The following is a 56,957-nucleotide window of genomic DNA, read 5'->3' as shown; positions in this document are numbered from 1 at the left end:
CGGACGCGGCGCCGTCCCGCTCGTCCACGGCGGCCCGGCCCCCGACTCCACCCGCGACACCCACACCAGCATGCGCGTCCCCGGCGCGGACGAGTTGGCGGGCGGGGCGCACGGCACCGCCCGCGCCCCCCGCGCCCACGGCAGTCCGCGCGCCGGTTCCGCGCGCCACCGGGCGGCCGAACGCCGCCGTCGCGTCAGGCTCGGTGTGACGGCCACGGCCCTCGCCGCCGCGCTCGGTATCGGAGGGTGGTTGGTGCTGGGCGACGACGGCGAGGGCGGCGGCGGTGGTCCGGCCGCCCCGTCCTCCTCCACCGAGGACGAAGCTCCCGAGGCCCCCTGAGCGCGCCGGTCCGACCGGCCCCGCCGACCCCCGCGCGTCCGCTGCCGACCGCCCCGCCACCGGGCGGCCGGCAGCGGGCCGCGGACGCTGCGGAGGCAACGGTTCTCCCAGCCGTTAGGCTGGAGGCGTGGCAGTCGTCGACGTATCCGAAGCTCTGAAGTCCCTCTCCTCCACCATGGAGTCGATCGAGGCCGTTCTCGACCTCGACAAGTTGAGGGCCGACATCGCCGTGCTCGAGGAGCAGGCGGCCGACCCCAACCTGTGGAGCGACACCGAGAACGCCCAGCGGGTCACCAGCAGGCTGTCCCTGCTCCAGGGCCAGCTCCGCAAGGTCGAGGAGCTGCACGGCCGCATCGACGATCTGGAGATCCTGTTCGAGCTGGCCGAGACCGAGGGCGACGCCGACGCGCGGGCCGAGGCCGAGGCCGAGCTGCGGTCCGTCCAGAAGGCCGTGGACGAGCTGGAGGTCCGCACCCTCCTCTCCGGCGAGTACGACCCCCGCGAGGCCATGGTCAGCATCCGCGCCGAGGCCGGTGGCGTGGACGCCGCCGACTTCGCCGAGCAGTTGATGCGCATGTACCTGCGCTGGGCCGAGCGCAAGGGCTACCCGACCGAGGTCCTGGACACCTCGTACGCGGAGGAGGCGGGCATCAAGTCCACCACCTTCACCGTCAAGGCCCCTTACGCCTACGGCACCCTCTCCGTCGAGCAGGGCACCCACCGCATGGTGCGCATCTCGCCCTTCGACAACCAGGGCCGCCGCCAGACCTCCTTCGCGGGCGTCGAGGTGATGCCGGTCGTCGAGCAGACCGACCACATCGAGATTCCCGAGAACGAGATCCGGGTCGACGTCTTCCGCTCCTCCGGACCCGGTGGCCAGTCGGTCAACACCACCGACTCGGCGGTGCGAATGACCCACATCCCGACCGGCATCGTCGTCTCCTGTCAGAACGAGAAGTCCCAGATCCAGAACCGCGCCGCCGCCATGCGCGTCCTCCAGGCCCGTCTGCTGGCGCACCGCCGGGCGGAGGAGCAGGCCAAGATGGACGCCCTCAAGGGGGACGGCGGCAACTCCTGGGGCAACCAGATGCGCTCGTACGTCCTGCAGCCGTACCAGATGGTCAAGGACCTGCGGACCGAGTACGAGGTCGGGAACCCCCAGGCCGTCCTCGACGGCGACATCGACGGTTTCCTGGAGGCGGGCATCCGCTGGCGCAAGCAGCAGGAGCAGAACGCCGGCTGAAACCGGCGCACGGTTGTACAAGTCCGGTCACAACCCGGCTGTCGAGTGCCCCAACTGTCGCACCAACACGGACATTTCGCGTGGTTCCAGCTTGACGGGGCCGTCTTGCCTGGGAAAGCATGCGGGCTGGCATGCGCGTGCTCGGGGCGCGTGGGCACGGGGGTGGGCAGAGCCCGACGGAAACCGGTCGCAGGCTCGGCACGACGGACCCCGGCACGCAGGGAACCCCGCACGGCTGCCCCACTGACGAGTACAACTACTGGGGGTAGTTGGCATATGACCAATTCCAAGACGCGGCTGCGTGTCGCGAGGGTCGCCGCGGGTGCGGTCTTCCTCGCGGGCGTGTCGCTGACCGCCGTCGGCACGGCGTCGGCCCTCGACGGCTCGGAGGGCTCTTCCGGCGGCGAGACCGTCGCCGGCGCCACCGGCGGCGACGACTCCACCGGTGGCGGTGACACCACCACCGGCGGCGATGACGGAGTCATCGAGGGCGTTGTCCAGGGTCTGGTCGAGGGCGCCACGGGTGGCGACTCCACCGGTGGCGACGAGTCCACGGGCGGTATCGGTGGCAACGGTGGCGGTGACACCACCACCGGTGGCGACGAGTCCACGGGCGGCATCGGTGGCAACGGCGGTGGCGACACCACCACCGGTGGCGACGAGTCCACGGGCGGCATCGGCGGTAACGGCGGTGGCGACACCACCACCGGTGGCGACGACTCCACGGGCGGCAACGGTGGTAACGGTGGCGGTGACACCACCACCGGTGGCGACGAGTCCACGGGCGGCATCGGCGGTAACGGCGGTGGCGACACCACCACCGGTGGCGACGACTCCACCGGTGGCACCGGCGGTAACGGTGGCGGTGACACCACCACCGGCGGTATCGGTGGCAACGGCGGTGGCGACACCACCACCGGTGGCGACGAGTCCACGGGCGGCACCGGCGGCACCGGCGGCACGGAGCCGGCCGGTACCGGTGGCAGCGGAGTCGACGACGGGACGGACAACGCGCAGACCTGTGTGTTGGACGAGTCCAGCGTGAACTGCGGCACCGACACCGACTCCGTCGGCACCAAGCCGATCAGCCAGGAGAAGCCGAAGGAGGAGCTGGCCAAGACCGGTGCCGGCGAGACGACCCTCCTGCTGGTCGGAGCGGCCACGATGATCGCCGGTGGCGTCGGCTTCCGCCTGATGCCGCGCCTGGCGAGCCGCGGCACCGTCGCCTGAACCGTCCGTCCGGTGCGCGTCCGTCACAGCCGGTGACGGACGCGCCGGGGTGGTGACGCGGAAGCGGCCGACACGCGCGACGAGGGCCCGGGACGCGTGGGTGTCCCGGGCCCTCGTCATGTCCTCGCCCACGGGTGGGTGGGGGCCGTCGGCCCGTCGCCCCGGCAGGAGCCGTGGAGGCGGTCTACACCGCCGCCTGGCGCGCCAGCAGGGCCACGGCGATCAGGGTGAGCAGCAGTGCCGCCAAAGCCGTGGGGGAGAGGGAGGCCGGCGAGAACGGTCCGTTCTCCCGGTGCACCCGCTCGCGGTGCGCACGGCACACCGAGCAGCGCCCCTCACTCACCGGCCCCGCGCAGTTGGCGCACACCAGTCGGTCGCACGTCATGCGATGTCCTCCTTATGTAGCGCCAACGTCGCCGGGCGGTCCTCTGTTCCCGGCCGCCGTTTCCGGCGCCCGCCCCCGGGAGTCCGGAAGCTCTGCCTCCACTGTGCCGGCGATCGGACCGGAGCGCAGAAAGCCGGGGTCAACGCCTGTCATGTGACTGGTTTGTACCTGGTTTGTGCCCGATGGCCCCGTGATCGCAGCCACCAACACCGGACGCCGACTGCGGAGTCCACGCCCCTTCGCGTAGTGTCACCACACCGACGGGGGTCCACTCCGCGGCTTCCGCTGCCCCTACCCAGGTCGACGTGGTGTAAATCCGTGATCCGATTCGACAACGTCTCGAAGTTCTACCCCAAGCAGAACCGCCCCGCCCTCCGTGACGTCTCCCTGGAGGTCGAGCGCGGCGAGTTCGTCTTCCTGGTGGGCTCGTCCGGCTCCGGCAAGTCCACCTTCCTGCGGCTGATCCTGCGGGAGGAGCGTGCCAGCCACGGGCAGGTGCACGTCCTCGGCAAGGACCTCGCCCGCCTGTCCAACTGGAAGGTGCCGCACATGCGGCGCCAGATCGGCACCGTCTTCCAGGATTTCCGGCTGCTCCCCAACAAGACGGTGGGGGAGAACGTCGCCTTCGCGCTGGAGGTGATCGGCAGGTCGCGCGGCGACATCCGCAAGTCCGTCCCGCAGGTGCTCGACCTGGTCGGCCTGGCGGGCAAGGAGGACCGGATGCCCGGCGAGTTGTCCGGTGGTGAGCAGCAGCGCGTGGCCATCGCCCGCGCGTTCGTGAACAAGCCGAAGCTTCTGATCGCCGACGAGCCGACCGGCAACCTGGACCCGCAGACCTCCGTCGGCATCATGAAGCTGCTGGACCGGATCAACCGCACCGGGGCGACCGTGGTCATGGCGACCCACGACCAGCAGATCGTCGACCAGATGCGCAAGCGCGTGATCGAACTAGAAAAGGGCCGTCTCGTGCGCGACCAGTCGCGCGGTGTCTACGGCTACCAGCACTGAAAGGACGCCATGCGCGCCCAGTTCGTACTGTCGGAGATCGGCGTCGGTCTCCGCCGCAACCTCACGATGACCTTCGCGGTGATCGTCTCCGTCGCCCTGTCGCTGGCCCTGCTCGGCGGTGCGGTGCTCGCGCGCCAGCAGGTCGGCAACATGAAGGGGTTCTGGTACGACAAGGTCCAGGTGTCGATCTTCCTCTGCAACGAGAACGACGCCACGTCCGACCCCAACTGTGCCAAGGGCGCGGTCACCGCGCAGCAGAAGCGCCAGATCAAGGCGGACCTGGAGAAGCTCGACATCGTCGAGAAGGTCTACCACGAGTCCGCCGAGCAGGCGTACGAGCACTACCAGGAGCAGTTCAAGGACTCCCCCCTGGCCGACTCGCTGACCCCGGACCAGATGCAGGAGTCCTATCGGGTGAAGTTGAAGGACCCGACCAAGTTCGCGGTCGTCAACACCGCCTTCTCCGGCCGCGACGGCGTCCAGGAGGTCCAGGACCAGCGGGCGTACCTGGAGAATCTCTTCCGGATGCTGGAGGGCATGAACTTCGCGGCCCTCGGGCTGATGGCCCTCATGTTGGTGGTGGCCCTGTTGCTGATCGTCAACACCGTTCGGGTGGCGGCGTTCAGTCGGCGCCGCGAGACGGGCATCATGCGGCTGGTGGGCGCCTCCAGCTTCTACATTCAGATGCCCTTCATCGCGGAGGCCGCGTTCGCGGGCCTGCTGGGCGCACTGGGGGCGGCCGTCCTGCTGGTGGTCGGGCGCTACTTCCTGATCGACGCCGGCCTGTCGCTGGCGCAGGAGATGCCGCTGATCAACTTCATCGGCTGGGACGCGCTGTTCAAGGTCGTCCCGCTGATCCTCGTGGTGGGTGTGCTGATGCCCGCCCTGGCGGCCTTCTTCACCCTCCGTAAGTACCTGAAGGTGTGATGTGACCGCGCCCGGAGGGCGTTCGGGGGCCGCCCCGAAGCCCCCGGGCGCGCTCCGGGTGTGACGAAGGACGCGGCCGCCGTGTCCGCAACCTCCCGTGCGACGCCCGCCCGTGTCCTAGACTCCGCAGCATGTCGGGTCCGTCCATGATGTCTCCACACGGTTCCCCCGGGTTCGTCGGCGGACCTTCGGACCGCGTTCCCCGGTCCCACCGCGCCCTCCGTGGGGCCGGACTGAGCCTGGTCTTCGTGGCCGCGCTGGCGACCGGAGCCGTCACCGAGTCATGGGGAGGCGTCACGGAGGGTGACGTCGTCTCGGCGGGGCACGGCACTCCCGGCGCCGGCCCCCACGGGCTCACCGCGGAGACGGGGCGCGGGGAGGAGCCCCACGATGCCGAGGAGCTGGTCAGTCGCAGCGGCGACCGTTGGTCCGCCGCCTACAGCGCCGACGAGTACGAGGGGCTGCGACGCTCCCTGAACGGCGTGTACGTCGGCGTCGGCGTCTCCCTGCGCCGCGCGGACGGCGGGCGTACGGAGGTCGCCCGTGTCCTGCCCGGCAGCCCCGCCGACGAGGCGGGCGTCCGTCCCGGCGACCGACTGCTCGCCGTGGACGGCGACGACGTCGACGGCCGCCCGGTCACCGAGGTCGTCACCATGCTGCGCGGCGGCCCGCCCGGAGCGGGCGCGGAGCCCGGCAGCCGGGTCGTCCTCGACCTCGACCGGGACGGCCGGCGGTGGGAGGAGGAGCTCGGGCGGGCGCGGCTGAGGGTCGACACCGTCACCACCACCTCCCTGGCCGCCGACACCACCCTCATCAGGATCGACTCCTTCACCAAGGGCACCGGTGGGCAGGTGCGCCGGGCCGTCGAGGACCTCGCGCCCGACCGGGGAATCCTGCTCGACCTGCGCGGCAACCCCGGCGGGCTGGTCGCCGAGGCCGCCGACGCCGCCTCCGCCTTCCTCGACGGCGGGCTGGTCGCCACCTACGGCGACGGCGACGCCCAGCGCGCCCTCCACGCCGAACCCGGCGGGAACACCACCTCGCCCCTGGTGGTACTGGTCGACGGCGGCACCATGAGCGCGGCCGAACTGCTGGCCGGTGCCCTCCAGGACCGCGGCCGGGCGGTCGTCGTCGGCACCCGCACCTTCGGCAAGGGATCGGTCCAGGTGCCGCGGGAGCAGCCGGACGGCTCGGTGGCCGAGATGACGGTGGGGCACTACACCACCCCCGGCGGACGCACCTTCGAGGAGGAGGGGCTCGTTCCGGACCTGGAGGTGCGGGCGGGGCAGAACGTCGAGGAGGAGGCCCGCACGGTATTGAGTGGCCTCGGTCCCCGGTCGTAGTGGAACAATGGCCGGGCTATGGCTAAAGAGACGGGTCGCAAACTCATCGCGCAGAACAAGAAGGCGCGGCACGACTACCTCATCCTCGACACCTACGAGTGCGGGTTGGTGCTCACCGGCACCGAGGTGAAGTCGCTGCGGCAGGGACGGGCGTCGCTGGTGGACGGGTTCGCCCAGATCGACGGCGGTGAGGCGTGGCTCCACAACGTCCACATCCCCGAGTACAGCCAGGGGACGTGGACCAACCACAGCGCTCGACGCCGGCGGAAGCTGCTGATGCACCGTGCCGAGATCGACAAGTTGATCGGCAAGCTCCAGGAGACGGGGCTGACGCTGGTCCCGCTCCAGTTGTACTTCAAGGACGGCCGGGCCAAGGTCGAGGTCGCCCTGGCACGGGGCAAGAAGGAGTACGACAAGCGGCAGGCGCTGCGGGAGAAGCAGGACCGCCGCGAGGCCGAGCGCGCGGTGTCCGCCGCGCGGCGGCGGCAGCGGGCGTAGGCGCGGTCGCCGGCCCCCTTCCCGCCCCCGACGGCTTGCGGGACGGAAACGGGGGAGGGAAGGAAAAAGGGGCCGTGGACGGGAACAAGCCGCGGCACGGTGCCGTTGGACGGGGTGTACGGCGCTCGGCGCGGGCGGCCGGGGCGGATCCCCGCGGGGGAATACGCTGGCAGCCCTCCGCGTTGATCCCGTAGAATGGCGACGGCGCCGTCCGGCCGAGCCGGACGTGCTTGTCAACTCAACATGGGGATGATCGGTTTCGACAGCGGCTGTTGAAGCAGGGGAAGCGAGCCGAGGAACGCGGCAATGATCTCGTTAACCACGTGCCGCAAAAAAATAATCGCCAACAACAAGCGCGATTCCTTCGCCCTCGCTGCCTGAGCAGCGACTCGCGAAGTGTCAGCCCAGGCGCGTTCCCGTCCTGGATCCTGGCATCAGCTAGGGAACTCACCGCATGCCCCGGTCACGGGGGTGTGTGGGACATAGAACAGTGACTGGGCCCGTCGGCGGCTTGTCCGCGTGACCGCCGGGGCCGAGAAAAGCACAGCGGACTGCGCTCGGAGAAGCCCTGGTTCTGCACCGTTGGACGCGGGTTCGATTCCCGCCATCTCCACTCGTCCCATGTGGGCGAAGGCCCCGCCGTCATCTCGACGGCGGGGCCTTCGTCATGTTCGGGGACGGGCCGCGGCCGCCGCGCCGGCCACCGCCACCGTCGCCGCGAGCGCGGCGGCGGCCGGTGGCACCGCGTACCCCCAGACGGCGCCCAGGTGTTCCACCACCCAGCCGCCCACCGCCGAGCCGGTGGCTATGCCGCCCAACAGCGCGGTGACGGCCAGGGTCATGCCCTCGTTCAGCCGGTCGGGCGGGGTCAGCCGCTGGACCAGCGTCATGCCGGTGACCATCGCCGGAGCCGTTGCCATGCCGGCGACCAACAGCGCGGGAGCCAGCACCGGCAGGCTGCGGGCACCGGCGGCGAGCAGTGGCAGCAGCATCAGAGCGGCCATCGCGCCCGCACAGCCGGCGAAGCGCCGTCCGACCTGCCCGGTCGGACGCAGGGCACCGAAGGCCAGCCCGGCGGCTCCCGAGCCCAGCGCCTGGAGGGCCAGTACGGCCCCCGCCGCCGATCGGTGCCCCAACGCGTCGGCGTACGCCACCGTCACCACCTCCAGCGCGCCGAAGACCGCGCCGGTGGCGAGGAACGCGGTCAGCAGCGGCGGCATCCCCGGCACCCGCAGCGGGGCGGCCGAGGGGGCGGAACCGTCGCGCGGGGCGACGGGCGGCTCGGTGCGGCGCAGGCAGGCGAAGAACAGGGCGCCGACCAGCAGCAGGGACGCGGCGGTGAGGGTGCCCGCCTGGGGGGCGAGGGACGTGCACAGGACGGTGGCGAGCACCGGGCCGAGCACGAAGCACACCTCGTCCAGCGCCTGTTCGAGTGAGTTGGCGGTGTGCCGCGCGGCCGTGGCGGCGGCGGAGGGGCCCGGGTGCAGGTGCGCCCAGCGAGCCCGTGACATGCCTCCGACGTTGGGGGCCGTGGCGGTGGCGAGCTGGGCGGCGAACAGGGTCCAGAGTGGTGCGCCGTACCGCACGCACAGCACCAGCGTCAGCGAGCCCGCCACCGAGACGGCGGCGGCGGGCACGGTGACGCGGGACTGTCCGTACCGGTCCACCAGGCGGGCCGTCAGTGGTGCCACGACGGCGGTGGCGGCCAGTCCGACGGCGGTGACGGCTCCGGCCAGGGCGTACGAGCCGTGCACCGCGGTGATCATGAGGATCGCGCTGATGGAGAACATCCCGGCCGGCAGCCGGGCGAGGAGGCCGGCCAGGAGGAACGCCCGGGTGTCGGGCGACGCGAGCAGCCGGGCGTACGGCGCGGCCCACCCCGCGCGGACGGGGCGCTCCGCCGTGCCGCCGTGTCCGGGGCGGGCCGCGGGCGCGCGCGACGCGACGATCAGGATTCCGCCCCCCATCGCGTACAGGGGGGTGGCGGGATCGCCGTGGCGGCGGGCGTAGACGGGGCGTGCGGGGGCGGGGAAGGAGGTGTGATGCGGCATGCACACACCCTCGGACAGTCGGTGACGAGGCGTCCAACACCTTTTCACTGGCCTTTCACTCACTTCTGTTGTAAATCTGTGGACGTGTCCCGAGACATCGATCCCCGGCTGTTGCGGGCCTTCGTCGCCGTGGCCGACGAACTGAACTTCACCCGCGCCGCCGCACGACTGTTCGTCGCCCAGCAGGCGCTGAGTCGCGACGTCCGGCGGCTGGAGGAGCGGCTCGGCGCCGCGCTGTTCGTCCGGACGACCCGGCGCGTGGCCCCGACCGCCGAGGGGGAGCGGCTGCTGCCGTACGCGCGGCGCGTACTGGCGGCGCACGACGAACTGAACGCCGCCACCGTGCGCGAGGAGCGCCCCCTGATCGTCGATGTCCGCGCACCGGTCGCCACCGGTCGACGGGTGTTGGACGAGGCCCGGCGGCCCGATCTCGAACCGGAGTTCGTCGTCCGCTACCACAGCGGGCTGACCGGCGCCGCGACCGAGATCGCCGACGGGCGGCTCGACGTCTCCTTCGGTCGGGTCGCCGGGCTGGACCCGGTCGTGCTCGCCGGGTTGGAGCACCGGCTGGTCCGATACGAGAGGGCGGCCGTGTTGCTTCCCGAGGACCACCGGCTGGCCCCGCTGCCGAGGGTGCCGTTGGAGGCGCTGGCGGGGGAGACGCTGTACGCGGGGGCGGGCAACCCCGAGACCGCCGAGTGGACCGACTACGCCCGCCGGCTCTTCGCGGGCCGCGGCATCGGACTCGCCGAGCCCTTCCCGAAGATCGAGGGGGAGGAGGAGTTCGTCCGGACCGTGCGCAGACGCCGCTGGGCGGTGCTGGCCAGCGACGTCTTCATCGAGTTGCCGGGCATGGTGCTGCGCCCGCTCGTCGACCCCGTACCGCTCGCGCCGGTCTCCCTGGTGTGGCGGCGCGGCCTGCGCCATCCGGGACTGGACGCCCTCCACCGGGCGGTACGGCGGCTGGGCGAGGCGGAGGGCTGGCGGGAGCGCCCGCGCGGCTTCTGGCTGCCGGAGCCGGACGAGCGGCTCCTCGGAGCCGCCCCGGCCGTCCGCTGAGCCGTCCGCCGAACCGTTCGCGGCGTACAGCGCGCACGGGCACACGCGCACCCGGCGGCTTTTGAACCCCGAGCCCCGGCCGACGACGCACGGGGTGCTCCGCCGCGCCCCGACCGGCGCGGAAGCACACACCACGGGGACTCGCCGGGGCGGCTCACACGCTCCCCGACACCCGGGTGAGAGCAAGGTTGCGCGGAGGTCATCTGGGGGCACCGGGCCGAAACGCGCCGCCCCTAGCGTCGGGCACCGACACCCGACACCGTGGAGGCGCCATGACCGCTCCGACGTCCGCAGGCCGCGGCAGGGGCCGTTGGATCGAGCACTGGGACCCCGAGGACGAGGACTTCTGGGAACGGGAGGGCCGGCACGTCGCCCGTCGCAACCTCGTGCTGTCGGTGGTCTCCGAGCACATCGGCTTCTCGGTGTGGAGCATGTTCTCGGTGCTCGCCCTGTTCATGGGACCCGAGTACGGCGTCGATCCGGCCGGCAAGTTCTTCCTGGTCGCCGTCGCCTCACTGGTCGGCTCCGCGCTGCGCGTGCCCTACGGCTTCGCCGTCGCCCGCTTCGGCGGCCGGAACTGGACGGTGATCAGCGCCGCCATGCTGTTGGCGCCCACCATCGCCCTGCTGGTCGTGATGGAGCCGGGGACGTCGTACACCACCTTCATGGCGGTGGCGGTCCTCACCGGTGTCGGCGGCGCCAACTTCGCCTCCTCCATGACCAACATCAACGGCTTCTACCCGCTGCGCCTGAAGGGGTGGGCGCTGGGCGTGAACGCGGGCGGCGGCAACATCGGCGTCGCCGTCGTCCAACTCGTCGGACTGCTGATCATCTCCGTGGCCGGCGCCGCGCAGCCCCGGCTGCTGCTCGCCGCCTACCTGCCGCTGATCGTCGTGGCCACCGTGCTCAGCGCCCGCCACATGGACAACCTCGGCCCCGTCCGGGGCGACACGGGGGCGGCGAAGCGGGCCGCGGCGGACCGCCACACCTGGATCATGGCGTTCCTCTACATCGGGACCTTCGGCTCGTTCATCGGCTACGGCTTCGCCTTCGGCCTGGTGCTCCAGAACCAGTTCGACCGCACGCCGCTCCAGGCCGCCTCCCTGACCTTCGTCGGCCCGCTGCTGGGCTCGCTGATCCGCCCCGTCGGCGGCCGGTTGGCCGACCGGCTCGGCGGCGCCCGCGTCACGCTGTGGAACTTCGCGGCGATGACGGCGGCGGCCGGCCTCACCGTCGTCGCGTCGGCGCGGGAGTCGCTGCCGCTGTTCATCGCCTCCTTCGTCGTCCTGTTCGTGCTCACCGGTCTGGGCAACGGCTCCACCTTCAAGATGATCCCCGGCATCTTCCAGGCCAAGGCCGTGGCCGCGGGCCTGACCGGGGAGACCGCCGCCGCCCACGCCCGCCGGCTGTCGGGCGCGTCCATGGCGCTGATCGGCGCGGTCGGCGGCCTCGGCGGCGTGGGCATCAACATGGCCCTGCGCCAGTCCTTCGCGGCCTCCGGCTCCGGCACCGGCGCCTTCGTCGTCTTCCTGGGGTACTACACGGCCTGCGCGGCGGTCACCTGGTTCGTATACCTGCGGCGCCCGGCCCCCGCCGCCGTCCCCGCCACCGGCGCGGGCACCGGCCCGGCGGAGGAGGCCGGGGCGTGGGGGACCGCCGGACGGACGGGAGGGGCGGGCGCGGAGGAACGCCCCGTCCACGCGCGGGTGTGAGGGGGGAGCGGGCCGACCCCCCCGTAACACCGGGGAAACCACGGCGAACCGAGCCCGTCACGGGCCGGTGGCAGGCTCGGCTCGCCCACGACCGTACGGTGGGAACCGTACGAACGACTGCGGACGAGGAGCCCATGCACCAGGTCGGACCACTGGAAGGCTTCACCGTCGGCGTCACCGCGGCCCGCCGTGCCGACGAACTCGGCGCCCTGCTGGAACGGCGCGGCGCGCAGGTGATGCACGCCCCGGCCCTGCGCATCGTGCCGCTGGCCGACGACGGCGAACTGCTCGACGCCACCAGGGCCCTGCTCGACCACGCGCCCGACACCGTCGTGGCGACCACCGCCATCGGCTTCCGCGGCTGGGTGGAGGCGGCCGACGGCTGGGGGCTGGGCGAGGAGTTGAGGGCCGTGCTGGGCGGCGCGGAACTGCTCGCCCGCGGGCCCAAGGTGCGCGGCGCCGTACGGGCCGCCGGGCTGACCGAGGAGTGGTCCCCGCCCTCGGAGTCCATGGCCGAGGTGCTGGAGAGGATGCTGGCCGACGGCGTCTCGGGGCGCCGGGTCGCCGTCCAGCTCCACGGCGAGCCGCTGCCCGGCTTCGTGGAGTCGTTGCGTGCCGGGGGAGCGGAGGTCGTCGGTGTTCCGGTGTACCGCTGGCTGCCCCCCGAGGACATCGGCCCGGTGGACCGGCTCGTCGACGCGGTGCTGGCCCGCGCCGTGGACGCGGTGACCTTCACCAGCGCGCCCGCCGCCGCCTCGCTGCTGGAGCGCGCCGGGGAACGCGGGGTGCGGGACGAGCTGCTGGCGGCGCTGGGGCACGAGGTGCTGGCCGCCTGCGTGGGGCCCGTCACCGCCCTGCCGCTGACCGCCCACGACGTGCCCGTGGTGCGGCCGGAGCGCTTCCGGCTGGGACCGCTCGTCCAGGTGCTCTGCCGCGAGCTGCCCGCCCGCGCCCCCGTCCTGCCCGTGGGCGGACACCGGCTGGAGATCCGCGGCCACGCGGTGGTCGTGGACGGTGAACCGCGGCCCGTGCCGCCCGCCGGGATGGCGCTGCTACGGGTCCTGGCCAGGCGGCCCGGCTGGGTGGTCTCCCGCGCCGACCTGCTGCGCGCCCTGCCCGGGACGGGACGGGACGAGCACGCCGTGGAGACGGCGGTGGCGCGGCTGCGCTCGGCGCTGGGCAGTCCCCGGCTGGTCCAGACGGTGGTCAAGCGCGGCTACCGGTTGGCCTTCGACCCGCACAACGGCCACGACGCCGACACCGGGGGCTCCCCCGCCGACACCGGTACGCCCGACGCGGACCGCCGCCGCGACGGCTGAGCACCACGCCCGCGCCGGCCGCCCGGCCCCCACCGGCCCGGTCCCCGCCGGTTTCGCGCGTGCGCGGTCCCTTTTCCTGGCGTACGGTGGACGGCTGCCCTGAGTACAGCAGAAGGGGGCCGTGCGTTGGGAGCGCAGGAGACAGCACCGCCGGTGCCGTCGGTGCCGCCGGTGTCGCCGATGCCGCGGACCGCGGACACCGGCGGTGGCGACGACCGTGGCGGACACCGCGGCGAGAGCCGGAACGGGAACCGGGACGAGGGACGTCCCGGCGACCGCGCCGAGGCGCACGACGGCGTACGGGAACGGGAGACCGAGGGGGAGCAGGAGCACCTCGACCGGGTCTACCGGCGCCTCGCGGAGAAGATCCACGAGGCCGAGTTCCTCATGGCCGACGCCGCCCGGCGCGCCCAGGTCGGCACACCGGGGGCGCTCGCCGAGCGCGACGCCCAGGTCTTCCGGGCCGGGGTGCACCTCAACCGGCTCAACAGCGAGTTCGAGGACTTCCTCTTCGGCCGCATCGACCTGCTGCCCGGCAAGGACGGCAAGCGCGGCCCCGACGGCGCGTACACCTCCGTCGAGCCCGCCGACGACGCCGTGCGCCCCGACGGCGCGGGCGGCGCCGTCGCGGACATCGCCGAGACCCTCCACATCGGGCGGCTCGGGGTGCTCGACGCCGACTACACCCCACTGGTCATCGACTGGCGCGCCCCGGCCGCCGCGCCCTTCTACCGGGCCACCCCGGTGGCGCCGGGCCGGGTGGTGCGGCGCCGCGTCATCCGCAGCCGGGGCCGGAGGGTGCTGGGCGTGGAGGACGACCTGCTGCGTCCGGAGCTGACCGCCCGCCTGGACGGCGGGGAACTGGCCGTGGTCGGCGACGGCGCCCTGATGGCGGCGCTGGGCCGGACCCGGGGCCACGCCATGCGCGACATCGTCGCCTCCATCCAGGCCGAGCAGGACGAGGTGATCCGGGCTCCCGCCGCCTCCGTCACGGAGGTCGAGGGCGGTCCCGGCACCGGAAAGACGGCCGTCGCCCTGCACCGCGCCGCGTACCTGCTCTACCAGGACAGGCGGCGGTACGCGGGCGGCATCCTGGTCGTCAGCCCCACTCCGCTGCTGGTGTCCTACACCGAGGGTGTCCTGCCCTCCCTCGGCGAGGAGGGCCAGGTCGTCATCCGTGCGCTGGGCTCGCTGGTGGAGGGCGCCGAGGCCGAGCTCCACGACGAGCCGTCCGTCGCCCGGATCAAGGGCTCCGCGCGCATGGTGAAGGTGCTGCGCAAGGCGGCACGCGGCGCGTTGGAGCTGCCCCCGCCGGACGGCGGGGAGGTGCCGCGGCAGCTGCGTGTGGTCGCCTTCGGCAGGCGGGTCGAGCTGGACGCCGACGGGCTGCGCGCGGTCCGCGAGCGGGCGCTGGGCGGTACCGCCCCCGTGAACCTGCTGCGCCCGCGCGCCCGCCGGCTGCTGTTGGACGCGCTGTGGGAGCGCTCGGGCGCCGGCCGCCGGTACACCGATCCCGAGCTGGCCGCCGAGGCACGGCAGGCGTTCGACGAGGACGTCTCCACCGAGCCGGACTTCGCCGCCTTCCTCGACGCCTGGTGGCCCGAACTGACCCCTCGCCGGGTGCTGGCCGCGATGGCCGACGAGAGGCGACTGGGGCGTTGGGCGCGCCGCGTCCTCCAGTCCCGCGAGGTGCGGCGCCTGGCGCGTTCGCTGTCCCGCCTGGACGCCGACGGAAGCGGTCCGCTGTCCGTCCACGACGTGGCGCTCCTGGACGAGCTGCGGGTCCTGCTGGGTGCTCCGGCCCGCCCCCGGGTGAGGGAGGTCGATCCGCTGGACCAGCTCACCGGTCTGGAGGAGCTGACCACCCACGCCGACCGGATCGCCGCCCGGCCCGCCCGCCGCGAGCGGGCCGGGGACGCCGGGCAGGACGAGCGCACCGACTACGCGCACATCATCGTCGACGAGGCGCAGGACCTCACGCCCATGCAGTGGCGGATGGTCGGACGCCGCGGCCGCCAGGCGACGTGGACGGTCGTCGGGGACCCGGCGCAGAGCTCCTGGACGGATCCGGAGGAGGCGGCCGCGGCCCGCGACGAGGCGTTGGGCACCCGTCCGCGCCGTCGCTTCGAGTTGACGGTCAACTACCGCAACCCGGCCGAGATCGCCGAACTCTCCGCCCGGGTGCTCGCCCTGACGATGATGGGTGTGCGGCCGCCCACGGCCGTCCGCTCCACGGGGCTGGTGCCGCGCTTCGTGGTGGCCGGCGGGGAGGGCGGCGACGACCTGGGCCGCGTGGCGCGCGCCGAGGCCGAGCGGCTGCTGGCCGAGGTGGACGGCACGGTCGGTGTGGTGGTGGCCATGGAGCGCCGCGAGGAGGCCCGGTCCTGGCTGGCCGGACTGGGCGACCGGGTGGTGCCGCTGGGCAGCCTGGAGGCCAAGGGGCTGGAGTACGACGCGACGCTCGTGGTCTCGCCCGCGGAGATCGCCGACGAGTCCCCGGCCGGGCTGCGGGTGCTGTACGTGGCGCTGACCCGGGCCACCCAACGGCTGACCGTCCTGTCCGGGGAGAAGGACCTGCCGGACGGGGAAGGCGTGCCCGACCTGCTCCGGGAGTGAGGCGGGCGCCGGCCGCACGGTGGGAGGAGCCACTCGTCCCGATCGTTTGTTAGCCTGGTCGTGGCACCGGCCCGATCCAAGCCCCCGGGCCCAACCACAGTCGCTTCGAGCGACCACTTGCCGCGAGGCGAGCATGGCGGGTCGGTGTCGTAGAACCTGGACGCGGAAGGGGTCCGCGCCGTCCCTCGGGCGGTGCGGGCCCCTTCCGCTCTCCGTTTTCCGCGCGCCTCCCCGCCCCTCGTGTGTTCCGTGCGGCCCGGCGGCCCGTGCGGGGACAAATCATTTCTTATGGCGGGAAACACCTCGCTTCCGGTAGTCGGTTACCGCGTACCGGACGGTAAGTGGGACGATCGGGTGACGTGTCCCGGCGCGGCCGGGCACACGACCCAGCACCACCGGAAAGCAGAAGCAGAGGGAACCGGCCATGGCAACGGCGCCTAGCGTCTCCTACTCGATGACCATCCGCCTGGAGGTGCCCGCGGGCGGCTCGGCGGTCAGCCAGCTCACCACGGCCGTGGAGTCCTCCGGGGGCTCGGTCATCGGCCTGGACGTCACCGCCTCCGGTCACGAGCGGCTGCGCATCGACGTCACGATCGCCGCGTCCTCGACCGCGCACGCCGACGAGATCGTCGCCAAGCTGCGCGGGGTCGAGGGCATCGCCATCGGCAAGGTCTCCGACCGGACCTTCCTGATGCACCTGGGCGGCAAGATCGAGATGGCGTCCAAGCACCCCATTCGCAACCGCGACGATCTGTCGATGGTCTACACGCCCGGCGTCGCCCGGGTCTGCACCCAGATCGCCGCCAACCCCGAGGACGCCCGCCGGCTCACCATCAAGCGCAACTCCGTGGCCGTCGTCACCGACGGCTCGGCCGTGCTGGGGCTGGGCAACATCGGTCCGCGGGCCGCCCTGCCGGTGATGGAGGGCAAGGCGGCCCTCTTCAAGCGCTTCGCGGGCATCGACGCCTGGCCGCTGTGCCTGGACACCCAGGACACCGACGCCATCGTCGAGATCGTCAAGGCCGTCGCCCCCGGCTTCGCGGGCATCAACCTGGAGGACATCTCCGCCCCGCGCTGCTTCGAGATCGAGGCGCGGCTGCGCGAGGCCCTGGACATCCCCGTCTTCCACGACGACCAGCACGGCACCGCCATCGTCGTCCTGGCCGCCCTCACCAACGCGCTGCGCGTGGTCGACAAGGGCATCGAGGACGTGCGGGTCGTGATGTCCGGCGCGGGAGCGGCGGGCACCGCCATCCTCAGGCTGCTGCTGGCCGCCGGCGTCAAGCACGCGGTGGTCGCCGACATCCACGGCGTGGTGCACGCCGGCCGCTCCGACCTGGTGGACGCCGCCCCCGACTCCCCGCTGCGCTGGATCGCCGACAACACCAACCCCGAGGGGGTCACCGGCACCCTCAAGGAGGCCGTCGTCGGCGCCGACGTCTTCATCGGCGTCTCCGCCCCGGACGTCCTCGGCGCCGAGGACGTGGCGGCGATGGCCGACGACGCGATCGTCTTCGCGCTCGCCAACCCCGACCCCGAGGTGGACCCGGCGATCGCCCGCCGGACCGCCGCCGTGGTCGCCACCGGACGCTCGGACTTCCCCAACCAGATCAACAACGTGCTGGTCTTCCCCGGCGTCTTCCGCGGCCTGCTCGACGCCCAGTCGCGCACGGTCAACGAGGAGATGATGCTGGCCGCCGCGCGGGCCCTGGCCGACGTGGTGCACGAGGACGAGCTGAACCCGAACTACGTCATCCCGAGCGTCTTCAACGACAAGGTCGCGGGCGCGGTCGCCGGCGCGGTGCGGGACGCCGCCATCGCGGCGGGCGAGTCCGTGACCGTTCCTGTGACCACCGCCACCAACGCCTGACGTCCGGCCACGGCGCGTCGGGGCCGTGGCACCCGGATGGCCCCTTAGGGTTGCGGAAGCCACGCCGGGGTCGGTCACGGAGCGTCATCGCAGCGTGTCACGGGCGCTCTTCGGGCGACGTCACAGGGCGCCGGATTGGCATTACGGCCACGGGTGGGGGCAGGATGCTTCCCCGAGGGCCGCGTCCTGGGACGTCCCGGGACGCGGAGGGTCTGGCAGCAGACCCGGGTCCGGGGAGTGTCCGAGGGCCCTGGCAGCATCGGCTTCGATCTCACGCCTCACAGGCAAGTAACACACGGGAGTACGAAATATGAACCGCAGTGAGCTGGTGGCCGCGCTGTCCGAGCGCGCCCAGGTGACCCGCAAGGACGCCGACGCCGTGCTGGCCGCGTTCGCCGAGACGGTCGGCGAGGTCGTCGCCAAGGGCGACGAGAAGGTCACCATCCCCGGCTTCCTGACCTTCGAGCGCACCCACCGGGCGGCCCGTACCGCTCGCAACCCGCAGACCGGCGAGCCCATCGAGATCCCGGCCGGATACAGCGTGAAGGTCTCCGCGGGCTCCAAGCTGAAGGAGGCCGCCAAGGGCAAGTGAGCCCCTGGCGGCACCCGTGGCGGCACGGGCGCGCGCACACACACCGAGGGCGGCCATCCCGGAAAGGGGATGGCCGCCCTCGGTCGTGGTGTGCGTGGTGTGCGCCGTTCCGGTGGCTCAGGAGGGGAGCTCGACCCGCGCGCCCAGCGCCGGCAGCTTCTCCATGAAGTTCTCGTAGCCCCGGTTGATCAGGTCGATGCCGTGGACCCGGGAGGTGCCCTGCGCCGCCAGGGCGGCGATCAGGTACGAGAAGCCGCCCCGCAGGTCGGGGATGACCAGGTCGGAGCCCTGGAGCTTCGTGGGGCCGGAGACGACCGCGGAGTGGAGGAAGTTGCGCTGGCCGAAGCGGCACGGCATGCCGCCCAGGCACTCGCGGTAGAGCTGGATGTGCGCGCCCATCTGGTTGAGGGCGGACGTGAAGCCCAGCCGGGACTCGTACACCGTCTCGTGCACGATCGACAGACCCGAGGCCTGGGTCAGCGCCACGACCAGCGGCTGCTGCCAGTCGGTCTGGAAGCCGGGGTGGACGTCCGTCTCCAGGGCGATGGCGTTGAGCGCGCCGCCCGGGTGCCAGAAGCGGATGCCGTCGTCGTCGACCTCGAACGCGCCGCCGACCTTGCGGTAGGTGTTGAGGAACGTGATCATCTCGCGCTGGCTGGCGCCTCGCACGTAGACGCTGCCCTCGGTCGCCAGCGCCGCGCTCGCCCAGGAGGCCGCCTCCAGGCGGTCCGGCAGGGCGCGGTGGTTGTAGCCGCCGAGCTTGTCCACACCGGTGACGCGGATGGTGCGGTCGGTGTCCATGGAGATGATGGCGCCCATCTTCTGCAGCACGCAGATGAGGTCCTCGATCTCCGGCTCCACGGCGGCGTTGGACAGCTCGGTCACGCCCTCGGCCAGCACCGCCGTCAGCAGCACCTGTTCGGTGGAGCCGACCGACGGGTACGGCAGACGGATCTTGCAGCCGCGCAGGCCCCGCGGGGCCTCCAGGTACTGGCCGTCGGCGCGCTTCTCGATCGTCGCGCCGAACTCGCGCAGCACGTCGAAGTGGAAGTTCACCGGCCGTCCGCCGATGTCACAGCCGCCCAGACCGGGTATGAAGGCGTGGCCCAGCCGGTGCAGCAGCGGGCCGCAGAACAGGATCGGGATGCGGGACGAGCCCGCGTGGGCGTCGATGTCGGCGACGTTGGCGCTCTCCACGTGCGAGGGGTCGAGCACCAGCTCCCCCGGCTCCTCGCCGCCGCGCACGGTCACGCCGTGCAGTTCGAGCAGGCCGCGGACGACCCGCACGTCACGGATGTCGGGGACGTTGCGCAGTCGGCTCGGCTCGCTGCCGAGCAGTGCGGCGACCATGGCCTTGGGCACGAGGTTCTTCGCGCCGCGGACTCTGATCTCGCCCTCCAGCGGTGTGCCGCCGTGGACAAGGAGTACGTCGTCAGTGCCGGTCATGGGCCTCGCGTTCCAGGATGAGGTAGAGCAGGGGCACAGGGAATGGTAATGGCCGCAGGCCCCCGCCGTATCCGCCCGGACCCGCCGCGCGCGGGGCCGGGAGCGCTCCCGAGGGCGTCCGACTCCGGACCGACCGGGACCGCGGCGTACCCCCGTGGCCGCGTCCGTGCCGGTGGGAGGGGTGCCGGCGGGAACGAGGGACGGCCGTGGGGCCGCCCGCGTCCGGTGACGCATCTCGTACGGAGGTCGTACGGGGTCGCCTCCCCTGACGGCCCCGAGTGCGGGATCATGGGGGCATGACCGAGGTGTCCTCGCTCACCGGGCGGCTGCTCGTCGCGACGCCGGCGCTGACCGACCCGAACTTCGACCGTGCGGTGGTGCTGCTCCTCGACCACGACGAGGAGGGATCACTGGGCATCGTCCTCAACCGGCCGACCCCCGTCGACGTCGGCGACGTCCTGGAGCCCTGGGCCGCGCTGGCCGGTGAGCCGGGCGTGGTCTTCCAGGGCGGGCCCGTCTCGCTGGACGCGGCGCTGGGCGTCGCCGTCATTCCCGGTGGGGAGGGTCCGCTGGGATGGCGGCGGGTGCACGGGGCGATCGGGCTGGTGGACCTGGAGGCGCCACCCGAGCTGCTCGCCGCCGAGCTGGGCTCGCTGCGGATCTTCGCCGGCTACTCCGGTTGGGGGCCGGGCCAACTGGAGGACGAGCTGGAGGAGGGCGCCTGGTACGTGGTGGAGTCCGAACCGGGCGACGTCTCCGCGCCCGACCCCCAGCGGCTGTGGCGGGCGGTGTTGCGCCGGCAGCGCAGCGAGTTGGCGATGGTGGCCACGTATCCGGACGATCCGTCGCTGAACTAGCCGCCGCCCGTCGCCGAACCGGCCGCCGCCCGTGGCCGAACCGGGACCCCGTCCGCCGGGCGGGTCGCAGTACGCTGGGCCCCATGAGCACTCCTGAGCCCGAGCGCGGGACGGGCACCGGCACCCTCGTCGAGCCCACCCCGCAGGTGTCCCACGGCGATGGCGACCACGAGCGCTTCGCCCACTACGTCCAAAAGGACAAGATCATGGCCAGCGCGCTCGACGGCACTCCCGTCGTCGCGCTCTGCGGCAAGGTCTGGGTACCGGGGCGCGACCCCAAGAAGTACCCGGTCTGCCCCATGTGCAAGGAGATCTACGAGTCCATGGGAGCCGGCGGCGACAAGGACAAGGACGGCGGGAAGAAGTGACGTAGGGGGTGAGGCGGGACGAGGGGCCTCGCGACCCCCGTCCCTTCTCCTCCCCCCCTTCCTCGCCCGCTCCCCCTTCTCGCCCTCCTTCTCGCTCCCCCGCTTCCCCTCCGCCCGTTCCGGTCCGGTGCCCGCCCCGCGCAGGGCCCGGACTTTCCCACGGTGGCCTCCGCGACGCGCCCCGGCGCGTCGCGGAGGCCACCGTGCTTCTTCGGGGGCGTTTCCGCGCGCGGTCGGCCGTGCGCGACCGTCGAAAAATGGTCCAGACCTCTTGTCGGCCATCGGTGATGCCCTTAACCTCCTGCGAAGTTGTGCGATGTGAAACACCCGTTGCGCGCTGTGCAACGGCACTCCGCTCGGGGCGCCCGGGAAGTCGTCCGCCCGTGGCGCCGCCGGTACGGCGCGGAGGACCGGGGAGCCGGACACCGAACGCCGAGGCCGCGCGGACGGCGCGACACCACCGAGGAGGCCCCACCGTGCACGACACCCACCCCGCCCGCGCCCTCGTCCCCCTGCCGCGCTCGGTGACCGTGCCGGCGGACGGCGGACGGCTCGAACTGGACGCGCGGACGGTCCTGGACGCCCGGGAGGGCACCGAGGACACCGCCCGGGTGCTGCGCTGCACGCTCGGCGCGGCCACCGGTCTGCCGCTGCCGCCGGGGAGCACGGGCGTGGACGGGGGCGCCGTCCTGCGGCTGCGGGTGGACGAGACGGTCGCCGCCGAACTCGGCCCGGAGGGTTACCGGTTGGAGGTGACCGCGTCCGGTGCCGAGATCGCCGGAGGCGCCGCGGCCGGGGTCTTCTGGGGCGTTCAGACGCTCCGTCAACTCCTCGGCCCCGACGCGTACCGCGGCGCGCCCCTGCCCGGCCGCCCCCGGACGCTGCCGCACACGGTGGTGGAGGACGCCCCCCGGTTCCCCTGGCGCGGTTTCATGGTGGACGTGGCCCGGCACTTCACGCCGAAGGACGGCGTGCTGCGCTGGATCGACCTCCTCGCCGCCCACAAGCTGAACGTCCTCCACCTCCACCTCACCGACGACCAGGGCTGGCGCCTGCACGTCGAACGTTTCCCCCGGCTGACCGAGGTCGGCGCCTGGCGCCCGCGCACCCGGCTCGGGCACCGGGCCTCCCCCCTGTGGGACGAACGCCCGCACGGCGGCTTCTACACCCACGACGACATACGCGAGATCGTGGCGTACGCCGCCGAGCGGCACGTCACCGTCGTCCCCGAGATCGACCTGCCCGGCCACTCGCAGGCGGCCATCGCCGCCTACCCGGAGTTGGGCAACACCGACGTCCACGGGGACGCCGCGCACACCGCGCCGGAGGTGTGGACGGACTGGGGGGTCAGCCCCCACGTCCTGGCCCCCACCGAGGCCGTGCTGCGCTTCTACGAGGGGGTGTTCGAGGAGGTCCTGGACCTCTTTCCGGGCGAGTTCGTGCACATCGGCGGCGACGAGTGCCCCCGGGACCAGTGGCGGCGCTCCCCGACCGCGCGGGCGCGGGCGGCACGGCTGGGACTCGACGGGGTGGACGGCCTCCAGGCGTGGTTCACGCGGCACTTCGGCCGGCTGCTGGCCGAACGGGGCCGCCGGCTCGTCGGTTGGGACGAGATCCTGGACGACCGGGGCGCGGACGGGGACGGCCCGGTTCCGGTCCCCGGCGCCGTCGTCTCCTCCTGGCGGGGGTACGCCGGGGGGATCGCCGCCGCGCGGGCCGGGCTGGACGTGGTGATGTGTCCCGAGCAGCAGGTCTACCTCGACCACCGACAGGACGCGGGCGAGGACGAGCCCGTGCCCATCGGGTACGTGCGCACCCTGCGGGACGTCCACGGGTTCGAGCCCGTGCCGCCCGAACTGGAGGGCACCGAGGCGGCCGGACGCGTCCTCGGCGCCCAGGCCAACCTGTGGACCGAAGTCGTGGAGGACCGTCGACGCGCCGAGTACCAGGCGTTCCCCCGGCTCGCGGCCTTCGCCGAGGTGGTGTGGTCGCGCCGCGAGGCGCGCGAGTGGGAGGACTTCGAGCGGCGGATGGCCGGTGCCCACTACGCCCGTCTCGACGCCCTGGGGGTGGCGTACCGGCCGCCCTCGGGGCCGCGACCCTGGCAGCGCCGCCCCGGTATCGCCGGATTCCCGCGCCAGGGGCCGCCCCCGTCGGTCTGAGGGCACCGGCCGGCGCACCGCCCGCGCCCGCCCCCGGCCCCGCGTACGGGCCCCCTGGGCGACGCCCGGCGAAACGTCGGAGCAGCCGCCGGCGGCCGTCAACAGGCGTCAACAGGCGCGGAAGGGCGGGCGAGCCGGCTGTATAAAGTAGTACAAGGTCTCCCAGGAGTGGCGGGCCGCTCGTATCGGTGACGCCCGCCGAAACCGGGTCATCAGCCAGGTCAGGGACGGATGCTCCCTTCGTGGACCCCGGCTCCGACGGCCCCCCGGAATGTGCCAGAGTTGCCACGTCCGGGCTCTCAGCACGTACGGTACGGCTGGGCAGCCGGGACGACCGGGGAAGGGGCGCTGGATTGAGCACGCACGCACCGCACGCACCACGGGCGGCGCAGCCGGTCATGCTGCCGGCCACGCTCGACGAGGCCGTGGCCGCTCTGGCCGACACGCCTGCCGCCGTACCCGTCGCGGGCGGCACCGACCTGATGACGGAGGTCAACTCCGGCCTCCTGCGCCCCGCCGCGCTCGTCGGCCTGGGGCGGATCAGCGAGATCCGCGGTTGGGAGTACCAGGACGGCCACGCCCTGCTCGGCGCCGGACTCACCCACGCCCGCATGGGACGCCCCGACTTCGCCGCCCTCATTCCCGCCCTGGCCGCCGCCGCGCGCGCCGCCGGGCCGCCGCAGATCCGCAACGCCGGAACGCTGGGCGGCAACATCGTCACCGCCTCGCCCACCGGCGACTCCCTGCCCGTGCTGGCCGCGTTGGAGGCCACGCTGCTGATCGCCGGAGCGGACGGAGCGCGCCGCGAGATCCCGGTGAGCCACCTGCTGACCGGCATGGAGATGCTGCGTCCCGGCGAGATCGTCGGCTATGTGCGGGTGCCGCTGCTGCACGCGCCCCAGACCTTCCTCAAGGCCACCGGACGGACCGGCCCCGGACGCGCCCTGGCCTCGGTCGCCGTCGTGCTCGACCCCGCCCGGCGCGGGGTCCGCTGCGCGGTCGGCGCCGTCGCCCCGATGCCGCTGCGTCCGCTGGAGGCCGAGCAGTGGGTGGCCTCGCTCATCGACTGGGACGGACGACGGGCCCTGGCCCCCGAGGTGCTGGCCGCCTTCGGCGACTACGTCGCCATGGCCTGTATCCCCGACCCCCCGGCACCGGAGGGTGGGGGAGCGGCGCCCGTGCTTCCGCCCGCGGCACTGCACGTACGGCGCACGGTGGCGACACTGGCCCGCCGGGGGCTCGGGAGGGCACTCGCATGAGCAACGACCAGCAGCGGCCGTTCCCGCCGGAGGACTCCGGCCGGCCCGTCCCGCCGCCGACGCCCGAGGGCGGCTGGGGCGGTGAGCACGAGGGGGACGCCACCGCGTTCATACAGCTCCCCGAGGACCTGCCGGGGCCGTACCGGCACGGGTACGACGACGGCTCCGGCGGCCCGCCCGACCCGCTGGCGGCACCGGGCACCGGTCAGGGCTGGACGCCGCCCGCCATCGACCCCCAGGCGTACCGGACGCCCGGGTCCGACCGGGAACAGGTGCCGGTGACGCCCGTGGCCGGTACCGACCCGGCGGCCCCGGGCCAGTGGACGATGCCGTTCGCCTCCACCCCGGCGGACGTCGCGCCCGCGCCCGCGCCCGAGCCCGCGCACGCGCCCGCGTCCGAGCCCGCGCGGGGCGCCGAACAGGACGCCGCGCACGGACACTCCCAGCCGTCGGGCATGACCGCCGCCCTCGGTCAGGGCGCGGCGGCGGCCCTGGCCGGCTCCCACGAGGCCCGCGAGCGGCAGCGCCGTCCACTGGGCGAGGGCCCGACGGACCCGGCCCGTCCGGCACGGGCGCAGGCCGATGAGCAGCCTCCCCGGCCCCAGGAGCCGTCGCCCCCCAAGCCGGCCCCCGACCAGGCGCACGGCGGCGCCCCCCGGCCCTCCGGTACCGACTGGAGCGCCGTGCCGGCGCCCGGCGCGACCGGTCAGTGGTCCATCCCGTTCGCGGCGGCCGGCAGCCCCGACGACTCCGGCGAGTACCTGGCCCCCGCGTCGACCGGACGGTTCCCCGAGCCGCCCGCACCGGGAGAGGCCGAGCCCGTGCCGCGGCCCGCCCACCGGCAGGAGGACCGCGGAGGGGAGGACACCGCGGGACCGGACCGGGAGGAGACGTCCCCCGCGGCCGCCTCCGGCGAGGCGCGCGGACCCGCCCCCGACGAGCACCGGACCCCACCGGAGGGGCCGGAGGCCGTACCGGAGCCGGCGGCCGGCCGGTCCGTGCCCGAGACCGCCTCCGAGCCCGCGGCGGACCCCACCGCCGAGCGGCCTCGGGAGCACGTCGACCTCCCCGAACCGCCCGCCCCCGAGGCCCCCGCCGCGGACGCGCCCGTACCGGAGCCGGCGGCCGTCGACAGCGAGCACCCGCACGTCTCGTACACCCTGCGCGTCAACGGCGTCGAACGGCCGGTGACCGACGCCTGGATCGGCGAGTCCCTGCTGTACGTGCTGCGCGAACGCCTCGGTCTGGCCGGGGCCAAGGACGGTTGCTCCCAGGGGGAGTGCGGCGCCTGCTCGGTCCAGGTCGACGGACGGCTCGTCGCGTCCTGTCTGGTGCCCGCCGCGACCACCGCCGGATCGGAGGTCCGTACCGTCGAGGGCCTGGCCGGGGACGCCGGGAACGGAACCCCCAGCGACGTGCAGCGGGCCCTGGCCGCCTGCGGCGCCGTCCAGTGCGGCTTCTGCGTACCCGGCATGGCGATGACCCTCCACGACCTGCTGGAGGGCAACCACGCCCCGACCGAACTGGAGATCCGCCGGGCCGTCAGCGGCAACCTCTGTCGCTGCTCGGGCTACCGGGGCGTCCTCGACGCCGTGCGCGCGGTCGTCACCGAGCGGGAGGCCGCCGCCGAGGCCCGCGAGGCCGAGGCGCGGGGTACCGGGGACGACACCGGCGGGGCGGGGAGCGGCGGCGGAACCGGGGACGCGGGGAGCCACGGCGACGCGCGGATCCGCATCCCGCAGCAGTCCGGGCCCGTCTCCGGCGGCACCCACCACGACCACCACCTGCCCCAGGACGGAGGCGCGCAGTGACCAGCGACGCGGTGACCGCCACCCCGGCCGGAGGGGTCCCCCTGCCCGGCGCCGCCCGGGAGGGGGAGTCCGAGCCGCGGCTCGGACTCGGCGCCTCGCTCCGGCCCGCCGACGCGCCCGCCAAGACGCAGGGCACCTTCCCCTACGCCGCCGACCTGTGGGCCGAGGGACTGCTGTGGGCGGCCGTGCTGCGCTCCCCGCACCCCCACGCCCGCATCGTCTCCATCGACACCGCGCCCGCCGCCGCCATGCCCGGGGTGCGGGCCGTGGTCACCCACGAGGACGTGCCCGGCGCCGCCACCCACGGGCGCCGCGTCGCCGACCGTCCCGCCTTCGCCCGTGACGTGGTGCGCCACCACGGCGAGCCCATCGCCGCCGTCGCCGCCGACCACCCGGACACCGCGCGGCTGGCCGCCGCGGCCATCGCCGTCGAGTACGAGGTGTTGGAGCCGGTCACCGACCCGGAGAAGGCGTTCGAGGCCGAGCCCATCCACCCCGACGGCAACCTGGTCCGGCACATCCCGCTGCGCTTCGGCGACGAGTCCGTCACCGGCGAGGTGGTCGTCGAGGGCCTGTACCGCATCGGGCGGCAGGACCCGGCCCCCATCGGCGCCGAGGCCGCCCTCGCCGTGCCCCGCACCGACGGCGGCGTGGAGATCTACACCGCCTCCACCGACCCGCACACCGACCGCGACCTGGCGGCCGCCTGCCTCGGGCTCCGCCCCGAGCAGGTCAAGGTCGTCGTCACCGGGGTCCCCGGCGCCACCGCCGACCGCGAGGACCTGAGCGTGCAGTTCCCGCTGGCGCTGCTGGCGCTGCGGACCGGCTGCCCGGTCAAGCTCGCCGCCAACCGCGAGGAGTCCTTCCTCGGTCACGCCCACCGTCACCCCACCCTGCTGCGCTACCGGCACCACGCCGACGCCGAGGGGCGCCTGGTCAAGGTCGAGGCGCAGATCCTGTTGGACGCCGGCGCCTACGCCGACGACTCCGCCGACGCGCTGGCCGCCGCCGTCGCCTTCGCCGCCGGCCCCTACGTGGTGCCGCACGCCGCCGTCGACGGCTGGGCCGTCCGCACCAACAACCCGCCCTCGGGCCACATGCGCGGCGAGGGCGCGATGCAGGTGTGCGCCGCCTACGAGGGCCAGATGGACAAGCTCGCCGCCAAGTTGGGCCTGGACCCGGTCGAGCTGCGCATGCGCAACGTCATGGCCACCGGCGACCTGCTGCCCACCGGACAGACCGTCACCTGCCCCGCGCCCGTGGCCGAACTGCTGCGCGCCGTACGGGAGGCGCCGCTGCCGCCGCTGCCCAAGGAGAGTCCCGAGGAGGAGTGGCTGCTGCCGGGCGGCCCCGAGGGCGCGGGCGACCCGGGCGCGGTGCGCCGTGGCGTCGGCTACGCGCTCGGCATGGTCCACATGCTGGGCGCGGAGGGTACCGACGAGGTGTCCACGGCGACGGTCAAGGTCAACGGCCCGGTGGCGACGGTGATGTGCGCGGCGGTGGAGACCGGCCAGGGTTTCTCCACGCTCGCCCGGCAGATCGTGCAGGAGGTGCTCGGCATCGAGGAGGTGCACGTCGTCCCCGTCGACACCGACCAGCCTCCGGCCGGGCCCGGCGCCCGGGGCCGCCACACCTGGGTCTCGGGCGGCGCGGTGGAGCGGGCCGCCAAGATGGTGCGCACCCAGCTCCTCCAGCCGCTGGCGGCGAAGTTCGGGATGTCCGTCGAGTTGCTGACCATCGCCGACGGCCGGATCACCTCCTACGACGGCGTGCTCAGCACCACCGTCGCCGAGGCCCTGGAGGGCAAGGAGCTGTGGGCCACCGCCCAGTGCCGCCCCCACCCCACCGAGCCGCTGGACGACACCGGTCAGGGCGACGCCTTCGTCGGCCTGGCCTTCGCCGCGATCCGTGCGGTGGTGGACGTGGACGTGGAACTGGGCGCGGTCCGGGTGGTGGAGATGGCCGTCGCCCAGGACGTGGGCCGGGTCCTCAACCCCCGGCAGTTGCGGGCCCGGATCGAGGCGGGCGTCACCCAGGGCGTGGGCGCGGCGCTCACCGAGCACCTGCGGGTCTCGCGGGGCGTGGTCCGCCACCCGGACCTGACGGCCTATCCCCTGCCGACGGCGTTGGACGCCCCGGACGTGCGGGTCGTCAAGTTGGTCGAGGAGCGCGACGTGGTCGCCCCGTTCGGGGCGAAGTCGGTCAGCGCGGTGCCGGTGGTGGTCTCCCCGGCGGCGGTGGCGGCGGCGGTCCGCGCGGCCACCGGGCGCCCGGTCAACCGGTTGCCGATCCGCCCGCAGGCCGCGGTGATGACCCCCTAGGGCCCGGCCGGGCGGCCCGTCCCGGCACCGCCGCCTCGACCGCCCCCTCGACCGCCGTTTCGCCGCTCCGCGGCCCGGCCCGTGGTCGCGGTCGGTCGCGGCGCGTGGGCGGCGATGGTCAGCCCCGCGGCCACCAGCACGATGTTCTTGATCACGTACTGTCCGGCCAGGGTGGGGAGGGCGACGCCGTTCCACGTCTCGGCGGGCAGCACGACCAGGGCCGTGAACGTCCCGGCCATGTGGCCGAAGAAGACCAGCAGCGTCAGCCGGGGCAGCAGGCCGGTGACCAGCCCGACCCCGATCAGCACCTCCAACGTCGCCAGCAGCGGTTGGGACAGCTCCGCGGGCACGCGCCCGAGGGTCAGTTCGCTCATCACCCGGGTGGCCATGTCCTCGGCCGTGCCGGCTCCCGGCAGGAACTTCGTCGCCCCGAACCAGAGGAACAGCGCCCCGACGCACACCCGCAGCACGGTGAGGCTGTGCCGTCGGTGGAAGGCGGCCAGGGCGGTCAGGGCGGTCGGGGCGGTCGGGGCATACGAGTGGTGCCGGTGACGGACGTCGGGGTGGTCCGGTCCGGCCGCGGCCGTCCCCGTCCGGCCCGGCACCGCCGGCCGGTGTGTCTCCCCTCGCGGGTCGTCGGGGACGAGGACGTCACGTTCGCGGTTCACCGGCGGACTCCGGGAGCGGGGAAGGAGCGCGCCGGGGGCGGCGCGGGCAGGGCGGGGCGCGAACGGAACCTCATGCGGTGCCTCCGTGGGGGGCGGGTGGGGGGAGACCGAGAGCGTGGGAGCGCTCCCATGAACCGTTGCGCGGACTGTACGGTCACGCTCCGACGTCTGACAAGACATCCCGTACGGCTGCTTTCGGCCTTTGTGGGCGGCTCCGGTCCTTCCCCGAGGACCCGAGCCGCCCACCGCCCCGCGCCGGCCCCGACCTCACACCTGGGAAGGCGGACGGAACGGGAACGACGCGGGGGACGCCTGGGTGAGGTCGGCGCCGGTGTGGGCGTCGCGTCGGACGGGTTCGGGGCCGTACCAGTCCAGGCACATCACCGTCGCGTCGTCCTTCAGCCGGCCCAGGTTGGCGTCCAGGACCGCCATGGTCAGGGCCTGGGACGCCTCACGGGGGTGGAGTCCGGCGGTGTTCGTGATCAGGGCGGGCAGGTCGAGGGCCCGCGAACGACGGTCCAACATCCCGTCGGTGAGGATGACGAGCCGGTCACCGGGCCGCAGCTCCGCCTCCTGCACCTGGTGGGGGCGCTCGGAGGGGACCCCGAAGGGCAGGTTGATCCGCAACTCGATCTCCTCGACCTTGCCGTCCCGCAGCCGCAGGGGCCAGGGGTGGCCGGCGTTGACGAGGGTGACCCGGCCGTCGCGCAGGCAGACGCGGAGCAGCAGTCCCGTGGCCATCGCGCCACCGCTGTGGTCGAGCATGGCCTGGTGCGCCCGCCGTGCCTGCTCGGCCAGGTCGCAACCCGCCCGGCGGGCGCCCCGCAGGGCCCCGAGCAGCAGGGTGGCCAGCAGCGCGGCGTTCACCTCGTGCCCCATGGCGTCGGTGACGGACAGGTGCAGGGTGTCCCGCTCCACGGCGTAGTCGAAGGTGTCGCCGCCGACGTTGCCCGCCGGCTCCAGCGCCCCGGCCACCGCGAACTGCGCGGCCTCGCACGACAGTGACGACGGCAGCAGGTTGTGCTGGATCTCGGCGGCCAGGCTCAGGGGGGCGGTGCGGCGGCCCCACTGGTACAGGTCGGTGAAGCGGCGGTTGGCGATGACGATGTAGGCCAGGGTGTGGGCGGCACGACTGATCTCCCGCAGCGTTCTGCGGTCCGGGCCGGCCGGAACTCGCACCTCCAACAGTCCGATGGAATCGCCGCGGTTGGTGACCGGGGCGATCACCCGCTGTCCACCGTCCCCGTCGACGGAGTCCGCCAGTCGGATCCGCTGGGTGCGTATCACGTCGCCGTAGACGCTCCCGAACAGCGAGATGCTCTCCACGGCCTCCCCGGCACCGGTCTCGCCCGCTGTGCTCAGCCGTACCACCGACTGTCTCGACAGGTCGGTGATGAGGAACGACACCGACAACGCGCCGAAGCGCCGCCTCAGCTCACGGGCCACCACATCGACGGACTCCACCGGCGGCGCCGCCTCCACCGCCGCGAGGATCCCGGTGTGGGTGCCCCTTCCGGTGTCGTACTCGACTGCCATCCCAACTCCCCTCGCCGGAACCCGTCCGTTCCGGCTCGTCCATGGCGCGCTCCGGACCTCCACCCCGGACGCGGCGCCCCTTGCTGCCTTGCTGCCGCCACCGTGCTCACAGAGCCCGTATGCCCCGGCTTTCCGTTTCGGTGCCCATGATCACCCCATGGAGTCGGTCCGCGACACAACGACCGTCCACGGCGGCGCGGCCGGGCCGCTCGACCGGCCCGCGAAGGGCGACGGGGCCGTTGTCGGGGGCTGTCGGTGCCCCGGTCCATACTCGTTCCCGGCGGTGCCGTGCGGTCGGCGCCGGAACGGAGGACGACGACATGGCCGAGGTGCTGCTCTTCCACCACGTGTACGGACTGACCTCCGGAGTGAGGGAGTTCGCGGCGCGGATCGAGGGGGCCGGCCACGTCGTCCACCTCCCGGACCTGTACGAGGGGCGGGTCTTCGACACCTTCGAGGAGGGCGTCGCCCACGCCGGGGCGGTCGGGTTCGGCACGCTCGTCGAACGCGGGGTGGCGGCGGCCGGGGAACTCCCCGCCGACCTCGTGTACGCGGGCTTCTCGCTCGGCGTCCTGCCCGCGCAGGAGCTGGCCCGGACGCGGCCCGGCGCGAGGGGCGCGCTGCTGTTCCACGCCTGTGCCCCGCTCCCCGAGGTCGGCGGGGGATGGCCTCCGCACGTTCCGGTCCGGATCCACGGCATGGCGGACGACGCGCTCTTCGCGGGCGAGGGCGACCTGGAGGCGGCCCGCGCCCTCGTCGAGGAGGCCGCGGACGGCGAGCTGTTCCTCTACCCCGGCGACCGGCACCTGTTCGCGGACGGCGGCCTGCCCGCGTACGACGAGGAGGCCGCCGAACTCCTCACGGAACGCGTGCTCGACTTCCTCGACCGGGTCGGATAGCCGTCGGGCGGGGGACGTGGGGGCGGTGACCGGAGGATCTCCGTCCGAAGCTGTGCTCCTCCGCCGTGCCGGCACGTTCCACCCGGTGGACCCAGGACCAATGGCCGAGCCCGCCACCGCCCCCCGACAGGGGCGAGTGTCGGCGACGGGCCTTACGCTGAGCCGCATGAGCACACTCGACGACGAGGTCGAGGACCTGGGCAAGGCGGCCTCCACCGCCCCCGTCCTCACCCCGGCCGGTACCACCGAGGCCCCGGAGGTGGACGGGGCGGACGGCGGGGTACTGGGCCGCACCCACCGGGCACTGACCCTGGGCATCGTCACCGTCGTTCTCCTGATCGCCTTCGAGGCGACGGCCGTCGGCACGGCCATGCCGGTCGCCGCGGACCGACTGGACGGCGTGGCGCTGTACGCGTTCGCCTTCTCCGCGTTCTTCACCACCAGCCTGCTGGGCATGGTCACCTCCGGTCAGTGGTGTGACCGCTCCGGCCCGCTGGCGCCGCTGACCTGCGGGATCGGCGCGTTCGCGGTCGGACTGCTGCTCTCGGGCACGGCCACGGCGATGTGGGCCTTCGTGCTCGGTCGGGCGGTGCAGGGCATCGGCGGCGGGCTGGTGATCGTCGCGCTGTACGTCACCGTCAGCCGCGCCTACCCCGAGCGGTTGCGGCCCACGGTGATGGCGGCCTTCGCCGCCTCCTGGGTGATCCCGTCGGTCGTGGGGCCGCTGATCGCGGGGACGGTCACCGAACAGTTCGGCTGGCGCTGGGTGTTCCTGGGCATCCCCGCCCTGGTCGTCCTGCCGATCGCGGTCATGCTCCCGCCCCTGCGGCGGGCCGCCTCCGGGCCGCCGCCCGGCGAGCCGCGCCCGATGGACCGGCGGCTGTTGAGGCTGGCGGTGGCGGTGTCGCTGGGCGCCGGGCTGCTCCAGTACGCCGGGCAGGACCTGCGCTGGGTCTCGCTGGTCCCGGCGGTGGCCGGTGCCGCGCTGATGGTCCCGGCGGCGCTCGGTCTGCTGCCGCGCGGCACGTTCCGCGCCGCGCGGGGGTTGCCGACGGTGGTGCTGATGCGTGGCATCGCGGCCGGCGCGTTCGTCGTCGCCGAGAGCTTCGTGCCGCTGATGCTGGTCACCCAGCGCGGGCTGTCGGTGACCCTGGCCGGGCTCGCGCTGGCGGCCGGCGGCGCCACCTGGGCGCTGGGCTCCTACGTGCAGTCCCGTCCGGTGATGGACGGACACCGGGAGACGCTGGTCCGGATCGGCATGGTGGTGGTGACGGCGGGCATCTCCGCCATACCGCTGGTGCTGGTCGAGGCCGTCCCGGTGTGGGTCGCGGCGGTCGCGCAGGCGACGGGCTGCTTCGGGATGGGCATGGTGATCTCCTCCACGAGCGTGCTGCTGCTGAAGCTGTCCAGGCCGGAGGAGGCGGGCGCCAACTCCGCCGCCCTCCAGCTCAGCGACGGTCTGTCCAACGTGGTGCTGCTCGCCGGCTGTGGTGCCGCGTTCGCCGCCCTCGGCGGCGGCGCGGTGAGCGTGGTGGGCCACGGGGTGGGGGAGGCGGGCGCCGCCTCCCACCCGACGGCGTTCCTGGCCGTCTACCTCCCGGCGGCGGCGGTCGCCCTGGTGGGCGCACTGGTCGCGGGACGGCTGCGCCCGGGGAAGTGAGACCGGGCGCGACCGGACGGGGGCGGGGGCCGGCGAGCCGATCGGCGAACGTCTGCGCCCGCTCCCGGACACAGGTGGTCTGTGACGTGGGTCGCACTCCCGTCCGCCCTCCGGATGTCCCCCGTACGGCGGGTCGAGGGCACCGGTAGGCTGACGCGGTTGCCGATCGCCGAGTCAGTTCAGCGGAGACCGTGACTACCACCACGTCCCACCACCTCTCGCCCGCGTTCCCCGGCCGCGCCCCGTGGGGCACGGCCAACAAGCTGCGCGCCTGGCAGCAGGCCGCGATGGACCTCTACATCGAGAAGCAACCCCGGGACTTCCTCGCCGTGGCGACCCCGGGTGCGGGAAAGACCACCTTCGCGCTCACCCTCGCCTCCTGGCTGCTGCACCACCACGTCGTGCAGCAGGTGACCGTCGTCGCGCCGACCGAACATCTGAAGAAGCAGTGGGCCGAGGCGGCGGCGCGGGTCGGCATCAAGCTGGACCCGGAGTACAGCGCGGGCCCGCTCGGCCGGGAGTACCACGGCGTCGCGGTGACGTACGCGGGCGTGGGCGTCCGTCCGATGCTGCACCGCAACCGCTGCGAGCAGCGCAAGACGCTGGTGATCCTGGACGAGATCCACCACGCCGGCGACACCCGTTCCTGGGGCGAGGCGTGCTTCGAGGCGTTCGAGCCGGCCACCCGGCGCCTGGCCCTGACCGGCACCCCGTTCCGCTCGGACACCAACCCCATCCCGTTCGTCACCTACGCCGAGGACGCCGAGGGCCTCCGCCGTTCGGTGGCGGACTACACCTACGGCTACGGCAACGCGCTCGCCGACGGCGTCGTGCGCCCGGTGATCTTCCTCTCCTACAGCGGCAACATGCGCTGGCGGAGCAAGGCGGGCGACGAACTGGAGGCCCGCCTCGGCGAGCCGATGACCAAGGACGCCATCTCCCAGGCGTGGCGCACCGCGCTCGACCCGCGCGGCGACTGGATGCCCAGCGTGCTGCGCGCGGCCGACACCCGGCTGTCGGAGGTCCGCAAGGCGATCCCGGACGCCGGCGGCCTGGTGATCGCCAGCGACCAGGACTCGGCGCGGGCGTACGCCAAGCTGATCCGGGAGATCACCGGCACCCCCGCGACCGTCGTGCTCTCCGACGACACCGGCGCGTCCAAGCGGATCGAGGAGTTCAGTAACTCCGACGACCGGTGGATGGTGGCGGTGCGCATGGTGTCGGAGGGCGTGGACGTGCCGCGCCTGGCGGTCGGGGTGTACGCCACGACGATCTCCACGCCGCTGTTCTTCGCCCAGGCCGTCGGTCGCTTCGTGCGCTCCCGGCGGCGCGGCGAGACGGCGTCGGTGTTCCTGCCGACCATCCCCATGCTGCTGGGCTTCGCCCACGAGATGGAGGTCGAGCGCGACCACGTCCTGGACAAGCCCAAGAAGGGCGGGGGCGACGAGGATCCGTACGCGGAGGAGGCCGACCTCCTCAAGGAGGCCGAGAGGCAGCAGGACGAGGACACCGGGGAACAGGACCAACTGCCCTTCGAGGCGCTGGAGTCGGACGCGGTCTTCGACCGGGTGATGTACGAGGGCGCCGAGTTCGGCATGCAGGCCCACCCCGGCAGCGAGGAGGAGCAGGACTACCTGGGCATCCCCGGCCTGCTGGAGCCGGACCAGGTGCAACTGCTGCTCCAGAAGCGGCAGGCGCGGCAGATAGCGCACAGCCGCCGCAAACCGGACGCCGAGGCGGATCTGTTGGAGACGCCCGCCGAGAAGCGTCCGGTGGTCACGCACAAGGAGATGCTGGAGATGCGTCGGAAGCTCAACTCGCTGGTCGGCGCGTACTCCCACCAGAGCGGCAAGCCGCACGGGGTGATCCACACCGAGCTGCGCCGGGTGTGCGGCGGCCCGCCCACCGCCGAGGCGACGGCCGGACAGCTCCGGCAGCGGATCGCCAAGGTACAGGAGTGGGCCACCCGGATGAGGTGAGCCGGCGGCCGACGCCTCCGCGTCGGTGGGGGGCCCACGGTGCGGGGTGTCGCCGCGGCGCCTCCCACCGGTTACCGGACGGTAAGCCCGATGGGTGCCGGTGTACACGTCCGTGCGGGGTGCGCATGGCTGTGCGACCGTTCGTCGGGGGTGGGCCGGACCGCTGTGACCTGCGGCTGTACGCAATGCGGATAAACCATGCCAGCGGTGACCGGATTCTGGACAGAGTCTTCCGGGGGGCGGTGACGGTCGCTAAGTTTCGCGTCACGCACACGCCCCGTGGCAACGTCGCCTCGGAGCGCAGCCGGTGCGGCCCGCCAACGCGACCGACGGCTTTCCGGGAACAGCTAGCGAGTCCGCCGACGGGACCGGCGGCGCACCTTCCGGGAGCGGTCGTCGGCCACACACCCGAGGAGGGGGGCGTCGTGACCGCGGAGACATCTCAGACGCTCGACCGGGGACTGCGCGTCCTCAAACTGCTAGCCGACACCGACCACGGCCTGACCGTCACCGAGCTCTCCCACAAGCTCGGGGTCAACCGCACGGTGGTCTACCGACTGCTCGCCACGCTGGAGCAACACTCCCTGGTCCGCCGGGACCTGGGCGGCCGCGCCCGCGTCGGGCTCGGGGTGCTGCGACTGGGGCGACAGGTCCACCCCCTGGTGCGGGAGGCGGCCCTGCCCGCGCTGCGGGCCCTGGCCGAGGACGTGGGCGCCACCGCCCACCTCACCCTCGTGGACGGCAACGAGGCGCTGGCCGTGGCCGTCGTCGAACCCAGTTGGACCGACTACCACGTGGCCTACCGCACCGGTTTCCGCCACCCGCTGGACCGGGGCGCCGCGGGCCGCGCCATCCTGGCCGGCCGCCACCCGGAGCAGGACCTGGAGGACGGATACGTCCTCACCCACGGGGAGTTGGAGGCAGGAGCCTGTGGCGCCGCCGCCCCGCTGCTGGGCGTCAGCGGCATCGAGGGCAGCGTCGGCGTGGTGATGCTGTCGGAGTCGGTGCCGCGGAAGGTGGGGCCGCGCGTGGTGCAGGCGGCGCAGGAGGTCGCCGAGTTCCTGCGCTGACACCCGGCTCCGAGCACTCCGGCCGCGGCCACCCGGTGCCGGGAAGCGGACGCGGTGGTCGGCGCGGGCGGTCGGTTCCGCGTACCGCGCCGCGGTGAACTAGATTCGCTCCCATGCCGGCTCCCACCCCCCGCACCCGGACCCTCGCGGTCTGCGGCACGCTCGTCACCGCACTGCTCGCGGTCGCCGCCCTGGCCCCGCTGCCGTTCTCGGTCGCCCAACCCGGGATCACCGCGAACGTCCTGGGGGAGTACCAGGGGGAGCCCGTCATCACCGTCGAGGGGGACGGCGACCCGGCGGGCGACGACCGGGCCTCGCGGGGCGAGCTGCTGGCGACCACGATCGCGGCGACGGCGCCGGAGACCACCGTGCGACTGGCCGACGTGGTGAGCGGCTGGTTCGACACCGACCGGGCCGTGCTGCCCCGCGACTCCGTCTACCCCGTCGGCGACGATCCCGCGGAGATCGAGGAGCACACCAGCGCCCAGATGCGGGAGTCGCAGGACGTCGCCGTCACCGCGGCCCTGGGCGAACTGGGCCTGTCCGAGGACGAGGTGGAGGTCGAGCTGCGCCTGGCCGACGTCGGCGGTCCCAGCGCCGGACTGCTCTTCGCGCTGGGAATCATCGACAAGATCGACGGCGAGGACCTCACCGGCGGCCGTACGATCGCCGGCACCGGCACCATCGACGCGGACGGCGACGTCGGGCCGGTCGGCGGCGTCCCCCTGAAGACCCAGGCGGCCAAGCGCGACGGAGCCACCGTCTTCCTGGTACCGGAGGCCGAGTGCGACGCGGCGCGGACCGAACTCCCCGACGGACTGCGGCTGGTGCCCGTCACCACCCTCGACGGAGCGCTCGACGCGCTGCGCGCGCTGCGCGACGGGGGACGCGTGCCCGCCTGCTGAGCCCTCCCGGCCTCGCATGAGCCCGCACGGACCCGTATGAACCCGTATGAAAAGGTCGTGCACGGTGGTGGTGGTCCGCACCCGGTGACCGTCGCCGGGCGCCGGAGGGGGCCCGGAGACGGGCCGCGGCCCCGCCGTCAGGGAGGCGGGGCCGCGGGATCGACGGGCGCGGTGCGCGCCGGGCGTCTCAGAGGTTGCCGCGCCGGGCCTGCTCACGCTCGATCGCCTCGAACAGGGCCTTGAAGTTGCCCTTGCCGAAGCCCATGGAGCCGTGGCGCTCGATCATCTCGAAGAACACCGTCGGCCGGTCCTGGACGGGCTTGGTGAAGATCTGCAGCAGGTAGCCGTCCTCGTCGCGGTCGGCCAGGATCTTCAGCTCGCGCAGCTCCTCGATCGGCACCCGGGTCTCGCCGACCCACTCGCCCAGGGTGTCGTAGTAGGAGTCGGGGGTGTCCAGGAACTCCACGCCGGCGGCGCGCATGGCCCGCACCGTGGCGACGATGTCGTTGGTGGCGAGCGCGATGTGCTGTACGCCCGGACCGCCGTAGAACTCCAGGTACTCGTCGATCTGCGACTTCTTCCTGGCGACGGCCGGCTCGTTGAGCGGGAACTTCACCTTGCGCTTGCCGTCGGCCACGACCTTCGACATCAGCGCGGAGTACTCGGTGGCGATGTCGTCGCCGACGAACTCCTTCATGTTGGTGAAGCCCATGACCTTGTTGTAGAAGGTCACCCACTCGTCCATCTTCCCGAGCTCGACGTTGCCCACGCAGTGGTCGATGGCCTGGAAGAAGCGCTGGGAGGGCGGCTCGACGATCGGCTTGGCGGCGGTGAAGCCGGGCAGGTAGGGGCCGTCGTAGCCGGAGCGCTCCACCAGGGTGTGGCGGGTCTCGCCGTAGGTGGCGATGGCGGCGAGCACCACGGTGCCGTGCTCGTCCTTGACCTCGTACGGCTCCTCCAGCCCGGTGGCGCCGTGCTCGATCGCGTAGGCGTACGCGGCGCGGGCGTCCGGCACCTCGATGGCCAGGTCGATGACGCCGTCGCCGTGCGCGGCGACGTGGTCGGCCAGCCACCGTCCGCGGTCGGTGGAGGGCTTGATGACCGAGGTGAGGACGAAGCGGGCGGAGCCCGACTCCAGGACGTAGGCGGCGGTCTCACGGCTGCCGTTCTCGGGGCCGGAGTAGGCCACGAGCTTCATGCCGAAGGCCGTGGAGTAGTAGTGCGCGGCCTGTTTGGCGTTGCCCACGGCGAAGACGACCGCGTCCATCCCCTTCACCGGGAAGGGATCGGCCTGCCGGGCGGTGCCAGGGGTGCTGTGGATGGTCTCAGTCATGGCCGCAGGCTCCCGCTGTTCCACAAGATGCGCAATAGTTCGTGTGGACGCTGAGCACTTTGTACAGTCGTTCTCCGGTGGCTCCGGGCGATCTGTACAGGATGACCACCAGGAGGTGGGTCGTGGGCATCGACGAGCTGGACGGCCGGCTGTTGGAGTTGCTGGCCGCCGAACCGCGCATCGGCGTGTTGGAGGCCTCCCGCCGGCTCGGCGTGGCCCGCGGCACCGTGCAGGCCCGGCTGGACCGGTTGCAGAGCAACGGGGTGATCCGCGGCTTCGGCCCCGACGTGGACCCGGCCGCCATCGGCTACCCGGTCACCGCCTTCGCCACGCTGGAGATCAGACAGGGCCAGGGCGGGGACGTGCGAGCCCACCTGGCGGCCGTCCCCGAGGTGCTGGAACTGCACACCATCACCGGCCGCGGCGACATGCTCTGCCGGCTGGTGGCCCGCTCCAACGCGGACCTCCAGCGGGTGATCGACAAGGTGGTGGGGTTCGAGGGCATCGTGCGGGCCTCGACGGCCATCGTCATGGAGAACCCGGTGCCGATGAGGATCGTCCCGCTGGTCCGCCAGGCCGCCGGGGACACCGACTGACCGGTGGCCGGATCCGGCGGGCGGCGACCGGACGGAGGCGCGCGTCAGGGCTCCGAGTCACCGGCGCGGTCGGCGGCCCCGGTCCCGGGGACGTCCGTACCGCGCGGCCCGGCCACGGCCGTGATCCGGTCGGGCGGGAAGCCCAACAGGCCCAGCAGGGTGACCAGTTCGTCCTGGAGTTCGGTGACGAACAGCTCCCGCTCCCACGGGGTCATGGCGATGTCGACGTCCTCCTCGCGGCGCCGGACGGCGGCGTCCACCCCGCCGACCACCCGCAGGAACAGCGCGAAGGCCGCCGGATCGAGACGCTCCTCCAGCTCCAGGAGGTACCACTCCGCACGCCGGTGGGCTTCGGCCCGGAAATCGTCCTTCGACATGGGGGAATGATGGCGGACACACCGTTCCGGCGGGACGAGTTCCGAAGAACTTTCGGCACATCCGGGGGCGGCCGCGACCCGTGCGGTCCACGGGACCGGTGGGGCGCCCGTCCCCGCCGGGGGCCGGCCCGCGCCCTCGACAGTCACAGCCCCGCCTCGTCCGTCCCGTCCGAGGGAGCCGCCAGCAGTCTCCCCAACCCCTCCTCCAGGCCCAGCCGTTCGCCCTCCCTCCCGGCCGGGACCGCGCGCAGCGTGCGCTCCAACCACGCCGCCACCGGGGCCGCCGGGGCCCGCAGCAGCGCGTCGCCGGTCGGCGAGGAGAGCGCGACGCACACCACGCCCCGCCCCTCCTCCACCGTGGCGGGCCAGACCCGCACGTCGCCCTGCCCGCAGGGCCTCGACAGCCCCTCCGACAACAGCTCGCGGGCGAACGACCAGCGCACCGGGCTGTCGGAGGGGGCGTCGAAGGTGATGTGCACCGCGTACGGGTCGTGGACGTGGTAGGCGAGCCGTGCCGGGACGGCGATGCTCCGCTCCGGGGACAACACCAGGTCCAGTACCAACTCCCGTTCGATGGGGGTCTCCATGCCGTGCGCCCTTTCGTGTGGCGTCTCTTCCGGGATTCTCCCGGCCCGCCAGAGGAGTGGGGACACCGCCCGGACGGCGTGGCGCCCGCCCGACGCGCTACGCGGACCCGGTTCCGTGTCGCTGGAAGGGGGGCGGGTCGCCGGTGGCCGGGGCGAGGGGCGTCCTCTCTCTGGTAGATGTGGACCCAGCGCCCCCCGGTCGTGCGGACCGGCGGGGAGCGGCACACGCCACGACAACGGCCGAGCAGATACGGGACCGTACACATGAGCGCCCCTCCGTCAGCATCCGCCAACGGCAGCCCGGGTCCGGGCTACTATCCCGACCCGTCCATTCCGGGGTACATCCGCTACTGGAACGGCGCCGCATGGGTACCGGGCACCAGCCGGCCCGAGCCCCGCGAGGGCGAGCCGATGCCCCCGGCACCGCCCGGGGTGCGGGTCCGGCAGTCCTCGGAGTCCTCCCCGGCCGCCCCCGCGTCCTTCCCGCCTCCCTCCTCGCCGTCGCCGCCGGGTCCGGCCGTGCCGCGGGAGCGGGAGGAGTCCCCGGCCGAGGAGACGGGGCCGGTCTTCCTGGACGAGGACGGCCCCGAGGACGCCGGGACCGCTCCGGCGCCCCCCGGTCCCGGCCCCGCCGCGTCCGCGCTGCCGGAGCCGCGCGGACGCGGCGAGGTGGACGTCCACCCCGGTGGCCGGTCCGAGCCCGTGAGCGTCTGGCGGGCGGATCCCTCGCGGCAGTCCGGACCCGACGGCGAGCGGGAGGGCCGGGTCTCCTGGGGCGCGGGCACCGCGAACGCCCCGGGCGCCCCCCGGGGCGTCCCGGAACTCGGCGCGGGCCCCGACCCCCGGGCCCTGGGGCCGGGTTCCGACCCGCGCGGCACCCGGGGCCCCGGCGACACGGGCGGCACGGCGGACCGGGACGGCGCCGGCGACGTGCCCGTCCAGGGGGACGGGACCATGCGGATGCGCCCCGTACGTCCCGCCGGCGGTGGGGACACCGTGGGGCTGCGCCGTCCCGAGGCCGCCCCGCCCGCTCTCCCGGCCCAGGGCGTTCCCGCGCCGAACGCTCCCGCGCCGAACTCCCCGGCGTTCGTCGCACCGTCCCCGGCGGCTCCCGCGCCGGGCGTCCCCGCCCCCGCGCCGGGCGTCCCCGCCCCCGCGCCCGCCGTGAACACCCCCACGCCGGGCGATCCCGCGCAGCCCTCGTGGACGCGGCAGGTACGCGAACTCGCCCAGCGCGCGCCGTCCCCCGCCGCCCCCGCACCGAACGTTCCCGCGCCCGCGGCGAATCCCCCCGCGTCCACCCCGGGGCTGCCGCCGCAGCCCGGGCGGCCGGGCGGCCCCGACGGGGTGACGCCCTGGCGCCCCCCGGCCGACGACCCCTTCCTGCGGGCCGCGCGGCAACAGGCGCGCCCCGCCGGGCTCGGACGACGGCTGGGCGCGCGGCTCGTCGACGGCCTGCTCACCGTCGCGGTGACCGGGGCGGTGGCCTTCCCGTTCGTCGGTCCCACTGTCGACCACTTCCGCGAGCGGGTGGAGGAGGTCGAACGGGCCGGAGTGACCCGCCAGGTGTGGCTGGTCGACGGCACCACCGGCGTCTACCTGGCGATCGTGCTCGGCGCCTTCCTCCTCTTCGGCCTCCTCTACGAGGTGCTGCCCACCGCGCGCTGGGGCCGTACGCTCGGCAAGAGACTGTTCGGCGTCACGGTGCTCGACATCGAGGGCCAGGACACCCCCTCGTTCGGGGCCGCGCTGCGCCGCTGGTTGGTGTACGGCGTGCTCTCCCTGCTGGCGGTCGGTGTGGTGAACGTCCTGTGGTGCCTGTTCGACCGGCCGTGGCGGCAGTGTTGGCACGACAAGGTCGCGCGCACCTTCGTCGCCCGCGGTTCGGGAGAGACGGGCCTGACCGGCTGACGGGCCGTCCGGCCGGTGGATCGGACCCTGTCCCGTCCGCCGGGGGTGGGGCCGGACCTCCGGTGAACGCCCCCTGGTCCACTGTCCGGTCCGCCGCCCGGTCCGCTGCCCGGTCCGCCGTCTGACCCGCCGTCGGTCTTCCGCCGGTGCGCGGGGGGCGCACGGAGCCGTGTCGCAGCCCCGGCGTTCACCGCCGAGCGGGCAGGAGTGTCCGGAATCCGTAGCTGGATGGTCGGCCACCGTACTTGTGTGGCGTGTTCAAATCAAGGTCTGTTTTTTCGCTCTTCGCTCGTGTCGAATGCCTCCACACGTGTGGACACACGTGCCATGGCCATGCATGGGGAGGGCAATACCTAGTGAAGAGCCAACGGAGGACCATCAGATCCGCCGCACTGGCCACGACGGTCGCCGTCATCGGTGCGACCTTTCTGACCGCGGGCACTGCCTACGCCAGTGAGGGAACCGCACCCGACGGCCGCGACCCGGCCGCGGCGGAGCACAGTGACCACGCCAAGGACAAGGGTCACCGGCACGGCAAGACCAAAGACGGCAAGCACGTGGCCCACGACCTGCCCGGTCCGCTGACCAAGAAGCAGCGTTCCCAGCGGCTCGCGGCCCTTGAGCGCCTGGCCTCCGGTCAGAAGCCCGTGACCAAGAACGGCACCAAGGTCATGAAGCTCGGCGACGAGAAGTACGTCGAGATGGAGCAGACCAAGACCGACAAGATCTTCACGATCCTGCTCGAGTTCGGCGACAAGATCGACCCGAGGTACGGCGGTACCCCCGGTCCGCTGCACAACCAGATAGCCAAGCCCGACCGCGAGCAGGACAACACCACGCTCTGGAAGGAGGACTTCAGCCAGGAGCACTTCGAGGAGATCTACTTCGGAGAGGGCGAGGGCTCGCTCAAGACCTACTACGAGACCCAGTCCTCCGGGAAGTACTCCGTCGACGGCATGGTCTCCGACTGGGTCAAGATCGACTACAACGAGGCCCGCTACGGCAACAACGCCTGCGGTCAGAGCACCTGCAACACCGTCTGGGACGCCGTCCGCGACGGCGTGAACCAGTGGGTCGAGGACCAGAAGGCCGCCGGCCGCACCACCGAGGAGATCAAGGCCCAGCTGGCCGAGTACGACCAGTGGGACCGCTACGACTTCGACGGTGACGGCGACTTCAACGAGGCCGACGGCTACATCGACCACTTCCAGTTCGTCCACGCCGGCGAGGACGAGTCGGCCGGTGGCGGCGCGCAGGGCGAGGACGCCATCTGGGCCCACCGCTGGTACGCCTACGGCACCGACTACGGCAGCACCGGGCCGGACTTCAACAAGGCCGGCGGCACCCAGATCGGCGACACCGGCATCTGGGTCGGCGACTACACCGTGCAGCCCGAGAACGGCGGCCTGGGCGTCTTCGCCCACGAGTACGGCCACGACCTCGGCCTGCCGGACCTGTACGACACCGCCGGCGGTGAGAACTCCACCGCCTTCTGGACCCTGATGTCGTCCGGTTCCTGGCTGAACAACGGCAAGGACGCCATCGGCGACTGGGCGGGCGAGATGACCGCCTGGGACAAGCTGACGCTGGGTTGGCTGGACTACGAGACGGCCAAGGCCGCCACCAAGTCCGTCCACAAGCTGGGCGTCTCGGCGAAGCAGGGCAAGGACCCGCAGGCGCTGATCGTCGAACTCCCCGAGAAGGAGGTCACGACCACCGTCGTCGAGCCCGCCGCCGGCTCCAAGCAGTGGTGGAGCGGCAGCGGTGACGACCTGCGCAACTCCCTGACCCGCACCGTCGACCTGACCGGCGCCTCCGCCGCGTCGCTCGACCTCAAGGGCTGGTGGGAGATCGAGGCCGGGTACGACTACCTCTACACGCAGGTCTCCACCGACGGTGGCGCCACCTGGACCGCCCTGGACGGCACCAGGAACGGCGAGGCCATCGGCCGCGACGCCAGCGGTGCCCCGGCCCTGGACGGGGAGTCCGGCGGCTGGGCCGACCTCTCCTTCCCGCTGGACGCCTACGCGGGCCAGGAGATCCAGCTCCGCTTCCACTACCGCACCGACGGCGGCGTCGCGGAGAAGGGCTTCACGGCCGACGACATCACCATCACCGCCGACGGCGAGGCGATCCTCACCGACGGCGCCGAGGGCGACGACAACGGCTGGACGGCGACCGGCTTCTCCCGCATCGGGGAGTCGTTCACCAACTCCTACCCGCAGTTCTACATCGCCGAGAACCGGCAGTACGTCTCGTACGACAAGACGCTGAAGACCGGTCCGTACAACTTCGGTTGGCAGAACACCCGCTCCGACTGGGTCGAGCGCTACTCGTACCAGAACGGTCTGCTGATCTGGCTGTGGGACACCTCCCAGCTGGACAACAACACCAGCGTCCACCCGGGTGAGGGTCTGGTCCTGCCGATCGACGCCCACCCGGAGGCGGAGAGGTGGTCGGACGGGACGCTGATGCGCAACCGCATCCAGTCCTACGACTCCACCTTCAGCTGGTTCCCGACGCGGGGCATGACCCTGCACAAGAACGGCGAGCCCACCAAGATCGACTGGAAGCTGGGCAAGCCCGTCTTCGACGACCGCAAGGGCACCTACTGGGACCCGGCCAACCCGACCGCGAGCGTGAAGGTGCCCGACACCAACACGCGGATCACCATCCTCGGCCAGCCGCTGCACGGCAGGACGATGACGGTCATGGTCGGCCCCTCTTCGCGGAAGTGATCGACTTCTCCATCGATCGTTGAGGTCGACCGACAGCCGGCCGGTCGCCGCCCCTGCTGGGCGGCGGCCGGCCGCGTCGTGAGCGGGTATCGTTCCGCACCGGCCGGCCCCTTTGCGGGCGTGATGTATAACGGGGGAGTGGTGAACATGGCAGGTGGTGGTTGGACACGGCTGCCGGACGGCAGCGTGGTCGTGGCCCTCTCGGTGCCCCGGCCCGGAGACGGCGGCCGGCGCGTCCGCTTCCTGGTGCACGCGGCCAACCGCGCCCGCGCCCTGACCCGGCTGCGGAACCTGGGGCTGCGCGCGGTCTACCTGCGCGGCAACACCGAGCCCCCCACCCCCGACGAGATCACCGCCGTGCTGCACCACCCCGACGGCCTGGTCTGGCGCCCGGCGCCCGGGGAAGGCGGCGCAGGAGGCGACCGCACCGACGACACGGGCGGCTTCTGGCGGCCCGTGGGCGCCCTGCGCCGGGCCCCCACCGGCTGAGCGGCCCCCGGTGCGCCGGCCCCTCGGCGTCCGAGGGCCCGTACCGCCTCGTGAGCCCCTCCGCGCCCCCGACCGCCCCCTCCCGGCCCCGACGCCCCGGAGGGCGCGTACGCCCCTCCCAGGGCCCTCCAGGGGTGCTTCCGCCGCCCCGGACGCGTCAGGCGCTCCGGACCACCGGCTCGCCGGACAGTTCCACGCCCGCCTCGCGCATCTCCTCCAGGGCCCGCTCGGTGGTCGGCGCGGCGACCCCGGCCGTCATCCCGAGCAGCACCCGCGTGCGGAAGCCCTCGCGCGCCGCGTCCAGGGCGGTGGCGCGGACGCAGTGGTCGGTGGCGATGCCGACCAGGTCCACCTCCGTGACGTCCCGGGAGCGCAGCCACCGGGCGAGCGCGGTGCCGTTCTCGTCCTTCCCCTCGAAGCCGCTGTAGGCCGCGGCGTACGCGCCCTTGTCGAAGACCGCGTCGATGGAGCCGGAGGCCACGGCCGGGGCGAAGTTCGGGTGGAACCCCACGCCCTCGGTCCCGGCCACGCAGTGCGCGGGCCAGGAGTGGCGGAAGTCGGGGTGGTCCGAGAAGTGGTCACCGGGGGAGACGTGGTGGTCACGGGTGGCCACCACGTGGCGGTATCCGGCGGTGGTCTGCCCGACGAGGTCGGTGATGGCCGCGGCCACGTCGGCGCCTCCGGCCACCGCGAGGCTGCCGCCCTCACAGAAGTCGTTCTGGACGTCCACGACGATCAGTGCCCGGTGCATGACGCACACCTTTCCGCTGGATGGTGGGTGGGGGGTCGGCGATGGTTCGATGTGTGTGGTGCGGGGCCGGCGTGGCGGACGCCGGGCGGCCCCGTGTCCGACCTTAGACACCCGACGTCCGCTCCGGGAGACGCGCGGCCGGCCCGCGCGCCCCGTCGCCCCGTGCCGTCCGGTTCAGCCGGAGACGTACTCGGTGGGCAGCACCGGCTCGCCGCGCGAGAGCTGCGTCGCCGACAGCGGGAGTCCGTCCCGGGCCCGCACGTGCCGCTCGCGGGCCGCCTCCAACCGCTCGCGCGCCACGACCTCGCCGCCGCGCACCAGGTCCACCAGGAGCTGGTGCGCGGCCAGTTCCTCCGGTACCTCGCCGGTGCCCACGACCTCGGCCTCCGCCATGCCGTCCGCGTCCGGGCGGCGCGCGGCCCACTTGACGCCGCCCACCGACAGCTTCCCGCCCATCGACTTCTTCGCCACCGGTCGCAGCGGGGCGTCGGGGGCGTCGGAGTCGGCCCGGGCCACCAGTTTGTAGACCATGGCGGCCGTCGGATGGCCGCTGCCGGTGACGAGCTGGGTGCCCACCCCGTAGGCGTCCACGGGGGCGACGGCCAGCGAGGCGATGGCGTACTCGTCCAGGTCGCTGGTCACGACGATCCTCGTGTCCCGGGCTCCCAGCTCGTCGAGCTGCTGCCGCACCCGGTGGGCGAGCAGCAGCAGGTCGCCGGAGTCGATGCGGACGGCGCCCAGGCCCGGCCCGGCCACCTCCACGGCGGTGCGCACGGCCTCGGCGACGTCGTAGGTGTCCACCAGGAGCGTGGTGCCGGCGCCCATGGACTCCACCTGCGCGGTGAAGGCGTCGCGCTCGGTGTCGTGCAGCAGGGTGAAGGAGTGGGCGCTGGTGCCGACGGTGGGAATGCCGTAGCGGAACCCCGCGGCCAGGTCGGAGGTGGAGGAGAAGCCGCCCACGTACGCGGCCCGGGCCGCGGCCACCGCCGACAGTTCGTGGGTGCGTCGGGCGCCCATCTCGATCAGCGGGCGGTCGCCGGCGGCGACGGCCATCCGGGACGCGGCGGCGGCGACGGCCGAGTCGTGGTTGAGGATCGACAGGATGACCGTCTCCAGCAGCACGCACTCGGCGAAGGAGCCCTCCACGCGCATGATCGGCGAGCCGGGGAAGTAGACCTCGCCCTCGGGGTAGCCCTTGATGTCGCCGCGGAAGCGGTAGTCCGCCAACCAGGCCAGGGTCGGCTCGTCCACCACGCCCCGCTCGCCCAGGAAGCGCAGGATCTCCGGCTCGAAGCGGAAGTTCTCCACCGCGTCCAGCACCCGCCCGGTGCCCGCCACCACGCCGTAGCGGCGCCCCTCGGGCAGTCGGCGGGCGAAGACCTCGAAGGCCGAGCGCCGATGGGCGGTCCCACCGCGCAACGCGGCCTGGACCATGGTGAGTTCGTAGTGGTCCGTGAAGAGCGCGGTCGACGGCACGGCGACCGGCAGGCCCAGGTCTGCTGTGTTCATGGTGAGGATGGTACCCCTTATCTCGTCAGTTTGACGATATCTGGTGGCGCGAACGCCCCGGAACACGCCGGACACCACCGAGGGGCCGTTTGCGCCACCACCCCGTGCGGGTGGCAGCATGGACCCGTGAGCGACGACACACCCAGGACGGTGACGCCCCCCGCCGTGGCGGCGCGGCCGCGCGCCGCGGGCCGCGTACCCGGCCCGCGTGCCGCCCATGTGGTGGCCGCTGCCGCCGCGGCCGGTGCGTCGGCCGGTGCGTCGACCGGCGCGGTCCTGGCGTCGGTCGCCCCCACCGAGATCACCCGCCCCGCGTCGGAGGAGGAGGTCCGTCCGGTCTCCGAACCGGACGTCCCCTGGGTGACGGTCGTCCACAACGACCCGGTGAACCTGATGAGCTACGTGACCTACGTGTTCCAGAGCTACTTCGGGTACCCGAAGGAGAAGGCCAGGAAGCTGATGCTGGACGTCCACAACAAGGGGCGCGCGGTCGTCTCCAGCGGGACCCGCGAGGAGATGGAGCGCGACGTGCAGGCCATGCACGGGTACGGCCTGTGGGCCACCCTCCAGCAGGACCGCTGATGGCGGGGCTCTTCGAACCCGCGACCGGCGTGCCCGGCGGCGCCGCCGTCGCGCTCGACGAGGTGGAGATCTCCATCCTGCGCAGCCTCGCCGTGCAGCTCCTGGAGCTGGTCGGTCCGGGCCCCGGGGCCGAGCCGGCCGAGGGCGAGGAGCGGGATCCGCTGGCCGAGCTGATGGCCGACGGCCCCACCGAGCCCCCGTCCGATCCCGCCCTGGCCCGGCTCTTCCCCGACGCCTACGGGGGTCCCGGTGTCGAACGGGACGAGGAGACGGCGGCCGCGGCCGCGGAGTTCCGCCGCTACACCGAGAACGAACTGCGCGCCCGCAAGCGCGAGGACGGCCTGGCGGTCGTGCGGGCCCTGGACTCCCTCACTCCGGCCGGCGACGGGGGAGCGGTGCTGACCCTCGCCCCCGAGCAGGCGCGGCAGTGGCTCGGCACGCTCAACGACCTGCGGTTGGCGATCGGCGCACGCCTGGAACTCGCCACCGACGAGGACGGGGACGAACTGTACGCGCTGCCGGACGGCGATCCGCGCAAACCGATGGCGATGGCGTACCTGTGGCTGGGGGCTCTGCAGGAGTCCCTGGTGCAGACGCTGATGTTCTGAAGCGAACACGCTCGGTAGTCAGAAGGGTTCGGTATTCGGACGGTGCGTGCGCGTGTGCGTGCGTTACGTCCTTTTTGGTTGGTTATCTTCGTTCGTGATCCGACCGTAATATGGACATGTGATCTGCATCACATTTTACTGGTAGCGCAGCGTGGTAGGAACTCCCAACCCGTTTTCCCGGAGCCCACACTCCGCGGACCGCGGTGAAGACTGCGTTCGGCCCCACACGGACAGCGACGTTCGTTCCGTCCGTCACGCATCCGGCAGCCACCGCTGCGCCACACTTCCGCAGCCGCATGAGCCAGAGGTAGCCCATGGCAAACACCGAAGCCTCCTGGACCGACTCGGTCGAAGACGCCGTGAACAGCGTCTTCGAACCGGTCTCGAAGTTCCTCGGCGACATCGTCTTCTACACGGTCAACATCTTCGGGACCGACTTTCCCCTGATCGTCGGTTGGCTGGTCGTGGCCGGGGCCGTCTTCTCCGCCTACTTCGGCCTCGCCCAGCTCCGGCACCTGAAGCTCGCCTACCGACTGGTCCGGGGCAAGTACGACCAGCAGGACGCCCCCGGCGAGGTCAACCACTTCCAGGCGCTGACCTCGGCCGTCGCCGGCACGGTCGGTCTGGGCAACATCGCCGGCGTGGCCATCGCGATCTCCATCGGCGGCCCCGGCGCCACCTTCTGGATGATCCTGTGCGGCCTCCTCGGCATGGCCACCAAGTTCGTGGAGTGCACGCTCGGCGTGAGGTACCGCCAGGTGCACGCCGACGGCACCGTCTCCGGTGGCCCCATGTTCTACCTGCGCAGAGGACTGGCCGAGCGCGGCCTGCCGAGCCTCGGCAAGGTGCTCGCCGTCCTGTCGGCCGTCATGCTGCTGTTCTTCTCCTTCTTCGGCGGCAACCTCTTCCAGATCAACCAGAGCCTGGAGCAGGTCCAGTCCGTCACGGGTGGTGAGGACAGCATCTTCAGCACCTCCGGCGGCTCCCTGGTGTACGGCGCGCTGATCGCGGCCCTGGTGGCCCTGGTGCTCATCGGCGGCATGCGGTCCATCGGCGCCGTCACCAGCCGCCTGGTGCCGTCGATGGCGGTCCTCTACATCCTGGCCTGTCTGCTGGTCATCGGGTTCAACATCGACGCGGTGCCGGGCGCCGTCGCCACGATCGTCACCGAGGCGTTCGCCCCCGAAGGGGTGGCGGGCGGCTTCCTCGGCGCGCTCATCCAGGGCTTCAGGCGAGCCGCCTTCTCCAACGAGGCCGGCATCGGCTCCGCGCCCATCGTCCACTCCGCGGTGAAGACCAAGCACCCCGCCACCGAGGGCGTGGTGGCGATGCTGGAGCCGTTCATCGACACCGTCGTCGTCTGCACCATGACCGCCCTGACGATCGTCATCGCGGGCGGGCCCCTCTACCAGGAGACCCGCCAGGCGGCGACCTCGGGCGGAGAGGTCGACACCAGCACCGGCTACGGGATCTCCATCACCTCGGACGCCTTCGACACCGCGCTGCCCTGGTTCCCGTACCTGCTGACCATCGCCGTGGTGCTCTTCGCCTTCTCGACGGTCATCACCTGGGGCTACTACGGGCTCAAGTGCTGGGGCTTCCTCTTCGGACACAGCCGGACCAAGGACCTGGTCTTCAAGGTGATCTTCTGCGGCATCATCGTCAGCGGTGCGCTGCTCTCCCTGGGCGTGCTGGTCGACCTGGCGGACGCGTCGCTGTTCCTGGCGGCACTGTTCAACATCGTCGGCCTCTACCTGCTGGCGCCCGTCGTCAAGAGGGAACTGCACCGGGTCCTGGAGTACGTCCGTCGTCGGGACGCCGGCGAGACCGAGGAGGAGATCGAGGCGGCCGAGGCGGCCACCGGACCCGTCTCCCGGGGCGGCGACGGCACCACCTCGCTCACCAAGTGACCCACCCGGAACCAGGGGTTCCGGGCGATGGGAGGGGCCCCGCCGTACCGCACACCGGTACGGCGGGGCCCCTCCCGCACGTCCTGCCTATGCTGTCGGCCATGCTGACCATCACCCAGGAGCTGCACGACAGGATCGTCGCGCACGCCCGCCAGGACCACCCCGACGAGGCCTGCGGCGTCATCGCGGGCCCGGCCGGCAGTGACCGCCCCGAGCGCTTCGTCCCCATGCTGAACGCGGCCCGCTCGCCCACGTTCTACGAGTTCGACTCCACGGACCTGCTCAAGCTCTACCGCGAGATGGACGACCGCGACGAGGAACCCGTCGTCATCTACCACTCGCACACCGCCACCGAGGCCTACCCCTCGCGCACCGACATCTCCTACGCCAACGAGCCCGGCGCCCACTACGTGCTGGTCTCCACCGCCGAGTGCGGCAACGACGAGGGCCCCTTCTCCTTCCGCTCCTTCCGCATCGTGGCCGGCGAGGTCACGGAGGAGGAGGTCAGGATCGTCCCCGCCTACGAGGGATGACCTCCGGGCCGGCCCCGAAGGACCGAGCGATCCGCACCGCCGCGCGGGACGGCCGCCCGCGCGGCGGGTCCGACGTCGAGGGGTCCGACGTCGAGGGGTGAGACGGCCGGGTCCGCATCATGGGACCGCCATCCGGTTCGGCGGTCGGGAATCGTTACGATGAGCCCATGGTTAACCACGATGTGAGCGACAACAACCCGGGGACGCCCCCGGGCACGCTGCTCGTGGCGCGCCTGCACGTCGACCTGTGCCGCATCGCCAGCGCCATGGGGGCTCCCCGGCGCGGCGAGGGGACGTGTCGGCGCCGTGCCGCCCGCGGCTGACCGGGCGCACCCCACCGCGCGGCCCCGGCCGTGCCCGCTCACGCACCGCACCCCGCACGGCCCGCGCACGCTTCCAGCTTCTCCGCCTCTCCCACAGGAGCACACCCATGGCCATCGAGGTCCGCATCCCGACCATCCTCCGCACCTACACCGACGGCCGGAAGTCCGTCGAGGGCAACGGCGGCACCCTCGCCGAACTCATCGAGGACCTGGAGACCCGGCACAGCGGCATCCGGGAGCGTCTGGTGGACGGCGGCGAGCTGCGCCGCTTCGTGAACGTCTACCTCAACGACGAGGACGTCCGCTTCCTGGACGGGATCTCCACCAAGCTCAGCGACGGCGACAACGTGACCATCCTCCCCGCGGTCGCCGGAGGCGCTGCCGGGGCGCGGCCCCGTCCGGCCGGGACGGCGGTCGGGCGACGGGAGGGCATGCGCTGATGCGCTACGACTCGCCGATCGCCGCGGTGGGCAACACCCCCCTGGTGCACCTGCCGCGGCTCTCGCCCTCCGAGGACGTCCGCATCTGGGCCAAGCTGGAGGACCGCAACCCCACCGGCTCGATCAAGGACCGCCCGGCCCTCCACATGATCGAGCAGGCCGAGAAGGACGGCCGGCTCACCCCCGGCCGCACCATCCTGGAGCCCACCTCCGGCAACACCGGCATCTCGCTGGCCATGGCGGCCAAGCTCAAGGGCTACCGCATGGTCTGCGTCATGCCGGAGAACACCAGCGCCGAGCGCCGCCAACTGCTGGCCATGTGGGGAGCCGAGATCATCTCCTCCCCGGCCGCCGGCGGCTCCAACACCGCCGTGCGCGTCGCCAAGGAGCTGGCCGCCGAGCACCCCGACTGGGTCATGCTCTACCAGTACGGCAACCCCGACAACGCCGGCGCCCACTACACCGGCACCGGCCCCGAGATCCACGCCGACCTGCCCTCCATCACCCACTTCGTCGCCGGTCTGGGCACCACCGGCACCCTGATGGGCGCGGGCCGCTACCTGCGGGAGAAGGTCCCCGGCATCCGGATCGTCGCCGCCGAACCGCGCTACGACGACCTCGTCTACGGCCTGCGCAACCTCGACGAGGGCTTCGTCCCCGAGCTGTACGACGAGTCCGTCCTCACCACCCGCTACTCCGTCGGCTCCGAGGACGCCGTCACCCGCACCCGCGAACTCCTCGCCCAGGAGGGCATCTTCGCCGGCGTCTCCACCGGCGCCGCCCTCCACGCCGCCATCGGCGTCGGACGCAAGGCCGTCAAGGCCGGGGAGAGCGCCGACATCGTCTTCATCGTCGCCGACGGCGGCTGGAAGTACCTGTCCACCGGCATCTACACCGCGCCCAGCACCGAGGCCGCCGTCGAGGCGCTCCAGGGACAGCTCTGGGCCTGAGTCCACCAGGCCCCGGCCGCCCGGTCCGCCGCACCCGCACCGTGCCCCGGCCGCTCCCGCCGCTCCCGGCCCCGTCCGCGCGGCCGGGAGCGGCGGGAGCGGGGCGTCGGGGCGGCGACCGGCGGGGCACGGCACGAGCGGGAACCGGACGGCGCGGGACGGCCGCCGGCGCCCCCGCGAACCACCGTGAACACCCGCTCCGCGCCGGTCCCCCGCCCTGGTGATTCCAGCCACAACGGAGCCCCGTGGAGGAGTCACGGGCGCCCACGCGCCTTACGCTCAGGTAACCCCCCTTCCCGGGCCACGGAGGTTCCTTCCCCTATGAAGCTCACCGTCGTCGGCTGCTCGGGATCGTTCCCGTCCGCGGAATCGGCCTGCTCCAGCTACCTCGTCGAGGCCGACGGCTACCGGCTCCTGCTCGACATGGGCAACGGTGCCCTCGGCGAACTGCAGCGCCACTGCGGCCTCTACGACCTCGACGCCGTCATCCTCAGCCATCTCCACGCCGACCACTGCATCGACATGTGCGCCTACTTCGTGGCTCGGTACTACCGGCACGAGGGCGGACGCTGCGAACCCATCCCCGTGTACGGCCCCCGGGGCACCGAACAGCGGCTCACCACCGCCTACGCCGACACCCCCACCGAGAAGTCCATGAGCGAGGTCTTCGACTTCCACGACCTCGCCCCCCGGTCCCGCTTCCGGCTCGGCCCGCTGACCGTCACCGCCGACCGGGTCCGCCACCCGGTGGAGACCTACGGCTTCCGCGTCGAGCACGGTGGCAAAAGCCTCGCCTACTCCGGCGACAGCGGCCCCTGCGACGCCCTGTGCGACCTGGCCCGGGACACCGACCTCTTCCTGTGCGAAGCCTCCTTCACCGACGGCAAGGAGGACCTCCCCGAGCTGCACCTCAACGGCCGGCAGGCCGGCGAGTGCGCCGAGCGGGCCGGGGCGGCACGGCTCGTCCTCACCCACATCCCGCCGTGGACCGACCCCCGGCACAACCTGCGCGACGCCGAGACCGCCTTCGGCGGGCCCGTGGAGATGGCCCGCCCCGGAGCCGTCTACGAACTCTGACGCCCCCGCCGGGGGGGGGTCGGGACCGACGGCCCCGGCCCCGCGCCTACGCCCGGTACCGGGCCCGGTCCTCCTCGGCGGCCTCCTTTCCCGGTTCCTCCGGATCCTCCGGTTCCCGCCCCGGTGTCGGCAGGTCGAACCGCAGGATCGCGAACCGGAAGACCACGTAGTACACCCCCGCGAAGCACAGCCCGAGCAGCACCAGCAACCACGGCCGCGACGCGATCCCCAGGTTCAGCAGGAAGTCGATCGCGCCCGCCGAGAAACCGAAGCCGTCCCGGGCCCCCAGCGCCCAACTCAGCGCCATCGAGGCTCCCGTCAACACCGCGTGGACCGCGTACAGCGCCGGCGCGACGAAGACGAAGGCGAACTCGATCGGTTCCGTCACCCCCGTCACGAAGGCCGTCAGCGCGATCGAGAACATCATCCCGCCCACCGCCTTGCGCCGCTCCGGGCGGGCGCAGTGGTACATCGCCAGACAGGCCGCCGGCAGGGCGAACATCATGATGGGGAAGAAACCGGTCATGAACTGCCCCGCCGTCGGATCCCCGTGCAGGAACCGGGCGATGTCCCCCTGGTACCGGACCCCGTCGTCCTCGTACGAACCGGCCTGGAACCACGGGAAGGAGTTCAGCAGGTGGTGCATCCCGACCGGGATCAGCGCCCGGTTGGCCACGCCGAAGACGCCCGCCCCCAGCGCGCCGGAGCCCACCAGCCACTCACCGAGGCCGTGGATGGCCGCCCCCAGCACCGGCCAGACGTAGCCGAAGACGATCCCCAGCCCCAGTCCCGCGAACGACGCCAGGATCGGCACCAACCGCCGACCGCCGAAGAACCCCAGCCAGTCCGGCAGCTTCTTGCGGTGGTACCGCTGGTACAGCAGCGCGGTGACGATCCCCATCACCACGCCCCCCAGCACTCCGGCGTCGGCCGGCTGGGGCTCCCCCTCCACGGGCGGCAGGCCGGGATCGTCGAAGACGGCCATCACCTGGCGGAAGACCAGATAGCCCACCACCGCCGCCAACCCGGTCGAACCGTCCGCCCGCCGGGCGAAACCGACCGCGATGCCCACGGCGAACAGCAACGGCAGGTTGTCCAGCAACGCACCGCCGCCCGCCGCCAGGAACTCGGCGATCCGGTTGACGACGGCCGGGAGGCCCTCCCGGCCGAGCATGTCCTCGTAGCCCAGTCGGACCATCAGCGCCGCCGCCGGCAGGGTGGCGATCGGCAGCATCAGACTGCGGCCGACGCGCTGGGCCACCGCCATCGCCCCTGAGCCCCGGCCCTTCCGGCCGTCGGGTGCCTGAGCTGCGGCCGTGGTCATCGACTACCTCCCGTGGGGCCGTACGGAACGCACCGTGAAATCATCCAGGCAGGTTGTAACACGAATAAAAGCCCCAACCGGCGCGAGCCGGGCCGAAGCCCCGCGACGGGAGGGGAGTGTGCCGGAATGCAGTACGCGCGGGCCCGGCGCCCGTCACCCCGCCGCCCCCTGCCGCCGCCCGGCGGCCGGAGGAGCGGTGCGGAACGGCGGAGAACCGTCGGGGTGCCCCGCCGCGAAGGTTTACATAACGTGGACGAAAGACCAGGGAAACGACGGACCCGGCCGAACGGGGCGTCGAACCCGCGAACCGGGGCACAGGACCGGACGCCGGACCACCGGCGGCCACCGGCCGGAACGACCGACAAGGACGGAAGACATGATCGACGGCACGGGCGACAGGACCACCGGCAAGGCGGAGAGCATCGTCGTCGGACTCGGTGGCATCGACAACATCATCGAGATCGAGGGCTGCGTCACCCGCCTCCGCACCGAGGTCGAGGACCCCTCGCGCATCGACGAGGCCGCGCTCAAGGCCGCCGGAGCCCACGGCGTCGTCAGGATGGGAACCGCCGTCCAGGTCGTCATCGGCACCGACGCCGACCCCATCGCCGCCGAGATCGAGGACATGATGTGAACCGGGCGGCCGGCCGGACGCGCCCACCCACCGCACCACCCACCGCACCGGCCGCCCACCACCGGCACCACCGCGACACACGCCCAAAACGGTCGCCCCACCCCTGCGACTAGGCTCGCCCCCATGTCACGCATCGACGGCCGCACACCCGAACAACTCCGCCCCGTCACCATCGAACGCGGCTGGAGCAAACACGCCGAGGGCTCCGTCCTCGTCTCCTTCGGCGACACCCGAGTCCTCTGCACCGCCAGCGTCACCGAAGGCGTACCCCGCTGGCGCAAGGGCAGCGGCGAAGGCTGGATCACCGCCGAGTACGCCATGCTCCCCCGCTCCACCAACACCCGCGGCGACCGTGAGTCCGTCCGCGGGAAGATCGGCGGACGCACCCACGAGATCTCCCGCCTCATCGGCCGGTCCCTCCGCGCCGTCGTCGACCTCAAGGCCCTCGGCGAGAACACCGTCGTCCTCGACTGCGACGTCCTCCAGGCCGACGGCGGGACCCGCACCGCCGCCATCACCGGCGCCTACGTCGCCCTCGCCGACGCCCTCACCTGGGCCCGCGACAACAAGCTCGTCCGCGCCAAGGCCCAACCCCTGACCGGCACCGTCTCCGCCGTCAGCGTCGGCATCGTCGACGGCACCCCCCTCCTCGACCTCCGCTACGAGGAGGACGTCCGCGCCGAAACCGACATGAACGTCGTCTGCACCGGCGACGGCCGCTTCGTCGAGGTCCAGGGCACCGCCGAGGGAAGCCCCTTCGCCCGCGCCGAACTCGACGCCCTCCTCGACCTCGCCGTCGCGGGCTGCGCCCAACTCGACGGAGCACAGCGCCAGGCGCTCTCCACCCGGTGACCACCCCCGGAGGAGCGGCGGAACCCGCGGTCCCGATCGACGGGGCGGACGCCGGGAGCGTCACGCGTCCGAAGAACACGGAGACGCGCGGAACTTTGCGAGCGCTTTACGCGTCATAGAGGGCACGGGCCGTACGGGTCGAGCCGTACGGCCCGTCCAGGCATCGCCCGAGCACTGCCCGAGCATCTCCCAAGCACCGTCCAGTCGCCTCGTAGAGGCCCGACAGAAGGGGCCCCATGCGCCGCCGCCGGACCATCCTCGCAACCCTCGTCCCCCTCGCCCTCGCCGTGCCCCTGTCG

50 protein-coding genes and 1 other RNA gene (2 of these 51 only partly in view) are annotated in these 56,957 nt (G+C 73.1%); 40 read left to right on the top strand and 11 right to left on the bottom strand.

Annotated elements, in window-relative coordinates:
• The 3 genes from F0L17_RS09030 to F0L17_RS09020 form a co-directional block, all read left to right on the top strand.
• On the top strand, window positions 1–340 hold the end of the coding sequence (locus F0L17_RS09030) for a serine/threonine-protein kinase (protein ID WP_155070671.1). Its footprint begins 959 nt before the window's first position; 340 of the gene's 1,299 nt are visible here — the last part of the coding sequence; the start codon falls outside the window, past its left edge; it ends in the stop codon at window positions 338–340.
• A gap of 127 nt (window positions 341–467) precedes the next feature.
• On the top strand, window positions 468–1,583 hold the full coding sequence (gene prfB / locus F0L17_RS09025; protein ID WP_162465978.1) for a peptide chain release factor 2: 1,116 nt from the start codon (window positions 468–470) through the stop codon (window positions 1,581–1,583).
• A 276-nt stretch (window positions 1,584–1,859) separates the two neighbouring features.
• Window positions 1,860–2,813: a collagen-like protein gene (locus F0L17_RS09020; RefSeq protein WP_155070670.1), complete on the top strand. Its 954-nt coding sequence runs from the start codon at window positions 1,860–1,862 to the stop codon at window positions 2,811–2,813.
• A gap of 184 nt (window positions 2,814–2,997) precedes the next feature.
• On the opposite strand, the gene F0L17_RS09015 is transcribed toward F0L17_RS09020, so the two are convergent.
• The gene (locus F0L17_RS09015) at window positions 2,998–3,198 is read right to left on the bottom strand and encodes a hypothetical protein (RefSeq protein ID WP_155070669.1); all 201 of its coding nucleotides are present in this window, start codon (window positions 3,196–3,198) and stop codon (window positions 2,998–3,000) included.
• Between the two features lie 318 nt (window positions 3,199–3,516).
• Here F0L17_RS09015 and ftsE point away from each other — a divergent pair, with 318 nt between their 5' ends.
• The 5 genes from ftsE (at window position 3,517) to ssrA (ending at window position 7,590) form a co-directional block, all read left to right on the top strand.
• Window positions 3,517–4,206, top strand: coding sequence for a cell division ATP-binding protein FtsE (ftsE, locus tag F0L17_RS09010; RefSeq protein WP_031510745.1), 690 nt, complete (start codon window positions 3,517–3,519; stop codon window positions 4,204–4,206).
• A 9-nt stretch (window positions 4,207–4,215) separates the two neighbouring features.
• Window positions 4,216–5,133 (top strand): permease-like cell division protein FtsX, encoded by a 918-nt coding sequence (ftsX, locus tag F0L17_RS09005; RefSeq protein ID WP_155070668.1) that lies wholly within the window; start codon window positions 4,216–4,218, stop codon window positions 5,131–5,133.
• Between the two features lie 131 nt (window positions 5,134–5,264).
• Window positions 5,265–6,476 (top strand): S41 family peptidase, encoded by a 1,212-nt coding sequence (locus tag F0L17_RS09000; RefSeq protein WP_238419304.1) that lies wholly within the window; start codon window positions 5,265–5,267, stop codon window positions 6,474–6,476.
• A gap of 18 nt (window positions 6,477–6,494) precedes the next feature.
• Window positions 6,495–6,974, top strand: coding sequence for an SsrA-binding protein SmpB (smpB, locus tag F0L17_RS08995; protein ID WP_155070667.1), 480 nt, complete (start codon window positions 6,495–6,497; stop codon window positions 6,972–6,974).
• Window positions 6,975–7,219: 245 nt separating this feature from the next.
• Window positions 7,220–7,590: a transfer-messenger RNA gene (gene ssrA, locus F0L17_RS08990) on the top strand.
• 49 nt (window positions 7,591–7,639) lie between these two features.
• Here ssrA and F0L17_RS08985 read toward each other — a convergent pair.
• Entirely contained in the window at window positions 7,640–9,025 is a 1,386-nt protein-coding gene (locus F0L17_RS08985) for an MFS transporter (RefSeq protein WP_238419303.1), read from the bottom strand.
• 84 nt (window positions 9,026–9,109) lie between these two features.
• Between F0L17_RS08985 and F0L17_RS08980 the strand changes: the two genes are divergently transcribed.
• From F0L17_RS08980 to F0L17_RS08955, 6 genes are all read left to right on the top strand, one after another.
• Window positions 9,110–10,084, top strand: a complete 975-nt coding sequence (locus tag F0L17_RS08980) for a LysR family transcriptional regulator (protein ID WP_338018015.1) — start codon at window positions 9,110–9,112, stop codon at window positions 10,082–10,084.
• 272 nt (window positions 10,085–10,356) lie between these two features.
• Entirely contained in the window at window positions 10,357–11,796 is a 1,440-nt protein-coding gene (locus F0L17_RS08975; RefSeq protein ID WP_155070665.1) for a nitrate/nitrite transporter, read from the top strand.
• A gap of 134 nt (window positions 11,797–11,930) precedes the next feature.
• Window positions 11,931–13,115 (top strand): uroporphyrinogen-III synthase, encoded by a 1,185-nt coding sequence (locus F0L17_RS08970; RefSeq protein WP_155070664.1) that lies wholly within the window; start codon window positions 11,931–11,933, stop codon window positions 13,113–13,115.
• A 180-nt stretch (window positions 13,116–13,295) separates the two neighbouring features.
• Complete coding sequence (locus tag F0L17_RS08965; protein ID WP_155070663.1) at window positions 13,296–15,731, top strand: HelD family protein; 2,436 nt, start codon at window positions 13,296–13,298, stop codon at window positions 15,729–15,731.
• A 424-nt stretch (window positions 15,732–16,155) separates the two neighbouring features.
• Window positions 16,156–17,601, top strand: coding sequence for an NAD-dependent malic enzyme (locus tag F0L17_RS08960; protein WP_155070662.1), 1,446 nt, complete (start codon window positions 16,156–16,158; stop codon window positions 17,599–17,601).
• Window positions 17,602–17,911: 310 nt separating this feature from the next.
• Window positions 17,912–18,193, top strand: coding sequence for an HU family DNA-binding protein (locus F0L17_RS08955; protein ID WP_155070661.1), 282 nt, complete (start codon window positions 17,912–17,914; stop codon window positions 18,191–18,193).
• A gap of 117 nt (window positions 18,194–18,310) precedes the next feature.
• On the opposite strand, the gene murA is transcribed toward F0L17_RS08955, so the two are convergent.
• Entirely contained in the window at window positions 18,311–19,639 is a 1,329-nt protein-coding gene (gene murA / locus F0L17_RS08950) for a UDP-N-acetylglucosamine 1-carboxyvinyltransferase (protein WP_155070660.1), read from the bottom strand.
• A 296-nt stretch (window positions 19,640–19,935) separates the two neighbouring features.
• Between murA and F0L17_RS08945 the strand changes: the two genes are divergently transcribed.
• The 6 genes from F0L17_RS08945 (at window position 19,936) to F0L17_RS08920 (ending at window position 28,417) form a co-directional block, all read left to right on the top strand.
• Complete coding sequence (locus F0L17_RS08945; protein WP_155070659.1) at window positions 19,936–20,496, top strand: YqgE/AlgH family protein; 561 nt, start codon at window positions 19,936–19,938, stop codon at window positions 20,494–20,496.
• Between the two features lie 83 nt (window positions 20,497–20,579).
• Entirely contained in the window at window positions 20,580–20,864 is a 285-nt protein-coding gene (locus F0L17_RS08940; RefSeq protein WP_155070658.1) for a DUF3039 domain-containing protein, read from the top strand.
• Between the two features lie 476 nt (window positions 20,865–21,340).
• Window positions 21,341–23,026 (top strand): beta-N-acetylhexosaminidase, encoded by a 1,686-nt coding sequence (locus tag F0L17_RS08935; RefSeq protein WP_338018014.1) that lies wholly within the window; start codon window positions 21,341–21,343, stop codon window positions 23,024–23,026.
• A 398-nt stretch (window positions 23,027–23,424) separates the two neighbouring features.
• Complete coding sequence (locus F0L17_RS08930) at window positions 23,425–24,285, top strand: FAD binding domain-containing protein (RefSeq protein WP_155073368.1); 861 nt, start codon at window positions 23,425–23,427, stop codon at window positions 24,283–24,285.
• A complete protein-coding gene (locus tag F0L17_RS08925; RefSeq protein WP_155070656.1) occupies window positions 24,282–26,096 on the top strand; it encodes a (2Fe-2S)-binding protein in 1,815 nt (604 codons plus the stop codon). Before F0L17_RS08930 ends, F0L17_RS08925 begins: the two co-directional genes overlap by 4 nt.
• Window positions 26,093–28,417: a xanthine dehydrogenase family protein molybdopterin-binding subunit gene (locus F0L17_RS08920; protein ID WP_420802402.1), complete on the top strand. Its 2,325-nt coding sequence runs from the start codon at window positions 26,093–26,095 to the stop codon at window positions 28,415–28,417. The genes F0L17_RS08925 and F0L17_RS08920 overlap by 4 nt, the downstream gene beginning before the upstream one ends.
• Here F0L17_RS08920 and F0L17_RS08915 read toward each other — a convergent pair.
• Both F0L17_RS08915 and F0L17_RS08910 read right to left on the bottom strand, forming a co-directional pair.
• Complete coding sequence (locus F0L17_RS08915) at window positions 28,414–29,085, bottom strand: DoxX family protein (RefSeq protein WP_338018013.1); 672 nt, start codon at window positions 29,083–29,085, stop codon at window positions 28,414–28,416. The genes F0L17_RS08920 and F0L17_RS08915 overlap by 4 nt on opposite strands.
• 267 nt (window positions 29,086–29,352) lie before the next feature.
• Window positions 29,353–30,621 carry a PP2C family protein-serine/threonine phosphatase gene (locus F0L17_RS08910; protein WP_155070652.1) on the bottom strand — a complete coding sequence of 423 codons (1,269 nt, stop codon included), beginning with the start codon at window positions 30,619–30,621 and terminating at the stop codon, window positions 29,353–29,355.
• A gap of 320 nt (window positions 30,622–30,941) precedes the next feature.
• Between F0L17_RS08910 and F0L17_RS08905 the strand changes: the two genes are divergently transcribed.
• From F0L17_RS08905 to F0L17_RS08885, 5 genes are all read left to right on the top strand, one after another.
• Window positions 30,942–31,520 carry a dienelactone hydrolase family protein gene (locus F0L17_RS08905; RefSeq protein ID WP_155070651.1) on the top strand — a complete coding sequence of 193 codons (579 nt, stop codon included), beginning with the start codon at window positions 30,942–30,944 and terminating at the stop codon, window positions 31,518–31,520.
• 166 nt (window positions 31,521–31,686) lie between these two features.
• Window positions 31,687–33,180, top strand: a complete 1,494-nt coding sequence (locus F0L17_RS08900; RefSeq protein ID WP_155070650.1) for an MFS transporter — start codon at window positions 31,687–31,689, stop codon at window positions 33,178–33,180.
• Between the two features lie 191 nt (window positions 33,181–33,371).
• Window positions 33,372–35,159 (top strand): DEAD/DEAH box helicase family protein, encoded by a 1,788-nt coding sequence (locus tag F0L17_RS08895; protein WP_162465977.1) that lies wholly within the window; start codon window positions 33,372–33,374, stop codon window positions 35,157–35,159.
• A 425-nt stretch (window positions 35,160–35,584) separates the two neighbouring features.
• A complete protein-coding gene (locus F0L17_RS08890) occupies window positions 35,585–36,229 on the top strand; it encodes a helix-turn-helix domain-containing protein (RefSeq protein WP_162465976.1) in 645 nt (214 codons plus the stop codon).
• Window positions 36,230–36,342: 113 nt separating this feature from the next.
• On the top strand, window positions 36,343–37,134 hold the full coding sequence (locus F0L17_RS08885; RefSeq protein ID WP_155070649.1) for a S16 family serine protease: 792 nt from the start codon (window positions 36,343–36,345) through the stop codon (window positions 37,132–37,134).
• A 187-nt stretch (window positions 37,135–37,321) separates the two neighbouring features.
• Here the strand turns inward: F0L17_RS08885 and hppD are convergent, their stop codons facing one another.
• Window positions 37,322–38,467, bottom strand: coding sequence for a 4-hydroxyphenylpyruvate dioxygenase (hppD, locus tag F0L17_RS08880; protein ID WP_155070648.1), 1,146 nt, complete (start codon window positions 38,465–38,467; stop codon window positions 37,322–37,324).
• Window positions 38,468–38,568: 101 nt separating this feature from the next.
• Between hppD and F0L17_RS08875 the strand changes: the two genes are divergently transcribed.
• On the top strand, window positions 38,569–39,063 hold the full coding sequence (locus F0L17_RS08875) for an Lrp/AsnC family transcriptional regulator (RefSeq protein ID WP_155070647.1): 495 nt from the start codon (window positions 38,569–38,571) through the stop codon (window positions 39,061–39,063).
• A gap of 44 nt (window positions 39,064–39,107) precedes the next feature.
• On the opposite strand, the gene F0L17_RS08870 is transcribed toward F0L17_RS08875, so the two are convergent.
• Window positions 39,108–39,440 carry a hypothetical protein gene (locus F0L17_RS08870; RefSeq protein ID WP_155070646.1) on the bottom strand — a complete coding sequence of 111 codons (333 nt, stop codon included), beginning with the start codon at window positions 39,438–39,440 and terminating at the stop codon, window positions 39,108–39,110.
• A gap of 143 nt (window positions 39,441–39,583) precedes the next feature.
• Complete coding sequence (locus tag F0L17_RS08865; protein ID WP_155070645.1) at window positions 39,584–40,027, bottom strand: SsgA family sporulation/cell division regulator; 444 nt, start codon at window positions 40,025–40,027, stop codon at window positions 39,584–39,586.
• 264 nt (window positions 40,028–40,291) lie between these two features.
• On the opposite strand from F0L17_RS08865, the gene F0L17_RS08860 reads away from it, so the two are divergent.
• The 3 genes from F0L17_RS08860 (at window position 40,292) to F0L17_RS08850 (ending at window position 45,165) form a co-directional block, all read left to right on the top strand.
• Window positions 40,292–41,938, top strand: a complete 1,647-nt coding sequence (locus F0L17_RS08860) for an RDD family protein (RefSeq protein WP_155070644.1) — start codon at window positions 40,292–40,294, stop codon at window positions 41,936–41,938.
• Between the two features lie 356 nt (window positions 41,939–42,294).
• Complete coding sequence (locus F0L17_RS08855; RefSeq protein ID WP_162465975.1) at window positions 42,295–44,676, top strand: immune inhibitor A domain-containing protein; 2,382 nt, start codon at window positions 42,295–42,297, stop codon at window positions 44,674–44,676.
• 147 nt (window positions 44,677–44,823) lie between these two features.
• Window positions 44,824–45,165, top strand: coding sequence for a hypothetical protein (locus tag F0L17_RS08850; RefSeq protein WP_155073363.1), 342 nt, complete (start codon window positions 44,824–44,826; stop codon window positions 45,163–45,165).
• 157 nt (window positions 45,166–45,322) lie between these two features.
• Here the strand turns inward: F0L17_RS08850 and F0L17_RS08845 are convergent, their stop codons facing one another.
• Together F0L17_RS08845 and F0L17_RS08840 are read right to left on the bottom strand one after the other, a co-directional pair.
• On the bottom strand, window positions 45,323–45,916 hold the full coding sequence (locus F0L17_RS08845; protein ID WP_155070643.1) for an isochorismatase family protein: 594 nt from the start codon (window positions 45,914–45,916) through the stop codon (window positions 45,323–45,325).
• A 174-nt stretch (window positions 45,917–46,090) separates the two neighbouring features.
• Window positions 46,091–47,425, bottom strand: coding sequence for a nicotinate phosphoribosyltransferase (locus F0L17_RS08840; protein ID WP_155070641.1), 1,335 nt, complete (start codon window positions 47,423–47,425; stop codon window positions 46,091–46,093).
• A gap of 276 nt (window positions 47,426–47,701) precedes the next feature.
• On the opposite strand from F0L17_RS08840, the gene clpS reads away from it, so the two are divergent.
• From clpS to F0L17_RS08800, 8 genes are all read left to right on the top strand, one after another.
• The gene (gene clpS / locus F0L17_RS08835) at window positions 47,702–48,007 is read left to right on the top strand and encodes an ATP-dependent Clp protease adapter ClpS (RefSeq protein ID WP_155073362.1); all 306 of its coding nucleotides are present in this window, start codon (window positions 47,702–47,704) and stop codon (window positions 48,005–48,007) included.
• Window positions 48,007–48,615 (top strand): DUF2017 domain-containing protein, encoded by a 609-nt coding sequence (locus F0L17_RS08830; RefSeq protein ID WP_155070640.1) that lies wholly within the window; start codon window positions 48,007–48,009, stop codon window positions 48,613–48,615. Before clpS ends, F0L17_RS08830 begins: the two co-directional genes overlap by 1 nt.
• A gap of 314 nt (window positions 48,616–48,929) precedes the next feature.
• The gene (locus F0L17_RS08825) at window positions 48,930–50,525 is read left to right on the top strand and encodes an alanine/glycine:cation symporter family protein (RefSeq protein WP_155070638.1); all 1,596 of its coding nucleotides are present in this window, start codon (window positions 48,930–48,932) and stop codon (window positions 50,523–50,525) included.
• A gap of 101 nt (window positions 50,526–50,626) precedes the next feature.
• Window positions 50,627–51,058 (top strand): M67 family metallopeptidase, encoded by a 432-nt coding sequence (locus F0L17_RS08820; protein WP_155070637.1) that lies wholly within the window; start codon window positions 50,627–50,629, stop codon window positions 51,056–51,058.
• 167 nt (window positions 51,059–51,225) lie between these two features.
• Window positions 51,226–51,381, top strand: coding sequence for a putative leader peptide (locus F0L17_RS27015; protein ID WP_338018012.1), 156 nt, complete (start codon window positions 51,226–51,228; stop codon window positions 51,379–51,381).
• Between the two features lie 107 nt (window positions 51,382–51,488).
• Complete coding sequence (locus F0L17_RS08810; protein WP_155070635.1) at window positions 51,489–51,821, top strand: MoaD/ThiS family protein; 333 nt, start codon at window positions 51,489–51,491, stop codon at window positions 51,819–51,821.
• Window positions 51,821–52,771 carry a PLP-dependent cysteine synthase family protein gene (locus tag F0L17_RS08805; protein WP_155070634.1) on the top strand — a complete coding sequence of 317 codons (951 nt, stop codon included), beginning with the start codon at window positions 51,821–51,823 and terminating at the stop codon, window positions 52,769–52,771. The genes F0L17_RS08810 and F0L17_RS08805 overlap by 1 nt, the downstream gene beginning before the upstream one ends.
• Window positions 52,772–53,092: 321 nt before the next feature.
• Entirely contained in the window at window positions 53,093–53,848 is a 756-nt protein-coding gene (locus tag F0L17_RS08800; RefSeq protein WP_155070633.1) for an MBL fold metallo-hydrolase, read from the top strand.
• Window positions 53,849–53,894: 46 nt separating this feature from the next.
• On the opposite strand, the gene F0L17_RS08795 is transcribed toward F0L17_RS08800, so the two are convergent.
• Window positions 53,895–55,172, bottom strand: coding sequence for a PTS transporter subunit EIIC (locus tag F0L17_RS08795; RefSeq protein ID WP_155070632.1), 1,278 nt, complete (start codon window positions 55,170–55,172; stop codon window positions 53,895–53,897).
• 376 nt (window positions 55,173–55,548) lie between these two features.
• On the opposite strand from F0L17_RS08795, the gene F0L17_RS08790 reads away from it, so the two are divergent.
• The 3 genes from F0L17_RS08790 to F0L17_RS08780 all read left to right on the top strand — a co-directional run.
• Window positions 55,549–55,806, top strand: a complete 258-nt coding sequence (locus tag F0L17_RS08790) for a PTS sugar transporter subunit IIB (RefSeq protein WP_155070631.1) — start codon at window positions 55,549–55,551, stop codon at window positions 55,804–55,806.
• 123 nt (window positions 55,807–55,929) lie between these two features.
• Window positions 55,930–56,658 (top strand): ribonuclease PH, encoded by a 729-nt coding sequence (gene rph / locus F0L17_RS08785; RefSeq protein WP_155070630.1) that lies wholly within the window; start codon window positions 55,930–55,932, stop codon window positions 56,656–56,658.
• Between the two features lie 236 nt (window positions 56,659–56,894).
• Window positions 56,895–56,957 carry the 5' portion of a hypothetical protein gene (locus F0L17_RS08780; protein ID WP_155070629.1) on the top strand. Its footprint extends 315 nt past the window's final position, so only the first 63 of its 378 coding nucleotides appear in the window; its start codon is at window positions 56,895–56,897; the stop codon falls past the right edge of the window.

The organism is Streptomyces taklimakanensis (genome assembly GCF_009709575.1).
Lineage (GTDB): Bacteria > Actinomycetota > Actinomycetes > Streptomycetales > Streptomycetaceae > Streptomyces > Streptomyces taklimakanensis.
Note: the sequence above shows the minus strand (reverse complement) of the source record. Positions and strands in the feature narration are given on the sequence as shown.

What these genes read in the sequence shown, in the direction of transcription:
- F0L17_RS08975 (WP_155070665.1), top strand. Translation starts at nt 10,357, where the DNA reads ATGACCGCTCCGACGTCCGCAGGCCGCGGCAGGGGCCGTTGGATCGAG.
- F0L17_RS09015 (WP_155070669.1), bottom strand. Translation starts at nt 3,198, where the DNA reads ATGACGTGCGACCGACTGGTGTGCGCCAACTGCGCGGGGCCGGTGAGT.
- F0L17_RS08870 (WP_155070646.1), bottom strand. Translation starts at nt 39,440, where the DNA reads ATGTCGAAGGACGATTTCCGGGCCGAAGCCCACCGGCGTGCGGAGTGG.
- F0L17_RS09000 (WP_238419304.1), top strand. Translation starts at nt 5,265, where the DNA reads ATGTCGGGTCCGTCCATGATGTCTCCACACGGTTCCCCCGGGTTCGTC.
- murA (WP_155070660.1), bottom strand. Translation starts at nt 19,639, where the DNA reads ATGACCGGCACTGACGACGTACTCCTTGTCCACGGCGGCACACCGCTG.
- rph (WP_155070630.1), top strand. Translation starts at nt 55,930, where the DNA reads ATGTCACGCATCGACGGCCGCACACCCGAACAACTCCGCCCCGTCACC.
- smpB (WP_155070667.1), top strand. Translation starts at nt 6,495, where the DNA reads ATGGCTAAAGAGACGGGTCGCAAACTCATCGCGCAGAACAAGAAGGCG.
- F0L17_RS08810 (WP_155070635.1), top strand. Translation starts at nt 51,489, where the DNA reads ATGGCCATCGAGGTCCGCATCCCGACCATCCTCCGCACCTACACCGAC.
- F0L17_RS08820 (WP_155070637.1), top strand. Translation starts at nt 50,627, where the DNA reads ATGCTGACCATCACCCAGGAGCTGCACGACAGGATCGTCGCGCACGCC.
- F0L17_RS08955 (WP_155070661.1), top strand. Translation starts at nt 17,912, where the DNA reads ATGAACCGCAGTGAGCTGGTGGCCGCGCTGTCCGAGCGCGCCCAGGTG.
- F0L17_RS08960 (WP_155070662.1), top strand. Translation starts at nt 16,156, where the DNA reads ATGGCAACGGCGCCTAGCGTCTCCTACTCGATGACCATCCGCCTGGAG.
- F0L17_RS08805 (WP_155070634.1), top strand. Translation starts at nt 51,821, where the DNA reads ATGCGCTACGACTCGCCGATCGCCGCGGTGGGCAACACCCCCCTGGTG.
- F0L17_RS08905 (WP_155070651.1), top strand. Translation starts at nt 30,942, where the DNA reads ATGGCCGAGGTGCTGCTCTTCCACCACGTGTACGGACTGACCTCCGGA.
- F0L17_RS09020 (WP_155070670.1), top strand. Translation starts at nt 1,860, where the DNA reads ATGACCAATTCCAAGACGCGGCTGCGTGTCGCGAGGGTCGCCGCGGGT.
- F0L17_RS08845 (WP_155070643.1), bottom strand. Translation starts at nt 45,916, where the DNA reads ATGCACCGGGCACTGATCGTCGTGGACGTCCAGAACGACTTCTGTGAG.
- F0L17_RS08865 (WP_155070645.1), bottom strand. Translation starts at nt 40,027, where the DNA reads ATGGAGACCCCCATCGAACGGGAGTTGGTACTGGACCTGGTGTTGTCC.
- F0L17_RS08825 (WP_155070638.1), top strand. Translation starts at nt 48,930, where the DNA reads ATGGCAAACACCGAAGCCTCCTGGACCGACTCGGTCGAAGACGCCGTG.
- hppD (WP_155070648.1), bottom strand. Translation starts at nt 38,467, where the DNA reads ATGACTGAGACCATCCACAGCACCCCTGGCACCGCCCGGCAGGCCGAT.
- ftsX (WP_155070668.1), top strand. Translation starts at nt 4,216, where the DNA reads ATGCGCGCCCAGTTCGTACTGTCGGAGATCGGCGTCGGTCTCCGCCGC.
- F0L17_RS08985 (WP_238419303.1), bottom strand. Translation starts at nt 9,025, where the DNA reads ATGCCGCATCACACCTCCTTCCCCGCCCCCGCACGCCCCGTCTACGCC.
- F0L17_RS08940 (WP_155070658.1), top strand. Translation starts at nt 20,580, where the DNA reads ATGAGCACTCCTGAGCCCGAGCGCGGGACGGGCACCGGCACCCTCGTC.
- F0L17_RS08900 (WP_155070650.1), top strand. Translation starts at nt 31,687, where the DNA reads ATGAGCACACTCGACGACGAGGTCGAGGACCTGGGCAAGGCGGCCTCC.
- F0L17_RS08795 (WP_155070632.1), bottom strand. Translation starts at nt 55,172, where the DNA reads ATGACCACGGCCGCAGCTCAGGCACCCGACGGCCGGAAGGGCCGGGGC.
- F0L17_RS08910 (WP_155070652.1), bottom strand. Translation starts at nt 30,621, where the DNA reads ATGGCAGTCGAGTACGACACCGGAAGGGGCACCCACACCGGGATCCTC.
- F0L17_RS08965 (WP_155070663.1), top strand. Translation starts at nt 13,296, where the DNA reads ATGCCGCGGACCGCGGACACCGGCGGTGGCGACGACCGTGGCGGACAC.
- F0L17_RS08860 (WP_155070644.1), top strand. Translation starts at nt 40,292, where the DNA reads ATGAGCGCCCCTCCGTCAGCATCCGCCAACGGCAGCCCGGGTCCGGGC.
- F0L17_RS08840 (WP_155070641.1), bottom strand. Translation starts at nt 47,425, where the DNA reads ATGAACACAGCAGACCTGGGCCTGCCGGTCGCCGTGCCGTCGACCGCG.
- F0L17_RS08945 (WP_155070659.1), top strand. Translation starts at nt 19,936, where the DNA reads ATGACCGAGGTGTCCTCGCTCACCGGGCGGCTGCTCGTCGCGACGCCG.
- F0L17_RS08925 (WP_155070656.1), top strand. Translation starts at nt 24,282, where the DNA reads ATGAGCAACGACCAGCAGCGGCCGTTCCCGCCGGAGGACTCCGGCCGG.
- F0L17_RS27015 (WP_338018012.1), top strand. Translation starts at nt 51,226, where the DNA reads ATGGTTAACCACGATGTGAGCGACAACAACCCGGGGACGCCCCCGGGC.
- F0L17_RS08970 (WP_155070664.1), top strand. Translation starts at nt 11,931, where the DNA reads ATGCACCAGGTCGGACCACTGGAAGGCTTCACCGTCGGCGTCACCGCG.
- F0L17_RS08885 (WP_155070649.1), top strand. Translation starts at nt 36,343, where the DNA reads ATGCCGGCTCCCACCCCCCGCACCCGGACCCTCGCGGTCTGCGGCACG.
- F0L17_RS08930 (WP_155073368.1), top strand. Translation starts at nt 23,425, where the DNA reads ATGCTGCCGGCCACGCTCGACGAGGCCGTGGCCGCTCTGGCCGACACG.
- F0L17_RS08790 (WP_155070631.1), top strand. Translation starts at nt 55,549, where the DNA reads ATGATCGACGGCACGGGCGACAGGACCACCGGCAAGGCGGAGAGCATC.
- F0L17_RS08875 (WP_155070647.1), top strand. Translation starts at nt 38,569, where the DNA reads ATGACCACCAGGAGGTGGGTCGTGGGCATCGACGAGCTGGACGGCCGG.
- F0L17_RS08850 (WP_155073363.1), top strand. Translation starts at nt 44,824, where the DNA reads ATGGCAGGTGGTGGTTGGACACGGCTGCCGGACGGCAGCGTGGTCGTG.
- F0L17_RS08830 (WP_155070640.1), top strand. Translation starts at nt 48,007, where the DNA reads ATGGCGGGGCTCTTCGAACCCGCGACCGGCGTGCCCGGCGGCGCCGCC.
- F0L17_RS08800 (WP_155070633.1), top strand. Translation starts at nt 53,093, where the DNA reads ATGAAGCTCACCGTCGTCGGCTGCTCGGGATCGTTCCCGTCCGCGGAA.